General features: G+C 36.1%; 50 protein-coding genes and 2 tRNA genes. 1 reads left to right on the top strand and 51 read right to left on the bottom strand.

Annotation, left to right across the window (positions count from 1 at the left end):
• Positions 1 to 374 precede the first annotated feature (374 nt).
• From lysS to metG, 42 genes are all read right to left on the bottom strand, one after another.
• Positions 375 to 1,874 (bottom strand): lysine--tRNA ligase, encoded by a 1,500-nt coding sequence (gene lysS, locus AC1Q51_RS27550; RefSeq protein WP_000369686.1) that lies wholly within the window; start codon positions 1,872 to 1,874, stop codon positions 375 to 377.
• 161 nt (positions 1,875 to 2,035) lie between these two features.
• Complete coding sequence (gene dusB, locus AC1Q51_RS27545) at positions 2,036 to 3,034, bottom strand: tRNA dihydrouridine synthase DusB (protein ID WP_000912249.1); 999 nt, start codon at positions 3,032 to 3,034, stop codon at positions 2,036 to 2,038.
• A 23-nt stretch (positions 3,035 to 3,057) separates the two neighbouring features.
• A complete protein-coding gene (locus tag AC1Q51_RS27540) occupies positions 3,058 to 3,261 on the bottom strand; it encodes a helix-turn-helix domain-containing protein (RefSeq protein WP_098284605.1) in 204 nt (67 codons plus the stop codon).
• A complete protein-coding gene (gene folK / locus AC1Q51_RS27535) occupies positions 3,213 to 3,728 on the bottom strand; it encodes a 2-amino-4-hydroxy-6-hydroxymethyldihydropteridine diphosphokinase (RefSeq protein ID WP_001059456.1) in 516 nt (171 codons plus the stop codon). Before folK ends, AC1Q51_RS27540 begins: the two co-directional genes overlap by 49 nt.
• Positions 3,725 to 4,087, bottom strand: a complete 363-nt coding sequence (gene folB / locus AC1Q51_RS27530; protein ID WP_000358069.1) for a dihydroneopterin aldolase — start codon at positions 4,085 to 4,087, stop codon at positions 3,725 to 3,727. Before folB ends, folK begins: the two co-directional genes overlap by 4 nt.
• On the bottom strand, positions 4,088 to 4,948 hold the full coding sequence (gene folP / locus AC1Q51_RS27525) for a dihydropteroate synthase (RefSeq protein WP_002103948.1): 861 nt from the start codon (positions 4,946 to 4,948) through the stop codon (positions 4,088 to 4,090). It abuts the gene before it with no gap.
• The gene (gene pabC, locus AC1Q51_RS27520) at positions 4,923 to 5,795 is read right to left on the bottom strand and encodes an aminodeoxychorismate lyase (RefSeq protein ID WP_016513295.1); all 873 of its coding nucleotides are present in this window, start codon (positions 5,793 to 5,795) and stop codon (positions 4,923 to 4,925) included. The genes folP and pabC overlap by 26 nt, the downstream gene beginning before the upstream one ends.
• Complete coding sequence (pabA, locus tag AC1Q51_RS27515; protein ID WP_000602297.1) at positions 5,789 to 6,376, bottom strand: aminodeoxychorismate/anthranilate synthase component II; 588 nt, start codon at positions 6,374 to 6,376, stop codon at positions 5,789 to 5,791. Before pabA ends, pabC begins: the two co-directional genes overlap by 7 nt.
• A 5-nt stretch (positions 6,377 to 6,381) precedes the next feature.
• Positions 6,382 to 7,779, bottom strand: a complete 1,398-nt coding sequence (pabB, locus tag AC1Q51_RS27510) for an aminodeoxychorismate synthase component I (RefSeq protein WP_016513294.1) — start codon at positions 7,777 to 7,779, stop codon at positions 6,382 to 6,384.
• Between the two features lie 222 nt (positions 7,780 to 8,001).
• Positions 8,002 to 8,925 (bottom strand): cysteine synthase A, encoded by a 924-nt coding sequence (gene cysK, locus AC1Q51_RS27505; protein WP_001261712.1) that lies wholly within the window; start codon positions 8,923 to 8,925, stop codon positions 8,002 to 8,004.
• A gap of 104 nt (positions 8,926 to 9,029) precedes the next feature.
• A complete protein-coding gene (gene hslO / locus AC1Q51_RS27500; protein ID WP_000656367.1) occupies positions 9,030 to 9,905 on the bottom strand; it encodes a redox-regulated molecular chaperone HslO in 876 nt (291 codons plus the stop codon).
• A gap of 6 nt (positions 9,906 to 9,911) precedes the next feature.
• Positions 9,912 to 10,700, bottom strand: a complete 789-nt coding sequence (locus AC1Q51_RS27495; protein WP_000578365.1) for a type III pantothenate kinase — start codon at positions 10,698 to 10,700, stop codon at positions 9,912 to 9,914.
• 244 nt (positions 10,701 to 10,944) lie between these two features.
• Positions 10,945 to 12,846, bottom strand: a complete 1,902-nt coding sequence (gene ftsH / locus AC1Q51_RS27490) for an ATP-dependent zinc metalloprotease FtsH (RefSeq protein WP_001079669.1) — start codon at positions 12,844 to 12,846, stop codon at positions 10,945 to 10,947.
• An 85-nt stretch (positions 12,847 to 12,931) separates the two neighbouring features.
• Positions 12,932 to 13,474, bottom strand: coding sequence for a hypoxanthine phosphoribosyltransferase (hpt, locus tag AC1Q51_RS27485; RefSeq protein ID WP_000981846.1), 543 nt, complete (start codon positions 13,472 to 13,474; stop codon positions 12,932 to 12,934).
• Positions 13,471 to 14,901, bottom strand: a complete 1,431-nt coding sequence (gene tilS / locus AC1Q51_RS27480) for a tRNA lysidine(34) synthetase TilS (protein WP_000655457.1) — start codon at positions 14,899 to 14,901, stop codon at positions 13,471 to 13,473. Before tilS ends, hpt begins: the two co-directional genes overlap by 4 nt.
• 230 nt (positions 14,902 to 15,131) lie before the next feature.
• Positions 15,132 to 17,603, bottom strand: a complete 2,472-nt coding sequence (gene spoIIE, locus AC1Q51_RS27475) for a stage II sporulation protein E (protein WP_001123550.1) — start codon at positions 17,601 to 17,603, stop codon at positions 15,132 to 15,134.
• Positions 17,604 to 17,862: 259 nt separating this feature from the next.
• Positions 17,863 to 17,934: transfer RNA gene (locus AC1Q51_RS27470), tRNA-Glu, on the bottom strand.
• A gap of 13 nt (positions 17,935 to 17,947) precedes the next feature.
• A tRNA-Met gene (locus AC1Q51_RS27465) sits at positions 17,948 to 18,021 on the bottom strand.
• A 159-nt stretch (positions 18,022 to 18,180) separates the two neighbouring features.
• Positions 18,181 to 18,666, bottom strand: a complete 486-nt coding sequence (locus AC1Q51_RS27460; RefSeq protein ID WP_000021451.1) for a S1 domain-containing RNA-binding protein — start codon at positions 18,664 to 18,666, stop codon at positions 18,181 to 18,183.
• An 87-nt stretch (positions 18,667 to 18,753) separates the two neighbouring features.
• Positions 18,754 to 19,113 carry a cell division protein DivIC gene (divIC, locus tag AC1Q51_RS27455; RefSeq protein ID WP_001208739.1) on the bottom strand — a complete coding sequence of 120 codons (360 nt, stop codon included), beginning with the start codon at positions 19,111 to 19,113 and terminating at the stop codon, positions 18,754 to 18,756.
• Positions 19,110 to 19,763, bottom strand: a complete 654-nt coding sequence (gene yabQ / locus AC1Q51_RS27450; protein ID WP_000059781.1) for a spore cortex biosynthesis protein YabQ — start codon at positions 19,761 to 19,763, stop codon at positions 19,110 to 19,112. The genes divIC and yabQ overlap by 4 nt, the downstream gene beginning before the upstream one ends.
• Positions 19,760 to 20,068 (bottom strand): sporulation protein YabP, encoded by a 309-nt coding sequence (gene yabP, locus AC1Q51_RS27445; protein WP_001059104.1) that lies wholly within the window; start codon positions 20,066 to 20,068, stop codon positions 19,760 to 19,762. Before yabP ends, yabQ begins: the two co-directional genes overlap by 4 nt.
• Positions 20,069 to 20,126: 58 nt before the next feature.
• The gene (locus AC1Q51_RS27440; protein WP_001234876.1) at positions 20,127 to 20,402 is read right to left on the bottom strand and encodes an RNA-binding S4 domain-containing protein; all 276 of its coding nucleotides are present in this window, start codon (positions 20,400 to 20,402) and stop codon (positions 20,127 to 20,129) included.
• Between the two features lie 14 nt (positions 20,403 to 20,416).
• On the bottom strand, positions 20,417 to 21,877 hold the full coding sequence (gene yabN / locus AC1Q51_RS27435) for a bifunctional methyltransferase/pyrophosphohydrolase YabN (RefSeq protein WP_000014278.1): 1,461 nt from the start codon (positions 21,875 to 21,877) through the stop codon (positions 20,417 to 20,419).
• A 12-nt stretch (positions 21,878 to 21,889) separates the two neighbouring features.
• A complete protein-coding gene (locus AC1Q51_RS27430; protein WP_090978608.1) occupies positions 21,890 to 23,491 on the bottom strand; it encodes a putative polysaccharide biosynthesis protein in 1,602 nt (533 codons plus the stop codon).
• Between the two features lie 230 nt (positions 23,492 to 23,721).
• Positions 23,722 to 24,258 carry a stage V sporulation protein T gene (spoVT, locus tag AC1Q51_RS27425; protein WP_000648306.1) on the bottom strand — a complete coding sequence of 179 codons (537 nt, stop codon included), beginning with the start codon at positions 24,256 to 24,258 and terminating at the stop codon, positions 23,722 to 23,724.
• Between the two features lie 136 nt (positions 24,259 to 24,394).
• Complete coding sequence (gene mfd / locus AC1Q51_RS27420) at positions 24,395 to 27,925, bottom strand: transcription-repair coupling factor (RefSeq protein WP_492331863.1); 3,531 nt, start codon at positions 27,923 to 27,925, stop codon at positions 24,395 to 24,397.
• Between the two features lie 105 nt (positions 27,926 to 28,030).
• Positions 28,031 to 28,255: an anti-sigma-F factor Fin family protein gene (locus AC1Q51_RS27415; RefSeq protein ID WP_000399438.1), complete on the bottom strand. Its 225-nt coding sequence runs from the start codon at positions 28,253 to 28,255 to the stop codon at positions 28,031 to 28,033.
• 70 nt (positions 28,256 to 28,325) lie between these two features.
• On the bottom strand, positions 28,326 to 28,886 hold the full coding sequence (gene pth, locus AC1Q51_RS27410; RefSeq protein WP_000767702.1) for an aminoacyl-tRNA hydrolase: 561 nt from the start codon (positions 28,884 to 28,886) through the stop codon (positions 28,326 to 28,328).
• Positions 28,887 to 28,958: 72 nt separating this feature from the next.
• Entirely contained in the window at positions 28,959 to 29,912 is a 954-nt protein-coding gene (locus AC1Q51_RS27405) for a ribose-phosphate diphosphokinase (RefSeq protein ID WP_000107420.1), read from the bottom strand.
• 18 nt (positions 29,913 to 29,930) lie between these two features.
• Positions 29,931 to 31,310: a bifunctional UDP-N-acetylglucosamine diphosphorylase/glucosamine-1-phosphate N-acetyltransferase GlmU gene (glmU, locus tag AC1Q51_RS27400; RefSeq protein ID WP_053563253.1), complete on the bottom strand. Its 1,380-nt coding sequence runs from the start codon at positions 31,308 to 31,310 to the stop codon at positions 29,931 to 29,933.
• A 317-nt stretch (positions 31,311 to 31,627) separates the two neighbouring features.
• Complete coding sequence (gene spoVG / locus AC1Q51_RS27395) at positions 31,628 to 31,921, bottom strand: septation regulator SpoVG (protein ID WP_000454041.1); 294 nt, start codon at positions 31,919 to 31,921, stop codon at positions 31,628 to 31,630.
• A gap of 152 nt (positions 31,922 to 32,073) precedes the next feature.
• Positions 32,074 to 32,448: a RidA family protein gene (locus tag AC1Q51_RS27390; protein ID WP_000869823.1), complete on the bottom strand. Its 375-nt coding sequence runs from the start codon at positions 32,446 to 32,448 to the stop codon at positions 32,074 to 32,076.
• Between the two features lie 125 nt (positions 32,449 to 32,573).
• A complete protein-coding gene (gene purR, locus AC1Q51_RS27385; protein WP_000702467.1) occupies positions 32,574 to 33,422 on the bottom strand; it encodes a pur operon repressor in 849 nt (282 codons plus the stop codon).
• 54 nt (positions 33,423 to 33,476) lie between these two features.
• The gene (gene ispE, locus AC1Q51_RS27380; RefSeq protein ID WP_000772104.1) at positions 33,477 to 34,346 is read right to left on the bottom strand and encodes a 4-(cytidine 5'-diphospho)-2-C-methyl-D-erythritol kinase; all 870 of its coding nucleotides are present in this window, start codon (positions 34,344 to 34,346) and stop codon (positions 33,477 to 33,479) included.
• 196 nt (positions 34,347 to 34,542) lie between these two features.
• Positions 34,543 to 34,722: an acid-soluble spore protein SspF gene (sspF, locus tag AC1Q51_RS27375; RefSeq protein ID WP_002094215.1), complete on the bottom strand. Its 180-nt coding sequence runs from the start codon at positions 34,720 to 34,722 to the stop codon at positions 34,543 to 34,545.
• A gap of 91 nt (positions 34,723 to 34,813) precedes the next feature.
• Positions 34,814 to 35,074: a biofilm formation stimulator Veg gene (gene veg, locus AC1Q51_RS27370; RefSeq protein ID WP_000044346.1), complete on the bottom strand. Its 261-nt coding sequence runs from the start codon at positions 35,072 to 35,074 to the stop codon at positions 34,814 to 34,816.
• 226 nt (positions 35,075 to 35,300) lie between these two features.
• Entirely contained in the window at positions 35,301 to 36,164 is an 864-nt protein-coding gene (gene yabG, locus AC1Q51_RS27365) for a sporulation peptidase YabG (RefSeq protein ID WP_001173734.1), read from the bottom strand.
• 110 nt (positions 36,165 to 36,274) lie between these two features.
• Positions 36,275 to 37,153 carry a 16S rRNA (adenine(1518)-N(6)/adenine(1519)-N(6))-dimethyltransferase RsmA gene (gene rsmA, locus AC1Q51_RS27360; RefSeq protein ID WP_000651548.1) on the bottom strand — a complete coding sequence of 293 codons (879 nt, stop codon included), beginning with the start codon at positions 37,151 to 37,153 and terminating at the stop codon, positions 36,275 to 36,277.
• On the bottom strand, positions 37,150 to 37,707 hold the full coding sequence (rnmV, locus tag AC1Q51_RS27355) for a ribonuclease M5 (RefSeq protein WP_000692837.1): 558 nt from the start codon (positions 37,705 to 37,707) through the stop codon (positions 37,150 to 37,152). The genes rsmA and rnmV overlap by 4 nt, the downstream gene beginning before the upstream one ends.
• A gap of 215 nt (positions 37,708 to 37,922) precedes the next feature.
• Entirely contained in the window at positions 37,923 to 38,690 is a 768-nt protein-coding gene (locus AC1Q51_RS27350; protein WP_000895840.1) for a TatD family hydrolase, read from the bottom strand.
• A gap of 166 nt (positions 38,691 to 38,856) precedes the next feature.
• Positions 38,857 to 40,839, bottom strand: coding sequence for a methionine--tRNA ligase (gene metG, locus AC1Q51_RS27345; protein ID WP_000134131.1), 1,983 nt, complete (start codon positions 40,837 to 40,839; stop codon positions 38,857 to 38,859).
• Between the two features lie 487 nt (positions 40,840 to 41,326).
• Between metG and abrB the strand changes: the two genes are divergently transcribed.
• Positions 41,327 to 41,611, top strand: coding sequence for a transition state genes transcriptional regulator AbrB (gene abrB / locus AC1Q51_RS27340; RefSeq protein WP_000843036.1), 285 nt, complete (start codon positions 41,327 to 41,329; stop codon positions 41,609 to 41,611).
• 20 nt (positions 41,612 to 41,631) lie between these two features.
• Here the strand turns inward: abrB and rsmI are convergent, their stop codons facing one another.
• From rsmI to AC1Q51_RS27295, 9 genes are all read right to left on the bottom strand, one after another.
• Positions 41,632 to 42,507, bottom strand: a complete 876-nt coding sequence (gene rsmI / locus AC1Q51_RS27335; protein WP_000267824.1) for a 16S rRNA (cytidine(1402)-2'-O)-methyltransferase — start codon at positions 42,505 to 42,507, stop codon at positions 41,632 to 41,634.
• Positions 42,476 to 42,766 (bottom strand): GIY-YIG nuclease family protein, encoded by a 291-nt coding sequence (locus tag AC1Q51_RS27330; protein WP_000414350.1) that lies wholly within the window; start codon positions 42,764 to 42,766, stop codon positions 42,476 to 42,478. The genes rsmI and AC1Q51_RS27330 overlap by 32 nt, the downstream gene beginning before the upstream one ends.
• Positions 42,753 to 43,493, bottom strand: coding sequence for a tRNA1(Val) (adenine(37)-N6)-methyltransferase (locus AC1Q51_RS27325; RefSeq protein WP_001055355.1), 741 nt, complete (start codon positions 43,491 to 43,493; stop codon positions 42,753 to 42,755). The genes AC1Q51_RS27330 and AC1Q51_RS27325 overlap by 14 nt, the downstream gene beginning before the upstream one ends.
• An 82-nt stretch (positions 43,494 to 43,575) precedes the next feature.
• On the bottom strand, positions 43,576 to 43,926 hold the full coding sequence (gene yabA / locus AC1Q51_RS27320) for a DNA replication initiation control protein YabA (RefSeq protein ID WP_000412063.1): 351 nt from the start codon (positions 43,924 to 43,926) through the stop codon (positions 43,576 to 43,578).
• 14 nt (positions 43,927 to 43,940) lie between these two features.
• Positions 43,941 to 44,768: a PSP1 domain-containing protein gene (locus AC1Q51_RS27315; RefSeq protein WP_000272429.1), complete on the bottom strand. Its 828-nt coding sequence runs from the start codon at positions 44,766 to 44,768 to the stop codon at positions 43,941 to 43,943.
• A 5-nt stretch (positions 44,769 to 44,773) separates the two neighbouring features.
• Positions 44,774 to 45,757 carry a DNA polymerase III subunit delta' gene (gene holB / locus AC1Q51_RS27310; protein WP_000978578.1) on the bottom strand — a complete coding sequence of 328 codons (984 nt, stop codon included), beginning with the start codon at positions 45,755 to 45,757 and terminating at the stop codon, positions 44,774 to 44,776.
• A 35-nt stretch (positions 45,758 to 45,792) separates the two neighbouring features.
• Entirely contained in the window at positions 45,793 to 46,419 is a 627-nt protein-coding gene (tmk, locus tag AC1Q51_RS27305) for a dTMP kinase (protein ID WP_000677220.1), read from the bottom strand.
• Position 46,420: 1 nt separating this feature from the next.
• Complete coding sequence (locus AC1Q51_RS27300) at positions 46,421 to 47,842, bottom strand: aminotransferase class I/II-fold pyridoxal phosphate-dependent enzyme (protein ID WP_001073004.1); 1,422 nt, start codon at positions 47,840 to 47,842, stop codon at positions 46,421 to 46,423.
• A gap of 71 nt (positions 47,843 to 47,913) precedes the next feature.
• The gene (locus AC1Q51_RS27295; protein ID WP_090978606.1) at positions 47,914 to 48,093 is read right to left on the bottom strand and encodes a sigma factor G inhibitor Gin; all 180 of its coding nucleotides are present in this window, start codon (positions 48,091 to 48,093) and stop codon (positions 47,914 to 47,916) included.
• Positions 48,094 to 48,351: the final 258 nt, after the last annotated feature.

Genomic DNA, 48,351 nt, shown 5'->3' with positions numbered 1-48,351 from the left:
AAGTTAGTTTGTCTAGCATCTAAAAATAAAAATTGACGTTTCACGTTGTTTGTTTCGTTCAGTTTTCAAAGAACTACGTTGTCGCTCACAAGCGACTTTATCAATATAACATTTTGTTATATTTTCGTCAACAACTTTTTTCAATAAGTTGTTTTTCGTTTGTTTTGCTTGTTACCTTTCGTGGCAACGGATATAAATATACCAGTTTAATTATTAAAATGCAATAGTTTTTCTAATAAAATTTTTAACTTAGTAAAAAAGTATAAAAACAGCACATTTCTTCTATATAAATATAATTTCTCGCACCAGCAAGATCTATTATACCCACGCAACTCATACTCAAATAAAAAAAGCTTTGGAGAAATCTCCAAAGCTTAGTCTTGTTTATGACGCATAGCAGGGAATAATAATACATCACGAATAGATGGTGCATTTGTTAATAACATAACTAGACGATCAATACCGATTCCTAATCCACCCGTAGGAGGCATACCGTACTCAAGAGCTTCGATATAATCATCATCCATCATGTGAGCTTCATCATTACCTTGCTCACGCTCTTTTAATTGAGCTTCAAAACGTTCTTTTTGATCAATTGGATCGTTTAACTCAGTGAATGCATTTGCATGTTCACGTGCAACGATAAATAACTCGAAACGATCTGTGAATCGTGGATCTTCGTCATTCTTTTTCGCAAGTGGCGAAATTTCTACCGGATGACCGTAAATAAATGTTGGTTGAATTAATTTATCTTCTACTTTTTGCTCGAAGAACTCATTAATGATATGACCAACTTCCATTGTATCCTTAATTTCTACATTATGTTCTTTTGCAAGCTCACGCGCTTCTTCTACACTCATCGGAGTCCAGAAATCCGCTCCAGAGTGTTGCTTAATTGCATCTACCATATGAAGACGTGTCCATTCTGGTTCTAGATTAATTTCATAATCACCATATTGGATCGTTGTTGTACCCAATACTTTTTTCGCAATATGAGCAACCATATTTTCTGTTAGTTTCATAATATCATTATAATCAGCGTACGCTTCATATAATTCAATCATCGTAAACTCAGGATTATGACGAGTTGATACACCCTCATTACGGAATACACGGCCGATCTCATAAACTTTTTCTAATCCGCCCACAATAAGACGTTTTAAATGAAGTTCAATTGCGATACGCATATATAATTCCATATCTAACGCATTATGATGCGTAGTGAAAGGACGAGCAGATGCTCCACCCGCAATCGCGTGCATCATAGGCGTTTCTACTTCAAGATAACCGTTGTCATCTAAATATCTTCTCATTTCACGAATGATTTTACTACGAGTAACAAATGTTTCACGACTTTCCATACTTGTAATTAAGTCTAAGTAACGTTGACGGTATCGTTGTTCAACATCTTTTAATCCATGGTATTTATCCGGTAATGGACGAAGAGATTTCGTTAAAAGCGTAAATCCTGTTGCTTTTACTGAAAGTTCTCCAACGTTTGTTTTGAACACTTTACCTTCAATACCTACTAAGTCACCTAAATCTGCTGTCGTAAATAACTCGTACTCTTCATCTCCAACAGTATCTTTACGAACGTAAATTTGAACTTGTCCGTGTAAATCTTGAATGTGTGCGAATCCAGCTTTTCCTTTACCGCGTTTTGTCATAATACGACCAGCGATAGAAACCGTGATTTCCTTCTCTTCTAATTCTTCTTTAGAGAATTCTCCATATAGACTTACTAAGTCGGTTGTTGAATTTGTGCGTTCAAATCGTTTACCGAACGGATCGATTCCTTGCTCACGTAAATTATGTAGCTTTTCACGACGAACAAGCAATTGGTCGTTTAATTCTTCGTGGTTCATGTTATCCATGATATTGATATCACTCCAGCTCTATTAATTTTTACAATATATACAGTATAGCATTTTCTACTCAACTAGAAAAACTGCCAGCAACTAACTGGCAGTTCTTCTTTCTTTCACGTAATTATAGGAAGTGTGTAGAAGAATGTCAATCTTCTCCGTCCTCCTTATTAACCAACGTAAATTGTTTGTTGTTTCGCCTCTACTTCTTCTACAAATGCACCTAATACATTCGCAAGGTCTTCACGCGTGTTGCAAGTATTGATACCATTACGCACACTCGCATTACCACGAACACCTTTTAAATACCAAGCCGCATGCTTTCTCATCTCTCTTACAGCAACATTTTCGTTCTTTAAATCGATAAGACGATCTAGATGCAACATACATACATCAATTTTCTCACGGACTGTTGGTTCCGGCATTAATTCACCTGTCTCTAAATACTTTACCGTACGATAAATCATCCATGGATCCCCAAGAGCTGCACGACCAATCATAACACCATCTACACCAATCTCATCAAGCATACGCTTCGCATCTTGCGGTGTTTCGACATCACCATTTCCGATAACCGGGATATTCACAGCTTGCTTTACTTGTTTAATGATATCCCAATCTGCTTTCCCTTCATACATTTGCACTCGCGTACGTCCGTGAACCGCCACAGCTTGTCCGCCAGCACGCTCAACAGCTCTAGCATTTTCTATTGCGAAAATATGTTCTTCATCCCAACCGATACGCATTTTAACCGTAACCGGCTTTTCAACAGCATCTACAACCGCTGCTACCATTTCGTATATTTTATTTGGATCTAGAAGCCACCTTGCCCCCGCATCACATTTAACGATTTTCGGTACTGGGCAACCCATATTAATATCAATAATGTCTGCTGTCGTATATTTATCTACGTATTTCGCAGCATCTACAAGCGTTTCTTTCTCTCCACCGAAAATTTGTAAACTTAATGGTTTTTCTCTCTCATCAATATATAACATATCTAATGTTCTTTTGTTATTCAGTAATATTGCCTTATCACTTACCATTTCAGCACAAACTAAACCTGCACCAAATTCTTTAACTGTTAAACGGAATGCAGAGTTACAAACTCCCGCCATCGGTGCTAATACAACCGGATTTTTCATCTCAATATTTGCAATCTTTAACAATCAACCTACTCCTTCCTGCACAGTCACCTTGGCATTAATTCATCTATCGAAACATTTAACGCCTTAGCAACTTCTACTACAAAATCTTGAGAAGGCGATCGATTCCCTCTCTCAACTTCACCTAAAACAGATACTGATACCCCTAATTCTTTAGCAAAACCTTCTTGCGTGTAGCCTTTTAGCTTTCGAAAAGCACGAATGCGTCTTCCCCATTTTTCTGCTTCCATACCGTTACTCCCTCTCGCCTTTTCATTTCTTCTACTTGTGAACGTGAAATGTTTTGTTTTATATCTTGATTAATCTCTAACAACGGAACGATAACAAAAGCTCTTTCGAACATCCGCGGATGCGGAACAATAAGATTCTCTGCTTCAATATTCTCTTGATTATAAAGTAAAATGTCAAGGTCGATAGTCCTCGGCCCCCACCTAATTTCCCTTTTTCTTCCTAGGTCATTTTCTACTTTTTGTGTTACTTTCAATAATTCTTGCGGTGATAAATTGGTAGAAATTTTTATAACTAAATTTAAAAAACAACTTTGGTCAGTATAGCCAACTGGATCAGTTTCATACACTGACGAAACATCATCAACTTGAATATACGGACTTTTATTTAAAAACTGAATGGCTTCAGTTAAATACGTATAACGCTCTCCAATATTTGACCCTAATGCAATGTACGCTATATTATTCATGGACGTTCTCTCGTAATTTCTACTGCTACAGCGCGATAATGGCCCGGTATCGGCGGATCTGGTTTAATCACCTTAATTGTACACCGTGAAATCCTTTTATATTGCTTTAATATATCTGCAGCAATATTTTCAGCGATACTCTCCACAAGCTTATACTTTCTATCCTCAACAACTTTTCTACATAATTCGAAAAGCTCTCCATAATTGACAGAATGCTCTAAGTCATCACTTTCCCCTGCACGCTTTAAATCCAACTCCACCGTTAAGTCAACTTTAAATCTCTGACCTAATCTATTCTCCTCTGGAAACACACCATGATAACCGTAAAATTCCATATCATGGATATAAATTTTATCCAATTACCTTACCCCCTTACCAATCATCGCATCCATCATTTTAGCCATACGCGCCATTTCTTTCACATCATGGACACGAACAAACTCACAGCCCTTTTCAATACCAAGACAAACAGTAGCTCCCGTTCCCTCAAGGCGTTCCTCTACTGGCAAATCTAATACGTGCCCAATAAAGGACTTTCTCGAAGTACCTAAGAGAACCGGATAACCTAGCACATTTAACTGTTCTAAATTACGCATCGCCTCTAAGTTCTGCTCCGGTGTTTTAGCAAAACCGATACCTGGATCTAAAATAATATTCTCATCTCGCACACCAGCATTTTTAGCAATTTTAATACTGTCATACAAATCAGCAATCATATCCGCCATTAAATTACGATAATTCATATTATCACGGTTATGCATTAAAATGATGGGTACATCATAATGGGCTGCGACTTCAGCAATTTTCGGCTCCGCCTTCGCCCCCCAAATATCATTAATAATATGAGCACCAGCCTCAATTGCTTGTTTTGCAACTTCAGCTTTATATGTATCGATAGATATAGGTAATTTTACTTCTTTTGAAACTGCTTGAATCATCGGGACGACTCGCTTTATTTCTTCTTCTACTGATACTTTAGCAAAACCTGGGCGAGTAGATTCGCCACCAATATCAATAATATGAGCACCTTCACCTTGCATTTCTTTTGCGTGACGTACCGCAGCATCTACCTCGTTGTAACTCCCACCATCAGAAAACGAATCTGGTGTTACATTTAAAATCCCCATAATTAATGTCTTTTCATTTAAATTCAATGTATATTCGCCGCAGCGTAAATCATAATCCCACTTCAAACTACACATCTCCTCTTCGTAATTCATTTCTGCTCCATAATTTCTCTCTTTGCATTCCATAAAGGTACATTAAACTTTTTGTAACCACTCCTACTTTACCCGGGAAATCCTGCGCTTCTATACGATAAAGCGGAACAATTTCTTGAATGGAGTTTGTTACGAAGACTTCATCCGCTGAAAGTAGCTCATCTTTTGTAAAGAAACCTTCCTTTACTTCTATATTTAATTCTTCAGCACTCTTTATAATAAACGCACGAGTGATACCATTTAAAATACCTGTCTCTAACGAAGGTGTATATAAAACATCACCTTTCACAAAAAATAGATTCGAAACAATACCCTCTGCAACATAACCTGCTTCAGTAAGGAAAATACCTTCCTTGCTCACAACATTTCCAATTTCACGCTTACCTAAAATATTATTTAAATAGTGATGAGACTTCAGGCGAAATGTCCCTTCCGGTGTATTTCGCACTTGTTTTAAAATAACACCTTCTTTTTCTACTACATCTCCTGGAGCTGTTAAAGGTTTTATAAAAACAATAACCGAAGGCTCTTCGTATATTTCCGTTTGTAATCCTATTTCATCTATACCTGCCGATACATTAAAACGTACATATGCATGCTTCAATTCATTCTTAGCGAGTAAATCTTTCAAAATAAGCATCACATCATTTTTTGTCATTGTCCATTTAATTTGCAATGTATCCAGCGCCTCTATTAAACGGTCATAATGATCATCCAATAAGAAAGGATGACCATTATAAATACGAAACGTTTCAAAAACTCCAAGACCATATAAATAACCATGATCATAAGGAGAAATTCTCGCTTCACTTGCTTCTACATACTGACCATTTACGTAAATTAACATAATGTCGCACTTGGACTGTATTTACGAATGAAATTCTGCAATAACTCTTTCCCATGAGAAGTCATAATAGATTCCGGATGGAATTGCACACCCTCTATCGGCAATGTCTTATGACGAAGTGCCATAATTTCCCCTTCCTCCGTCCAAGATGTTACCTCTAAGCAATCTGGTAACGTCTCTTTCTTAACAATAAGGGAATGATAGCGCGTCGCAGTAAACGGATTAGGAATATCCGAAAAAATCGTCTTTCCATCATGATGCATAAGCGAAGTTTTCCCATGCATTAATCGTTCTGCACGAACAACCTCTCCACCAAACACTTGTGCAATAGATTGATGCCCTAAACAAACTCCAAAAATCGGAATCTTCCCCGCGAAGTATTTAATAACTTCCATACTAATCCCCGCTTCATTAGGACTACATGGACCTGGAGAAATCATTAGAAAATCTGGTTTCATATTCTCGATATCTGAAATCGTCACTTCATCGTTACGTTTAACAACGAGCTCTTGTCCAAGTTCTCCAAGAAACTGCACTAAATTAAATGTAAAAGAATCATAATTATCAATCATTAATATCATTTCTCTCACCTAACCGTTTCTTCGCTACGTTCTTTTGCACGCCATAAAGCAATCGCCTTTTTTAACGACTCTTTATATTCGTTTTCCGGATTTGAATCAATTACAATTCCCGCCCCCGCTTGTACATGAGCTTTTCCATCTTTAGCAAGAAGTGTTCTAATTACAATATTCAATTCTGTATCTCCAGAATAACCAATCCAACCGATTGAACCTGTATAAATCCCTCGGCGAACAGGTTCTAATTCCTCAATAATTTCCATTGTACGTATTTTCGGGGCACCAGTAATTGTTCCACCAGGGAATACAGCCTTCACTAAATCAAAAGCATCTTTATCTTCTTCCACCTCACCACGCACATTAGAAACAATATGCATAACATGTGAGTATTTCTCAATTACCATAAATTCATCTACTTCTACAGTGCCATATTTACAAACACGCCCTAAATCATTTCTTTCTAAATCCACAAGCATTACATGCTCTGCTCTTTCTTTTTCGTTCTCAATTAATTCTCTTGCTAATTCTTCATCCTCTTGCTCATCCGCGCCTCTAGATCTCGTTCCAGCAATTGGTCTTGTACTTACTTCAGTTCCTTGTTTCTTAATTAACAACTCTGGCGATCCACTAACAATTTGAAAATCCCCAAGCTCCAGGTAACCCATATATGGAGATGGATTAATTTCACGAAGACTTGTATAAATTTCTAGTGGATGCGTTTGTAAAGTTCTTTCTTGTCTAGTCGACAAGTTTACTTGGAACACATCACCCGCTCCAATATATTCTTGAATACATTCAACTGCCTTCATAAAGCCTGTTTCTGTAAAGGCAACCGCTTCATTTTTCTTTTTAGGACGTTCAAACGGCATAGTCACTTCAGGCACTTCTGCCACCCAAAGATCCTTCCATTCATTTAAACGTTCTTCTGCTTCTGCATGCTTATCTACATAATGTGTAATAATCCACAATAGCTTTTCTTTTTGATCATAGACAAACACATCGTCAAATAATAAAAAGTATATATCGGGTATATTCAGATCATCCTCTGCAAGAGAAGGGAGTTTTTCGATATAACGGATACAATCATAACTAAAGTAGCCAATTGCACCACCTTGAAAAGGCGGGTACTCTGGATTGTAGTCTGTTTTCCATTTCTCCATATATTCTTGCATTAAATCTAATGGATTCCCTCTTTTTATTGTTTCCTTACCGCTTTCACTTATATGTAACTTTTCACCCTTCCCTTGGATTACCGCTACCGGGTTTAAACCCACTATGTTATAACGACCGCCACGTCCACTTTCCAGCAAAATATGTTGCGGCTTATCCTGAGAAAGAAATTTATATTGCTTAAAGAAATCTAACTGATATGGAATAGAAAGCGCTAAAGATTTTCTTCGTTGCATATCAACACCCCGTCTTCTTTTATCCCACCCTCTTAGATGAACCAGCTCCAACTACATAAGTTATTTATATAGAGATTGATTATACTCGAAGGCTAGTGAAAATAATTTAATTATACTACCTCTTATTTTACATGAAGTTTTCTAGTCATTCACTCTTTTCCTATTTCCAATCCAAAAAGAAAAAGCATCCTTTTTCAAGGATGCTTTTTCAATCGCATTTAATTATGATTCAAATTGATAAAGTGGTGTACTTAAATAACGTTCACCGTTACTCGGGATAATAACAAGTACCTTTTTCCCTTTACCTAACTTTTTCGCAACTTCTGTTGCTGCATAAATAACTGCGCCTGAAGAGATACCAACTAAAATACCTTCCTCTTTAGCCACTCTTCTCGCATATTCAAATGCTTGCTCTGTTTTCACTTGAATAATTTCATCATATACTTCTACATCCAACGTCTCCGGAACAAATCCCGCCCCAATTCCTTGGATTTTATGTGGACCTGGTTTCCCCCCAGATAATACTGGTGAATCTGCAGGTTCTACTGCATAAATTTTAATATCTTTATACGCTTCCTTCAGCACTTCACCAGCACCAGTAATCGTTCCACCTGTACCAATACCTGCAATAAACGCATCTAATTGGTCGCCCATTTGTTCAATAATTTCTGGACCTGTTGTTAAACGGTGAATTTCTGGATTTGATTGGTTTTTGAACTGTTGTGGTATAAAGTAGCCATGCTCTTTCGCTAATTCAGTCGCTTTACGAATTGCTCCACCCATCCCTTCAGGACCTGGAGTCAATACTAATTCAGCACCGTAAGCACGTAATAAATTACGACGCTCAATACTCATTGTTTCTGGCATTACTAAAATTGCATTATATCCTTTAGCAGCCGCTACCATCGCTAAACCAATCCCTGTGTTACCACTTGTTGGCTCAATGATTGTATCGCCCTCTTTTAACAATCCCTTTTTTTCAGCATCTTCAATCATAGCTAGTGCAATACGATCTTTAACGCTACTCCCTGGATTCATAAATTCTAGTTTTAAGTATATATCTGCGCTGTCTGATTCTACGATGCGGTTCAACTTAACGATCGGCGTTTTCCCGATTAATTCTGAAACTGATTGTGCCACTCGCATTCCTGTCACTCCTAACACCGAGTATTTTTATTGGTTTTATCTATATTTAGATTTTGTCAGAAAATTCCCTGTTTGTCAATCTATTCGGAGGGTTAATCCCCTTATTACAAATTCTCAATTAAATTTGTAATATCTTCTTTAGAGAACTTGTATCGTTCATTACAGAAATGACAATGAACTTCTGTTTCTTCTTCTTCTTCACGAATTTGCTCTAACTCTGTTTTACCTAAACTAATTAACACACTCTCAATACGTTCACGTGAGCACGTACAATTAAATTGAACATCCATTGTTTCTAATACTTTTACTTTATCTTCTCCAAGGACTGCATATAGTAGCTCTTCTGGAGAAAGACCTTGTTCGATCAATGTTGATACAGGCGGGATTTTTTGCAAACGATCTTCAATGAATGAAATTGTTTCTTCCTGTGCGCCCGGCATAATTTGAAGGATAAATCCACCCGCCGCTAATACGCTGTCATCTCCATTTACAAGTACACCCACACCAACAGAAGAAGGCGTCTGCTCAGAAACTGCGAAATAATACGTGAAATCTTCCCCTAGTTCTCCCGAAACGATTGGAGATTGACCGATAAACGGCTCACGCATACCAATATCTTTAATTACTGTTACAAACCCTTCTGTACCTACCGCTTGATATACACGTAATTTCCCTTGTTCCGTTCCTTCAAAATCAACATGTGGATTCGTTACGTAGCCACGTACATCCCCATTTGCATGAGCATCTACTAAGATAGGGCCAATCGGACCATTACCTTCTACCTTAATCGTTAACTTTTGATCACCTTTTAACATCGCACCCATCATTGTACCTGCAGTTAAAGAACGACCAAGTGCCGCCGAAGCTGTCCTCCATGTATCATGACGTCTTTGTGCCTCACTTACTGTATTCGTTGTACGTACACTATACGCACGTACTTCTCCATCAAACGCTAACGCTTTTACTAAATAATCTTTCATACTTATTTATTCACCTTTCTCATGCTGTAAATTTGCATTACGCTCATATAACATATACAAGCCTTTTAACGTTAAAAATGGATCTACAATATCAATTACATTCGATTCTTCTGAAATTAATTTCGCCAATCCACCTGTTGCAATAACTTTCGGTTCTTGTTTAGCTTCTTCTTTCATACGCTTAACAATACCTTCCACTTGTCCTACATAACCATAAAGAATACCTGATTGCATCGCACTTACTGTATTCTTCCCAACAACACTGCTCGGTTTTGTAATTTCAATACGAGGAAGTTTTGCTGCCCTACTATATAAAGCCTCTGCTGAAATCATAATTCCTGGCGTAATAACTCCACCCATATAATGCTTTTCTTCATTAATATAACAATATGTAGTAGCCGTACCAAAATCAACAATAATAAGTGGACTTCCATACAATTGGATTCCCGCTACTGCATTTACAATTCGATCTGCGCCTACTTCACGTGGATTTTCATATTTAATATTTAGCCCCGTTTTTATTCCAGGCCCTACTACAAGCGGTTTAATTTTAAAATATTTTTCACACATACGTTCTAAAGCGAACATAATTGGTGGTACGACTGAAGACACAATAATACCTTTCACATCTTCAAACGAAAGACCCTCATGATCAAGTAACTGTTTTACAAGCATTCCATATTCATCTTCTGTCTTATGACGATCTGTTTCCATGCGCCAATGCTGACGAAGTTCCCCCTCTTCAAACACGCCTAGTACAGCATTTGTGTTCCCTACATCCAATACAAAAATCATATTCTCACCACTTATCTTATTTAATCTATATTTGTGTAGTATGTATAAAACTTATAAAAACATCATATCACACATACTTATATAATCAGCTTTCCTATCCTCATCATTTTACAAAAAGATTGCTCTCTATTTCAATTTTTAATACTAGTTTTACTTAAATTACTTTATCCACTAAGCCCTTAATAGTAATTAACAAAAATCTTAACAAACAAAAAAGGAGTGACGATAGTCACTCCTTCATTTCTTACTTATCTTCTTTATCTTCATCGTCTTTCTTCATATTGATGTTTACTTTCACATCATCTGAAGATGTTGGACGCTCAGGTAATCTGCCATAATCATATAAATGATTAATTTGCTCTGCGTCTAATGTTTCTACTTCAAGTAACGTTTTCGCGATAATATCAAGCTTATCTCGTTTTTCAGTAAGAATATGTTTCGCACGAGCATAACATTCTTTAATAATTGTTTGCATTTCCACATCAATTTCATGTGCGATTGCATCACTGTAGTTTTGTTCTGAATGGAAGTCTCTTCCTAAGAATACCTGACCACCTTGTGAGCTACCAAATTGCATCGGTCCAAGCTTATCACTCATACCGAATTCCGTAACCATACGTCTTGCAATACCAGTTGCACGTTGGAAATCGTTGTGAGCACCTGTACTTGCTTCACCAAATACAATCTCCTCAGCTACTCGCCCACCAAGTAAACCAGTGATTTTATCAAGTAACTCTGGCTTTGTCATGAAGTAACGATCTTCTTTCGGAAGCATTACCGCATATCCACCAGCCTGACCACGAGGGACAATTGTTACTTTATGAACGACATCAGCTTCATCAAGAACAACACCAATTACAGTATGGCCTGCTTCATGGAAAGCAACGATATTACGTTCTTTTTCAGAGATAACACGACTTTTCTTAGCTGGACCTGCAATAACACGATCCGTTGCTTCATCGATATCACTCATATCAATCTTCTTCTTATCTCGACGTGCAGCTACTAAAGCAGCTTCGTTTAATAAGTTTTCAAGATCCGCACCAGAGAATCCTGGTGTACGAGTCGCAATTGCTCTTAAATTAATATGCTCATCAAGCGGTTTATTACGCGCATGTACTTTCAGTACAGCTTCACGGCCATTTACATCTGGACGATCTACTGTAATTTGACGGTCAAAACGACCTGGACGTAATAACGCTGGGTCAAGAATGTCTGGACGGTTTGTCGCAGCAATGATAATAATACCTTCGTTTGCACCGAATCCATCCATTTCAACAAGTAACTGGTTCAATGTTTGCTCACGCTCATCATGACCACCACCAAGACCTGCGCCACGTTGACGACCTACTGCATCAATTTCATCAATGAAAATGATACAAGGAGCATTTTTCTTTGCATTTTCAAATAAATCACGTACACGTGATGCACCGACACCGACAAACATCTCTACAAAGTCAGAACCACTGATAGAGAAGAATGGAACGCCAGCCTCACCTGCAACAGCACGTGCTAATAAAGTTTTACCTGTACCTGGAGGTCCAACTAATAGGACACCCTTTGGAATACGGGCACCAACTTCAGAAAACTTACGAGGGTCTTTTAAGAATTCAACTACCTCGACAAGTTCTTGTTTCTCTTCATCCGCCCCAGCAACATCTCTGAAACGAACTTTTTTCTTTTCATCATTATATAACTTCGCCTTACTTTTCCCGAAGTTCATAACACGGCTACCGCCGCCTTGAGCCTGGTTTAATAAGAAGAAGAATAAAATGAAGATGATGACAAACGGAATGATTGAAGTAAAGAATGTTACCCAAGCACTTGTTTCTTCTGCTGGTTGATACTTAACTTCGGCACCTTTCGCTTTATCATTGATTTTCTTTTGTAATTCCTCAGTATTTGGTGCATAAGTAACAAATTGTTCTCCTTGGCTAGAGTTATTGAATTGTCCTTTTACCTCAAATACACCATTTTTCGGTTGAAGTTGCACATTACGCACTTCACCGCTTTCTAGTTTAGTAATGAATTTGTCGTAGCTAACTGATGTCGTTTTTTGTGTCGAACCATTAAAATAGCTCACGATTCCAATTACTACTAAGAATATCAGTAAATAAAAGATGGTATTACGGAAGATACGATTCATTCCTAACCTCCTCTCACGGCATAAACACTATAGTAAATCGTAACATAGAAAAACTTTCCTATACAATTGTAAAGCCTGTATTTAATTAATTTGAGTAAACGCTTGGTTTTAATACGCCTACATAAGGAAGATTACGGTACTGCTCTTTATAATCTAATCCATATCCTACTACAAATTCATGTGGAACAGTAAATCCAACATAATCCGCTTTCAGATCAACCTTACGGCCTGTTGGCTTATCTAATAATGTAACAATTTTTACAGACTTCGCTTTACGATATTTGAATAAGTCTACTAAGTAGCTTAGTGTAAGACCACTATCAATAATATCTTCGACGATTAAAATATCGCGACCTTCTACAGAAGTATCAAGATCTTTTAAAATTTTCACTTCGCCTGTTGAAACTGTAGAGTGACCATAACTAGATACAGCCATAAAATCCATTTCAAGATATGTATCTGTTCTCTTTAATAAATCTGCCATAAATGGCATTGCGCCTTTTAATACACCAATTGCAAGAGGTACTGTGTTTTTATAATCCTCTGCAATAACTGCACCTAGTTCGCGCACCTTTTCTTGTATTTGTTCTTCAGAAATTAATACTTTTTCGATATCTTGATTCATCATTTCATTATCCTCCCGGAAGACTCCTTGCTTTTGTAGTGAATAATCATATATTTACCCTTCTTTGCCATCTCTTTCGAAATTGCAAATGCAGATCGCTTCAACAAGGGTACCCAAATAATGTTCCCACTTGCATCACAAACGACCGGCCATTCTTCTCTTTTTTCTTTTGGTACTTTCGCTTCGATAAAAATAGCTTTTATCTTTTTCGTGCCATCCATACCTTGTATTGACATGCGATCTCCATTTTCCCTAGAACGAATACGAAGTGGATATGATATATCATTATACTTAGCAACAAATACTGTTTCATTCATGTTACTTGGTATATCTTCGCTCACCTCTGTTACAAATTCATCCCCGTTCAATAGTGTAATGGTCCCGGGTACTGATAAATCTTGCAAAAAAGGAGAGACAATTTCTTGTTTAAATCTAAAGCTACACTCCTCGTATGTGCGAACAATTTTCAAATCACCTGGAAAATCAAGTGAACCTGAAGGTTGTGTCCGCTTAAAAAACTCAATCACCTTGTCAATATGTATAGAAGAAAGAGAAGATGGAATCTTATATTCATAAAGATAGTTTAATATTAGTTGAATCCCTCTTCTTTGTAAAGGCATAGACATGGATTCAAAGGCAGGAATTGATAAGCTAATTTGTTTATCACTTTTTTTTGTAATTACTTTATTCATTTTCTCAAAAGCTAATTCCTGCAAATAAGCCTCATCCTCTTGCATCTGCACGCTAAATTTTTGGAATTTCTCATGCATTTGTGGATTTTCTTCTTTTAAGTGAGGAAGGACATATTTACGTAATCGATTCCTTGTATATACTTCCTTTTTATTACTCGGATCTATACGTGGAATTAAATTTAGCTTATTACAGTAATCAACAATTTCTTCCTTCGTTACCCCAAGTAACGGCCTAATTAAATATCCATTATGAAAAGGACGCTTCACTGCAATTCCTGCATATCCTTTCGGAGTACTCCCTCTTACAAGACGCATTAAAATTGTCTCGACTTGATCATCTCCATGATGTCCAAGAGCAACATATCTTGCATCATATTTCTTCATTATTCTTTCCAAAAATGCATATCTGCATTCTCTAGCAGCAACCTGTGCATTCATTCCGTATTGCTGTTGATATTGTGATACATTAATCCTTATCGTTTCACAAATAATTCCCAGTTCTTCACAAAGGTCCTGCACAAACTGTAAATCCTCATGAGATTCATCACCTCTAAACATATGATCCACATGAGCTACTACAATTTCCAACTGTTTTTCCGCTCTTTTTTCTAATAAATAATATAAAAGGGCTAACGAGTCAGGACCACCAGAAACTCCCACAACAATTGTTGAATCATTCTTTAATACATCATGCTGCTTTACAAAGTCATCTACTTTTTCAACAAATGTATCTTTCAACTTCGCAATCACCTTTCATTAAACAAGAACAGCAACGTTAGTTACCTTGTCTATAATGGTACAACTTTTACAAACATTGTGCAAAAAAAAGATATACAAAAATTACATTTTTATCTTACATCCTCCGTGTATATTCATAAAATCAATAACATTACCTTTTCCCACAAAAAAACCTAGGTATTCACCTAGGTTTTTAAAATCAAATTATAGATAAACATTCCACTTATATTTTACTGCGCCTGCATTCCTACAATCGGAATCGTAGCCCACTTCGGCATATTTTTCTTCACTTTTGCCACCACAATAGTCATATCATCATTTATATAACCATCACAAGAGCGAATCACTTCTTCCATAATGATATCAGCAATTTCTTGCGGGTCTTCGGTTTGCAATTCTTTAATTTTCCGCTTCATCCATAATTCATGATTCTCTACATGCTGCGCGCCCTCAAAAATCCCATCGCTCATCATAATAAGGATATCGCCCGTTTTTAATTGTTCACCCACCACATCAACTTCAACATCTTCGATGATTCCCATCGGTAAATTACTTGCTTCAATTTTCAAAATATTATTCGCGCGTTTAACAAAACTCGGCGTTGATCCAATCTTTAAAAACCTAGCACTCGCATCCCGCAAATCTACCATAGCTAAATCTAATGTTGTAAACATCTCTTCTGTCGTTCTCAAAGAAAGGATTGAATTGATAGACTTAATAGCTATTTCTTCATCAATACCCGATTGGAGTATTTTTTGTAATAATTTCACCGTTTCCTTACTTTCCATATGAGCTCTTTGCCCATTACCCATACCATCACTAATCGCAAGTGCGTATTTACCAACACTTAAATCCATCATCGCATAAGAGTCACCCGAAACAAACCCACCGCCTTTTGCGGCTGTAGCCAATCCTGTATCAAGAGAATACGTCTTCGCCGAACCAAATGATATTAAACTGTGACCATTCGGATAAGAAGACTTTTCTTCATGTTTAACGACAATATTTTCTTTAAGGATATCCGAAAGCATCGGTGCAACTAACTTTTCACATTCACCATGTTCATTAGATGCAACTGGAATCAACATTTCAATATCAATACTTCCTCTATCTAAACAATAAATATCAACATGCTCTACTTCGACACCAAAATCACGGAACGCTTGCATAATCTGCTCTTCCTGCACTTGATGATTTTCACGCTCTCGTTGTATCTCCTTAGCAAAATCTTCCATAACTTTTGATACACCTAATAGTTGCTCCGCTACTATTCTACGATTTTCCTTCATTTGTTTTCGCAATTTTTGTCCCTCATAGAAGTGATCTAATTCACCCGCTACTAAATCCGTCACTTTTTTCCCTCTCACACAATGCTTGTCCCACTCACGAACTAATTTACGATTATGTTGCAGGGTTCCTTCTTCCGTTTCATTCATTATTTGTTTCATATAATCGTACGTTTTATCGAAATTCACTACCCAGCATTGATCCTTTTTAAAGCACGTTTGACATGTTTTCGCAGTAATTGTACTCAAAAACAAATCTGCTTCTGTCTCTTTATCTTCTTCCTCTACATACCCATATACAGAAAAACTATTAGATAAAGCAGCAAATACATTTGCGAATTGGTTGATTTTGTTCGCTGTAACATCACGCATCCTTCTTAAATATTGTTGTTGATCTTGCGAATGCTCTTGTGTACCTGGCATAAATTTAGCAATACGATCCAAAACAAGCTTTGGCGTTAATAAGAAGATAGCAATCGCTACACCTGACTCAATTAAAGTTGTTACAATATTTGTCTGCTTGTCTACATATAATGTAATTAAGCTTGTCCCTATTAATAAACCTAAACTAACACCTAAACGCTTCCCTTCTTTTAACAACCCACCAAGTAATCCAGAAAAAGCGAGAAGGCTAAGCTGAGACAAACTAGACACATTTGCTAAACTTAATATCAATCCTGTTACGACCCCCACTGTAGATCCTGTAGCAGCACCCGCAATAAATGCAAATACTAGTACTAAATACCTTGTAAAAATATGTTGAATAGAAGCATCATATACAAACCAATCTGTTGTACCCGTTAAAACAGATGCTAGTAATATAATCAAACAAACAATTTCTTCTGTCTCTAAAGCCTGTTGTTTTCCTTTCCTTTCCACTAAAAGCGGGACACTTTGTAAAAATATCATAGTTAATACGAAACTAAGCCCAGCCTCAATGGTACTAACGAGTAAATCGTACATGGTGACAGTTTGTTGCGCAAAATATACAACAACTAAGTGTGCGGTTAATGCGGAGATAAATACTTGAAATGGAACAAGTCCAACGGTTTTACGTGTAAATCTACTAAAGAAGATATTATAAATGAAGAAAGTAAAGATAGATGCAAAAGTAAAAAACAAATTATCTATCGAGACTGAAAGAGCTCCTCCCATTAGAGCTAAAAATGCTAGCGGCATCTTATCCCGCTTCATAACATAAACAGCAGCAAAAAACGGTAGTGCAAACGGTAAAATATTTGTTAATATATATGCTCTTCCCAAAAGAAAACCAATAACAACAATAATAAATCCCCATCTAAAGAAAACTTGTTCGAATTTCATTCGCAACTTACTCGTCCACTTTATTCCTCCAAGCTGACTCTCATTCATTGCCAATGCACTTGTATTCATAGTATTCCTTCCTGCTTTAGGCATATTTTTAACACCACCTGCATAGTTTAATTACTGTCATTATAAAAGATGATTGTTGGGATTTTTGTCAAAACAACAGTTTTCACTTTTATAATCGTTCGACTTTTTATTCGAAATAACTCTACAGATATACACGGTATGTAAGTTATCCTTGATTTTTTAATTAAATATTCAGAAAATATAGGGTGATTTTGTAGAAGTGTTGTATGTCTTAATCCATTTAACAAAAAAAGATCATGCAAATTTGCATGATCTTTTTAGATGACCCGTACGGGATTCGAACCCGTGTTACCGCCGTGAAAGGGCGGTGTCTTAACCACTTGACCAACGGGCCGTTAAAATAAATATAGCGGCGGAGGGGATCGAACCCCCGACCTCACGGGTATGAACCGTACGCTCTAGCCAGCTGAGCTACACCGCCATGTCGTCTTATTTAACGGACAATTAGTATCTTACATCAGATATTATTTAAAGTCAACACATCTTGAAAACTTTTTTAAAATATATTTTCACATATAAAAAAGCACCCTGAGCCATCACTCTGGGTACCTCTCTATATGTTAAAAACTAAACGGCCTTATTATCCGCGACGTGCGCCACGGCCACCACGTTTAGACTCTGTGTTACGCTTTAAAGAAGTTAAACGATCTTCGCTATCCTTTAAGAAGCGTGCCATCTTTTGCTCAAATGTTTCTTTTGGAGCTCGGTCGTTACCGCCACCACGATTATCTCTGTTGAAAGAGCGATTATTACGTTGTGGACGTCCAGAACGTTGTTGATCACCACCGCGTTGGTATTCACCGCGTGGACGATCTCCTTCTGTTTTTTCACGTTCTTTCGCTTTTTTGATAGATAAACCAATCTTTCCATCTTTTTCAACATTAATAACTTTTACTTCTACTTGGTCGCCCACTTTTAAGTGATCGTTAATATCTTTTACATAGTTATCAGCAACTTCACTAATATGAACAAGACCAGTTAAGCCTTCTGGCAGCTCCACAAAAGCCCCAAAATTTGTAATACCTGTTACTTTACCCTGTAACTTGCTGCCTACCTCGATTGACATAAAAAAAATGCTCCTCCTTAGTGGTTAAAAAGTCAAATTTTACTTTATTATATATAATCCTAAAATATAGTGTCAATAAGACATACTCTACTTCGAAACAGGAAAAATTATCTCCCCTTTACCAGAGAAGAAATAATCCCTTCTAGCAATCTTTAATACGTACTCTTCATCATTTAACTTTTGAACTTCGTCTTTTAGACTTTTTTCTTTATTCGTTAATGAATCCAGTTCTTTTTTCATGTCCTTAACTTTTGCTTCTTTTGCTTTAATGGAACTGTTTTGTTGATAAAACGTTACACTAATACTCGCAATAATTGTAAAAGTAAAGACAAGAAAAACCGCTAAACGGCGATAAAGTCGCTTCCTGTTCTCATCCGTTTGTATTATATGCTCTTTAACAGGATTTGGACTCTGTTTTTCGATTGTTCTTTGTCTCAGTTCCCTCATTTCCGAGGTCCCCCTAACTTCTTTTTTATACGCTCCCATATTTGGAAGATATGTCCCTTCAATTTTGCTATATATTGCAGGAACCCTATATGTTTCACTATAAAAAGTTTAACACGATTAGGGAGAAGTTTCCATATGAGCGAAGCAATAAATCGAACAGGCCAGAAAAAAACTTTCCATATGAAAAGTAATATCCAAATCACAATTTTCCATAACACATGTCCAATTGAAAGCAGTATACGAAATAAGAATAATATAAATGCAATAAATAGCTGCGCTATAATAATAACAGGTTTTATCATGAGTAGCTGTATAATTCGAACAAAAAAATATGTTGTTTGCATAAAAATATAGATGAGAAAATTTAACAGCTTCATGTATAGTGCTTTCAGTAAGCTTTGATATGCCGCAAAACCACATAACAATGCCAAAAACACATATATACGTAGTTCAGCTTCATTTACGAGAAGCAATACATAAAAGACGAATAATGCTTGGACAATCCAAAATAATATATCTTGTATAAATACAAGCCAACGTTTACGTTCTTGGCGCTTTAAAAAACGTTGATATGTATCTAAAGACGCTCCAATCCAAGCACCCATTCCAATCATTGAAAGCATTGTATACAACTGAATTGTTAGACTCATTTAAACAACTTACTAAAGAAACCTTTAGTTTTTTCTCCTTGATTTTCATCAATATACAGCATCTCATTAACTTTCCCTTTAATCGACACAATACCTTTTTCTACATCTAAATTTTTCATTTGTAAATTTTGACCACGAATCGTTAAAAAACCCATTACGGTCTCTAGCAAAAACTCTTCGCTATCAAAACTCTCTACCTGCTTCACACCGGTAATATCAATTATACGCCTGCCACGCATAATAATGTCATGTTCTACAGAAACATTTTGTTGATTAGAAGACGTAGGTGAGTAACCATTATTCACGTAAATCCCCCCATAGGTTTTTACTAGCTAATAGTAATGTATGAGGGGATACATGATTTTAGAACAAGCCTTCTTCCGCTTTTACTTTTTCTTCACGAACTAAGCTATACATATTTGCTGCATCTTCTTTTTTAGTTGTTTCTTTCAATTCATTTATTTTTACAGTCACTATTTTTTGACCAAAACGAATTGTTAATTCATCAGCTACTTTCACATCAGAACTCGCTTTTGCCACTTGACCATTAATAGATATTCTTCCTTGATCAGCTACTTCTTTCGCTAATGTTCTTCTTTTAATTAAACGTGACACTTTTAAAAACTTATCTAGACGCATATCAAATCCCCCTATTAACGCTCTGTTTGTTTCGCTTCTTCCCATAAAACATCTAACTGTTCTAATGATAAATCTTCCATCTCTTTATTCATTTCAGCTACTTTTGCCTCCATGTATAAAAAACGACCAGTAAATTTCTCATTAGTTGAACGTAACGCCTCTTCTGGATCTATTTTGTAATGACGGGCTATATTAACAAATGCAAATAGTAAATCACCAAACTCACCTAGCATCTTTTCCTCATCCATGTTTGTAACTTCTTGTTGGAACTCTTGCCATTCTTCCAAAGCTTTCTCTATCATCGGCTGCACATCAACCCAATCAAATCCAACCTTACCAGCTTTCTTCTGAATTTCAAAGGCGCGTAGTAACTGCGGCAAACTTTTAGGAACGCCATTTAAAACAGATTCTTTCACGAATCCTTTTTCTTGTTTTTTAATTTCTTCCCAATTGGCAATCACTTCATCAGCATTGTTTACATCCGTATTTCCAAATACATGTGGATGGCGACGAACCATTTTTTCAGATAGAGTTCGAATGATATCATCTATAGAGAACCAACCTTCATCTTCTCCGATTTGAGCATGAAGCATAACTTGTAATAATATATCACCTAATTCTTCTACTAAGTGATCATCATCCTCTTCATCAATTGCTTCCAACACCTCATAAGCTTCCTCAATTAAATATTTCTTTAATGATTGATGCGTTTGCTTTTTATCCCACGGACAACCATTTGGACCACGCAGGTCTGCAATAATTTCTCTAAGAACATCAAACTGTTGATACAAGGACGCACGCTCCTGAACAGGTGGCACGTACACACTTGTTAAATTATTCAATTCCGTTTCATGATCTAACATGTACAACGGTACCTTCTTTACTTGTTCAAATGAAGTTCCTGCAGCTGTTACGATATACACTTCATAATCATCTGGCAACATCTCCATTAATGTTAATTTCACATCAGATGCAACGAATGCATCATATACTTGGCAAAAGATTAAATGTTGACGTAATTCTAATTGCCCTCTTTCAAATGATGTAGCATCAAGTAATTGAAATCCTTCAATCGGATCAATTTTTAGGCTTGCAAACATAGGATCAAGGAAACTTTGTCCACCCTCAATTCGCACTTCAACATTTGAAACGTCTCCTTTTTCCAACAATAGCTGAACTGTTCTTTCTGCTACAAGTGGATGCCCCGGAACCGCATAGATAATTTCTGTACCTTCAGCTTGTTCTAGCAATTTATTCGCAATTGTTTCATATACAATTTCAAACGTATCATGTGCTTCATATACAGCATCAAAAGCCGTATATTGTATACCTTCTTTCTCCAATTCTTCTATAACCGGATGTTCCTTCGTTCTAACAAACAGATGGTCTGCTTCTTTTATTTTTCGATATACACCCATCGTTAGCTGATCTAATTCACCAGCACCTAAACCTAAAACAGTAATGATTCCACTCACAACCTGTCACCTCTATCCACTCTTCTTCAATGAACCTTCTTTTTTCTCTTGTTTCATAACAGTTCCTAATTCTTTTTTTGTAAATACACGTAATTTTAAAATAAAAAACATATATGTCAATCCGCCGATGGCTACACCTAACAACGCTTCAAGCGTCGCGCTCGCTCTATGTTCCGTATCAATTACTAATCCAGACATCTGCAACACACGCGTGAACATCATTAATACAAATCCCATACAGATACCACTAATTACTACACCTAACATATTTCGCTTATTGATAAGTGACCCTGATACAGCTCTCATAAGCAACAAACTATTTAGTCCAGAAATTATGATTAACGCACATAAAGTCGCTAAGGCTGCCCCTTTCACACCAAAATAAGGCATGAATATATAATTTAACGCTAACTTTAAGCAACCTCCAAATACAACAAATAATGCTGGCTTAAATGTTTGTCCCAACCCTTGTAAAATAGAAGCCGTCGTAATTGACAATGAACTAAATAAAATAGATAAAGATAAAATAGATAAAACATCTGATCCATCACTATTTTCAAACAACATAATATTCGTAGGTTGAATAATACAAGTTAGTCCAATAGCTGCTGCAAATCCAATAACAAATGTTATTTTCATTGCTAACTTTACCTTTTCTTGAATAAAGGAAAGATCTCCTCTTTCCTTCGCCGCTGTAATAATTGGAATAAGTGATAACGAGAAAGAAGTCGTCACAACAGTACCTAATTGCATTAGCGGAATACTTCTATCATAAACACCCTTTAATACTTTTGCACTTTCAGCCTGTTCTCCCGCACCAATAAGTAAAGTGTACAAGGACATTGAATCAGCCATCTGTATAAAAATAAGCACTAAATTACTAACACAAATCGCTAATCCCTGCCAAAAAAGGATTTTAATTATCTTCCTTTTACCCTTAATTCTCGCTACACGTTTAAAAAATATGGAACGAAAATCTCGACGCATATACAACATAAGTACAATAATCCCAATAAGTCCACCCGCAATTGAGCCTAACATAGCCCCTGCACCAACTGTATATAAATCAAATCCGTGAGCAATTAGGAATAGCGATAAAAATACAATAATAGAAACTCGAATTGTTTGTTCTATTACTTGCGAAACAGCCGTTGGCATCATATTATTGAACCCTTGAAAATACCCTCTTGCTACAGACAAAAACGGCATCAATAAGAACGAAAATGAAATAACACGTACCAACTTATCTAAGTGCATATCGCCCATAGCTATCGCGATTGTTTCGGCCCCAAAAAACAATGTAAAGAAACCTATAAAACCAATTCCTAATAAAAACCAAAAAGATACACAAATAATTTCTTCTGCTTCTCTCTGTTTTCCCCACTCTAGTCGTTCTGCAACCATTTTTGAAATGATAACAGGAAATCCATAAGTAGCTAAAATTAAACAAAATCCATAAAACGGGTAAATTTGTTGGTAAATATAAAAACCAATATCCCCTGCTATATTTTGATATGGAATACGGTAAAAAGCGCTTAATACTTTTGTAACAAAACTTGCAATCGTTAATATAATAGCCCCACGCCAAAAGGCTTGATACTTCTTCGCTTCCATACAAGAAAACTCCTTTTTCTATTCTCACCTCTCGTATTATATCATAAAGAAAAGTACAAACTCCCTTACCACCACGGGTAATACTAGGTCCCTACACGTTAAAAATATTCAATGAAAAAAGGTAGCAAAGCGCTACCTTCATTCAATATACATATATCTCCAAATAATTGATTTCTCAAAAAGAAAGATCATAATTAGGAAAGATTGCTACTTCTAAAATCAATATACCCTTACTGTTCCATTTGTTTCGCTAAGAAACTGGCAGCAGTATTAACCGCTTTATGCTCGATTTCGCTTATAATAGCTTCTTTTGAAAAAATAATGACGGCTCCAATTGGGTCTCCGTTTGCAACAATCGGTCCAACTGTATAAGAATGAACCTTTTCTGTTACACCATCGATAATGGAAATATCACTTTCGTCCGTCATAATAACAGACTTTCTTTCTTCCATCGTTTTTTCGATTAGATCGCCAACACTTTTATTTAAGTATTCTTTTTTCGATACGCCTGATACTGCGATGATAGAATCTCGGTCACAGACAAGCACATTATGTCCTAAGCTGTCATATAAAGCCTCAGCATATTCCTTTGCAAAATCACCTAGTTCACTAATTGGAGAATACTTCTTTAAAATTACTTCTCCATCGCGATCAACAAATATTTCTAGTGGGTCTCCTTCTCGAATACGTAAAGTTCTACGAATTTCCTTTGGGATTACTACCCTGCCTAAATCATCAATTCGACGTACGATTCCAGTTGCTTTCATTCTAATGCTGCCTCACTTTCTACTGATGATCAAAGTGGTGAATTTACCTGTTCATGTAAAAATCACCAACTGTTAGACATAGTATTTTACACATTAGTTCTTCTATGCACGTCGAATTGTATTTTTTTATCTTATTTTAGGCATTTATTACTTCTTTTTTCACATCTGGTAAGCCTTTTAATAAATTTTCAGCAATTGTTAACCACTTCGATGTCTCTAAGCCATTTGTTTTCATAACAATTTTCAATTGTGATCCTTCCATTCCTAGACCGATCATACGCCCAAAACTATTTCCGAGCATGAATAATTTTCCACCATCAATATTTTGACTTGCTTGTTCAGAAAACAGGAATGTTACTTCAAATTTATTCTGCTTAATTAACTCAATTTGTTCTTTCATTGCCAACACTTTAATATTTGCAATTTGTAATAAATAACCAACTTCTTGTGGGTAATCACCGAATCTATCGATCATTTCTTCCTGCAATTCTTCAATATCCTCAATTGCAGAAACACCTCTAAATTGTTTATACATCATAATTTTTTGCTTACTATCTGAAATATAAGCATCTGGTAAGTATGCATCTACCTCTAAGTCAATTTCAACATTAACTGTATTTTCAGCCCCATCTGTTCCTCTTCGCTGTTCAATTGCATCTTTTAACATTTGAGAATACAGATCAAATCCGACAGAATCAATAAACCCATGCTGTTCTGCTCCTAACAAATTACCTGCTCCACGAATAGATAAATCTCTCATCGCAATTTTGAAACCAGATCCAAGTTCTGTGAACTCTTTAATTGCTTGCAGACGCTTCTCTGCAACTTCTGACAGCACTTTGTCACGTTTATAGGCAAAGTATGCATATGCAACACGATTAGAACGTCCAACACGCCCACGAAGCTGGTACAACTGTGATAACCCCATACGATCTGCATCAAATACAATTAACGTATTTACGTTCGGAATATCTACACCCGTCTCAATAATTGTTGTACTTACAAGAACATCATGCTGTCCTTCTAAAAATGATAGCATAACAGACTCTAATTCACTTTCGTTCATTTTCCCATGTGCGTACGTTACGCGAGCATCTGGAACTAACATCGAAATTTCATCTGCTTTTCTTTCAATATCCTCTACACGGTTATATAGGAAGTAAATTTGACCGCCTCTTGCAAGCTCTCGCTCTATCGCCTCTCGCATTAATGCTGGATTATACTCTACTACATACGTTTGGACTGGGAAACGATTTTCTGGCGGTGTCTCAATAACAGATAAGTCGCGCACACCAAGCATAGACATATGAAGCGTCCGCGGAATCGGAGTTGCCGTTAATGTTAATACGTCAACATTCGCCTTCAATTGTTTAATTTTTTCTTTATGCGTCACACCAAATCTTTGTTCTTCATCAATAATAAGAAGCCCTAAATCTTTATAAGTGACATCTTTAGATAAAATACGATGTGTTCCGATTACAATATCTATTGTGCCATCCTTTAAGCCCTTAATCGTTTCATTTTGTTGCTTTCTCGTACGGAATCTACTTAATAATCCTATATTGATTGGATAATCTTGAAAACGCTCTCGAATTGTTTCATAGTGTTGCTGCGCAAGAATCGTTGTCGGTACTAAAATCGCAACTTGTTTTTCATCCATAATTGCTTTAAATGCCGCACGAATAGCCACTTCCGTCTTTCCATACCCTACATCACCACAAAGGAGCCTATCCATCGGGCGTCCGCGTTCCATATCTTTTTTAATCTCGTCAATAGAACGTAACTGATCCTCTGTCTCTTGATATGGGAAAGATGATTCGAACTCTTGTTGTTCTGCCGTATCTGGCGTATATGCATAGCCTTTTGAAGCTTCGCGCTCAGCATATAGTTTAATTAGGTCATCCGCAATGTCTTGTACAGATTTTTCAACTTTCGTTTTAACCTTTTTCCAATCATTTCCGCCTAATTTGTAAACTTTCGGATCCTTACCTTCAGACCCTACATATTTTTGGACTTGATCAATTTGTTCAATTGGAACGTATAACTTATCATTACCTTGATATTTAATATTTAAATAATCTTTATGAACACCATTAATCTCTAATGTCTCAATACCTAAAAATTTACCTATACCATGATTTACGTGAACTACATAATCTCCAACTTTTAATTCCGAATAACTTTTAATACGTTCAGCATTCGATAACTTTTGTTTACGTTGTGATTTTTTAACTTTCTTATGAAAAAGCTCCTTTTCAGTAATGACAACAAGCTTTTGCATCGGCATTTCAAACCCTGCATGTAAATCACCTACAGCAATTTGTAGCCTTCCAGGCAATAAGATATCTGTGCCTTCTACAATATCTGCCTCAATATCATAATCACTTAAAATATGTTGTAATTTCTTCACACGTTCATCATCTGTTCCAAGTACAACAGTCGTAAAATGCCCTTCATTCCATCTATCAATTTCTGTTTTTAACAAATTCATCTGTCCATGGAAATCTTGCATTGTTTTACATGTTACATTTACAATATTTTGCGGATGTGTGTGTGCGATATGACGCAAGAATAACGTTAAATATACAAAACTTCTTTTTTTATGATGAAGAAACCCCTCAAATGCGTGAGAGAAAGATAAATCTTGAATAATTGTTCCTTCACCAAGAAGTGATATATACCATTCCGCCTCTTCTGTTTCAAGATGTGATGCTGTTTCTTGAATACGGGAAATCTCATCTAAAATTACAACACCATCTTCTGGTAAATAATCTATCAGACTAGCAGGTTCTTTATAGAAAATAGATAAGTATTTAAACATCTGTTCTATACTTTGCCCGTTTTTCAACATCTCAATTTCATGACTTACCGTCTCAAGCACTGTAGTCTTTAGTTTATCATCAGAAAGTTTTTGCATCGTCTTAGTCAAACCTTCTTCAAGATGCTGAATTCCTGATTTTAATTCTTCCTGTGAAAATAAAAACTCTGTTGCCGGACCAAACCTAACGCTTTCTTTTTTACCTTGAGAACGCTGTTCATCCACATCAAATAATCGAATAGAATCGACTTCTGTATCAAAAAATTCAATACGAAATGGTAGTTCTTCAGTTAAAGGATAAATATCTAATATTCCCCCGCGTAAACTGAACTCCCCTGGAGCTTCTACCATCGACTTACGTTCATAGCCAATATGATGTAAAGTATGCAAGAGCGCATCTAAATCAATCTCTTGCCCTAGATTGATTTCAACTTGCTTTTGCTTCCACAATTCTTTTATTGGTAAAAATCTACGCAATCCTGCCACTGGCGCTACAATGATTCCATTCTCTCCCGCAGCCAAGCGATTTAACACTTCTATACGTTGCGCCTTCAATTCTGGACTTGCAACCCCAATTTCCGATGCTATCAGTTCATTCACTGGATATAGCCACACATCTTTTTCACCAAGTAACACCACTAAATCTTCATGTACTTTTTGTGCTTGGTATAAGTTATGTGTAACGATTAATTGTGATTTTTTTGTTTTTTTATATAAAGCCGCCATTAATAATGAACGAGAAGACGTTGCCATCCCTGATATAAGTTGTTCTTTTAACCCATCTTCTAATCCATTAATAACCGATTGTATCTCTTCATTTTTATAAAATTGCTCTAATAAACCTATCATTTTTAAAACTCCTCTCAACATAAAGAGCAAGTCATTCTATTTTATGCAAATATTTTGGAAAAGGAAAACAGAAAAATGCTTTGGACATGCCAAAGCGACAACATTTTATTGCAGAAATTTTTCATACTCATAATACTCAGGATAAGATGCGAGCGTTTCTTGACACGATTCACAAATTGTTTTTATATATATATTTCCATTCTCATGAAAATGAATCATCTCTACTACTTCTTGCTCTGTTAGTTGAAATAAAACGTCGCTATATACTTTTTCTGCGTTAATGGAGCCTACATTACCTCCGCAGTGTCTGCAATAATAATACCCTTCCATACTAGCCTCCTAAAAATTCAATTACTACTAGTATGGGTAAAACAAAAGAGAAATATTCCCAATCTCATTTTTAACTATTGAAAGTATTCATGATTTGGAGAAAAGGCTTATTTAGCCACTCTTCACATGCATCCGCTGCTTTTTCAATAGAATGGTTAACATCCGGAATCTCTTCAGATGTAAAGCGTCCTAATACATAATCGACTACCTTCATTCCATTTTTCGGGCGATCGATTCCCATACGGATACGTTGAAATTCTTGTGTTCCTAGGTGCGAAATCGTTGACTTTACACCATTATGTCCACCAGCACTACCTTTCATGCGAAGACGCAATTTACCTACAGGAATGTCTAAATCGTCGTACATAACAACGAAGTCCTCAACATCAATTTTATAATAATCCATGAGTGGACGAATACTTTCCCCAGATAAATTCATATATGTTAACGGCTTTAATAAGATTACCTTTTCTCCATTAACAAACCCTGCACCAAATACACCTTTAAATTTTTGTTCATTCAAAGAAATGTTCCAACGCTTCGCAAGTTCATCAATGGCCATAAATCCAATATTATGCCTTGTTAATTCATATTCTCTACCTGGGTTCCCAAGTCCTACTATCAATTTCATTCTTGTACCACTACTTTCTTTTTTCGATACGAAAAGACGTAACCAAAATTGGTTACGTCTCATTCTATCCAATTAATTGAATAATACACTCACAGATTCTTCTTCGTATACACGAATGATTGCTTCTCCAATTAATGGAGCAACTGAAAGTTCATGTACTTTGTCGATTTTCTTCTCTTCTGGTAATACGATAGAGTTCGTTACAACTAACTCTTTAATATTTGAATTTTGAATACGCTCAATTGCTGGGCCAGATAATACTGGGTGTGTACAGCAAGCATATACTTCAGAAGCACCGTTCTCAACAAGAGCGTTTGCTGCTAATGTAATTGTACCAGCTGTATCAATGATGTCATCAATTAAAATCGCTGTTTTTCCTTCAATATTACCGATAATGTTCATTACCTCTGATACGTTCGGGCGAGGACGACGCTTATCAATAATAGCGATTGGCGCTTTTAGACGATCTGCCATTTTTCTTGCACGAGTTACACCACCATGATCAGGAGACACGATTACGATATCTTTAAGACCTTTTGTTTCAAAGTAATCAGAAAGAATCGGTACACCCATTAAGTGGTCGATTGGGATATCAAAGAACCCTTGAATTTGTGGAGCATGTAAATCTAGAGTGATTACACGAGTTGCACCTGCTGTTTCAAGCAAGTTTGCTACAAGTTTCGATGTAATTGGTTCACGAGAACGCGCTTTACGGTCTTGACGCGCATAACCATAATAAGGAATAACAATATTAATTGTTTTCGCAGATGCACGTTTTAATGCATCGATCATAATAAGTAATTCCATGATATGTTCGTTTACTGGGAAGCTTGTAGATTGAATAATGAATACATCGCAACCACGGATACTTTCTTCAATGTTAATTTGAACTTCTCCATCACTAAAACGATCAACAGAACATTTTCCTAGTCCTACTCCAATATGCTTTGCAATCTGCTCAGCAAGTTCCTTATTAGAGTTTAAAGAGAATACTTTCAAATTAGAATTTAGATATTGAGTCGACATCTAGATTAACCCTCCACATTATGATTTTTTCTTATTCAGCAATTGATCAACATAGTCTTCTTTGTTAACTTGACGTGCACGTGCTACCGATAATGCTTTTGATGGAACATTCTCTGTAATTGTAGAGCCTGCTGCCACATAAGCACCATCTTCAACTGTTACTGGAGCAACAAGGTTTGAATTACATCCAATAAATACCCCATTACCAATCACAGTTTTGAATTTATTCTTACCGTCATAGTTCACCGTAATTGAACCACAACCAAGATTCACGTCTTCTCCAACTTGTGCATCCCCGATATAACTCAAGTGTGAAGCTTTACTTCTATTACCAAAGACAGTTTTTTTGATTTCCACGAAGTTTCCAACGCGTACTTCGTCTCCAATAACTGAATCTGGGCGAATGTGTGCAAATGGACCAATCGATACTTCTGTACCAAGTTTACTATCATGTACAGTAGATTGACGAATTGTCGTACGATCTCCAATTTCACTATCACGAATTACTGTATGCGGTCCAATTTCACAATCAGAACCAATTACAGTGTTCCCCTCAATAATTGTTCCTGGATGAAGAACTGTATCACTACCGATAATTGCATCAGCAGAAATATAAGTGTTACTTGGATCAATAATTGTAACACCATTTACCATGTTCTTTCGGTTGATACGGTTTTTCATAATAATTTCCGCTTGCGATAGAGCGACTCTGTCGTTAACACCTAACGTTTCATCGAACTGCTCTGTTTGATAAGCTGATACGATATGACCTTCATTTTTTAAAATCTCAATAACATCTGGAAGGTAATATTCACCTTGTACGTTATCATTTGAAACTTTAGAAAGTGAAGCAAATAAAGCCTTATTATCAAAACAATACGTACCTGTATTGATTTCTTTAATAGCTAATTCTTTCTCATTTGCATCTTTATGCTCAACAATCTTTTCAACATGACCATTCTCATTACGAACAATACGGCCATATCCAGCAGGTTCTTCTATGTACGCTGTTAGCACCGTCGCCATTGCTCCTGCTTCTTTATGTTGCTGAAGTAATGCTTCCATCGTTTCAGCAGTTATTAGCGGCGTATCCCCACAAATAACTAAAGTTGTTCCTTCTTCATTTGCAAGTACACTTGCAGCTTGATCTACAGCATGTGCTGTACCAAGTTGTTCTGCTTGTAATGCAAACTCACTTACGTTTCCTAGCTGTTCTTGTACCATTTCAGCACCATGCCCAACAACCGTTACAAGTTTCTGCAATCCTAATTGAGATACTTGATCGACTACGTGTTGTACCATAGGTTTTCCACATACAGGATGCAGCACTTTGTATAGCTTAGACTTCATACGTGTGCCTTTACCTGCAGCTAGAATCACTGCAAATCTGTTTGACATATAGACCCTCCATCGCAACCTATTTATCCATTAAAGATATTATCCTAAATCATCATATATTTCAAGAAACACATTTTAACTATTAAATTTTACCATAATTCTTATAAGATGTTTTACTCTTTAGTATCTTTTTTAAGAAATAAGCTATACTATTTAAAATGATTTTGAAAAAATTAGTAGTTTCTTCTTTTTATGTTAATGAATTATGAAATTTTCAAATATAAAGCAAAAAAAAAAAAAACAAACTCCTGTAAATGCTTACAGGAGTTTGCTACAAAATTATAAGGCTTTTCGTCAAAGCCCTTTTCATTCGAATTTTACGAAGCACCTGCTTCTTCAAACTCAACCTCTTCTAACTCGCCTAAACGATGATACTCTGTTAAAACCGCATCTTGAATTTTAGAGCGTGTACCAGAATTAATCGGATGTGCAATGTCACGGAACTCTCCATCTGGAGTACGTTTACTTGGCATTGCTACAAATAATCCATTATTACCATCAATTACACGAATATCATGAACAACAAATTCATGGTCCAAAGTAATAGAGGCAATTGCTCTCATGCGGCCTTCTGTGTTTACGCGGCGTAATCTTACGTCAGTCACTTCCATCTTGTGTTCACCACCCTTTTCTAAATAAGCGATATATTTGTATAAATTCCACAAATTTTCTATTTTCCCTTTAATTTTTTAAAAATTTTTAAGATAAAAATTTTTAATGTAGTTGAATATAGAGATTAGTGGAGGTTATCGCTTACAAAAGGTTACTTAACTAGGGCGATTACTTCAATTTCAACGGAAACATCTTTCGGTAATTTTGCTACTTGCACACAAGATCGAGCTGGTTTATGAGTAGAGAAATAAGAGCTATATACTTCATTCACAGCATTAAAATCATCCATGTCCTTTAAAAATACTGTTGTTTTTACGACTGTATCAAATGAAGCACCCGCTTCCTCTAATACCGCTTGTAAATTTTGAAATACTTGTTCTGTTTGTACTGTTACATCTCCTGTTACAAGCTCCCCATTTTCCGTTAATGGAATTTGTCCTGAGCTATAAAACATATTATTTACAATAATCCCTTGTGAGTAAGGTCCAATCGCTTGTGGTGCCTTGCTTGTTTGAACAACTTTCATACTTTTCACCCTTTTATTATTTATTTTACTCTTTAAAAATAGTGTACGAAAGGCAGTTTGTCCATCTATTTTATAATCTATAAATAAAATAAAATAAAAAAAGATAGAGCTATCTGCTCTACCTTTTATTCAGCCTCTACAAGCCCTTCATCAAATGGTGCAAGAGAATAATTCCCTTTTTCCACTTGAATCGTTTTTTCTTTCACATCAACTTCCGATAGACGAATTAATGATACAAAATTATTAATTAGTCGTTCTTCAATATCTGTGGATTCTACTAATACACCAATACCAACAACATTAGCCTTGAACTCTTCTAACATACTCATCATACCTTGAATCGTTCCGCCAGCTTTCATGAAGTCATCAATAATTAAAACATTCGATCCTTCTGGAAGGCTGCGTTTTGCTAACGTCATTGTTTGAATTCGTTTAGAAGAACCCGACACATAGTTAATACTAACAGTCGGACCTTCTGTTACCTTATTATCTTTCCTTGCAATTACAACTGGTACATCTAAGTAATTTGCCACTGCATAAGCAAGTGGAATCCCTTTCGTTGCCACTGTCATAACCGCATCAATTGATTGCCTAGCAAAAACAGAAGCAAACAAACGACCTGCGCCATTAATATGGCGAGGATTACTCAATAAATCTGTCATGTATAAGTAACCGCCAGGCAAAATACGATCTGGATTTTCAAATAAGCCACAAAGCTCATCAATAATTAGATCTGCCTCTTCTTCACTTATATACGGTATATATTTCACTCCTCCTGCTGCTCCTGGTATCGTTTGCAATGTGCCGACCCCTTGTTGTTCAAACGTTTGCTTAATAATAACTAAATCCTCACTAATGGAAGACTTAGCCGATTGATACCTTTCAGCAAAAAAAGTGAGAGATACTAGCTGACGAGGGTTTTGTAGCAGGTAATAAGTCATATCGACTAATCTTGTACTTCTTCTAATTTTCATACTCTCACCTCAAATCACGAATATTCTAAACAAATCATAACGTATTATACGTCTTTATTCAAGCGTTTCTCGCTCTCCTAATAAACGTACCGCATAGACCTGTTCACAAAATCCTTTTAATCCGTTATAAATGCGATGCATTCGAGAATCATGGTGTACAAGTCCAAATACAGTTGGACCACTTCCACTCATCAATACAGCATCCGCTCCGAATCGCTTCATCTGTGATTTAATACGTGCAACTTCAGGATGCATTCCAAATGTTACATCTTCTAAAACGTTACCAACAGTATCACAAATCCCTTTATAATCTCCAGAATTTATGACATCAACCATTTTATCTACATTTGGATGTGTAACTCGATTTAACTTTAAATTTCCATACACATCAGCAGTAGATACACCTATATGTGGTTTCGCTAAAATAACCCAACAAGAAGGCGGAGTCTTTATATGCTCAATTTTCTCTCCTCTTCCAGTGGCAATTGCTGTGCCGCCATATACACAGAAAGATACATCTGATCCAATTTCTGCGCCAAGCTCTGCTAACTCATCAATTGTAAGCCCTAAATTCCATAATTTATTAAGACCACGTAATGTCGCTGCTGCATCACTACTTCCACCTGCTAATCCAGCTGCTACTGGAATCGTTTTTTCAATAGTAATAGATACACCTTTTTTTACATTAAACTTCTCTTTTAATAATTTCGCTGCCTGATAAGCTAAATTTCGTTGGTCGTCTGGGACATACCGATTATGGGATAAAATTTCAATACGGTCTTCTGCTAATTCCGTTAGTTCTAGACGATCTGCTAAATCAATGGTTGTCATAATCATTTTCACTTCATGATATCCGTCTTGTCTTTTTCCCAGTACATCTAACGACAGATTAATCTTTGCTGGTGCTTTCACTAGTAGCTTCAATCTATTCACCCACTCTATGTACTCAATCTTTTATCGTTTATTTTACCATAAATTTATAGTAAGACGATGACACTTCCCTAATTATAACGAAAAGCATTCAGAATGAAACTACTTATGTAAAATGATGGCACCTTTTAGAGTACAAAAAGCCGAGGAATGTCTCCTCGGCTACCGTAGCATAGAAAGTATCTTACAACTACTGGTTTCGTTTCATTAATTGCTGTTCTGCAATTTCTATAGCACGTTTCACCATGTTACCAGCATCTTTCGCACGAATTCCGCCCCATCCTTCTTTCTGAACAACATCATAAAAGCCAAGCTCTTTTGCTAGCTCTTCTTTAAATTGGTTTGACATGACACCTCTTCGTCTACTCAATGCAGAGTCCCTCCTTATTTTGCTACGGTATAGTTAGTATGCAAAATAATATAGCTTTTCATTTATGGGAATATATGTAATGATATATGGATTATAAAATGACCTCATCATGAGGGTCTCCATAAAATGTTAACTCTACTGTCTCTGTTAAAACATCTGCATAACTATAAGATACACGTTGCAACGCATCTTCTTGTTGATCCAATTGTACAACAAAAACAGAACGGTATGTTTCTGCTAGTACACCTGATTGCTCCACAGTTTTTCTTCTTCCACTATTTGCTTTTAACATAAGTCGCTGTCCAAGATGGTGATCTAATTCGCTTTTAATTTCATCTAAACGTTTTGACATATACTTCGCTACACCTCGCTGTAATTTAGATTGAACACTTAAAACACGATATATCTATCCTAATTATTAACCTCGATTCACAGCTAATATCATCTTGCGTTTGAATAGATAGAAGAAATACTATATTGTAAAAGTATCATTACGTAGTCTGTACGTTCTTGTCTCTTTTTATCCAAATTCATTTAAATCCTTCCATACAAAAAAGCAAGATACATATGTACCCTGCTTACTCCTCGTAATGTTGAAAAGGTAATCCCGTTCGTAAAATCCCTCTCGTTTCAATTCCACCTAGTCCCTTTTCACCAGTAATTGTATTACGTACGACATCCCATACATTGACTCTCTCCATAAATGAAGTAAAACTAATTTTACCAACTACATATACAGGATCTAGTGCATGAATATTAATTCTAGATGGTGAACTAGCGAAATTGGCCCCTGCACGAATTAGTGCCTCAAAGTGCGATTGACATGCCCCAGCAAAAATAACAAGTTGATCCAATGATGGATATTTTTTTCGCACTTCTCGAACAGCCTGTACAAAATGCCTTGAATGCCTATATGCCGCTAAATCTCCCTTCACTCCTTTCGATTTTGTATATGCATCATGCCCCGTAATAACGAGAATGTCTGGGCGAAAGTGATCTATTAAGTCTACTACTTTTTCATGCATCTCCGTTTCTTTACAATGAATACCTTGTACAGGAACGCCAATTTTGTTATATAAGTCTAAGCACTTGCGCAAATATAAAGGGTCTCCATCTATATGCAATACACGTCCCGGCATTTGAAAATAATTCACCTCACTTGTGTATCCACCAGTTGAAGTATGTTCATGCCTTTGTTTCATTAACACATAATCTTGTTGAAACAAACGATACGTGCGCTCCATTGTTTCTTTCTCACGCTTCACCCTTTTTTTATGTTCTCGTTGATCTATACTAATTAAATCTTCAAGTGGCGCATCCGCCACCAGTCTAATTTCCTCTCCAAACAATATAGCTATCTCGCCTTTTATTTCTATAATACGAAAAAGAATATCCCTCTTATGAGAATATCGTTCCACTAATTCTCCAACATGTAAAGCCATTCTCCTACCTCCAAACTCATTAGGCCATCTTACCTGTTTTTAAAATATGAATTTAGAGGGAGAAAGGTGACAAAAGGGACAGTTCAAGTTGAACTGTCCCTTTCATATTCTTATGATAATTTATGAAGAACCAATGCATTACTTAATGTTGCAAACTCTTCAATAGATAGCGTTTCGCCTCTTCGCTTTGGATCAATTCCTACTTCTGTTAAAATTCGATCCAATAATTCCTTATCTTTCGGGAAACCATTTAAATTATTTGATAAATTATTCATCAAAGTTTTACGGCGCTGTGCGAAACTTGCTCGTACTACTTCAAAGAAGAATGTTTCATCTGTCACCTCTACAACCGGTTTCGGACGCTTTAGAAGGCGAATAATTGCAGAATCAACATTTGGCTGTGGTACAAACACTGTACGCGGTACAGTCATAACTGTTTCAACTTCTGTATAATACTGAATAGCAATCGATAAAGAACCATACTCTTTCGTTCCAGGTTTAGCAGCTAAACGATCTCCAACTTCTTTTTGCATCATAACAACAAATCCACGAACTGGTAACTTTTCTTCAAGCAATTTAAATAAAATTGGCGTTGTAATATAGTATGGCAAGTTAGCTACTACCATTACATCTTGCCCTTCTTCAAATTGCTCATTAAATACTTCATGTACATCCGCTTTTAGTACGTCTTTATTAATAACTGTAACGTTACCATATGGTGCTAACGTCTCATCTAAAATTGGTAATAGTCTTTGATCAATTTCAAAAGCCACTACTTTTTTAGCACGCTTCGCTAATTGCTCTGTTAATGCACCGATACCTGGTCCAATTTCAATTGCACCACTTTCTGAACCAATTTCTGCATGATCGACAATACGATTTAATACATTTGTATCAATTAAAAAGTTTTGTCCTAAACTTTTTTTGAATGAAAATCCATACTTTTCAACAATGTCTTTTGTACGATTTGGCGTTGCGATATCCTTCATTTTTTTTCCTCCTGTATTACTTGCTTATAAGCTTCTCCAAATGATTCCTTTGAAACTTGAAACATCTGTAATCGTTTATGTAACTGTTTTGCATTTGTATAACCAATCTTTAATAGCTTACCCATTCTTTCTCTGCGGCTCTTTGCCATTTCTCCGCCCACTAAGCCTGCATCGACTAAATCACTCCAACTAATTTCACTTGTATAAGCTTCCATTTCTTCATGTATATTCTCTAGAGCACGGCGAATCGACTCATTAGAAGCATGTTCGATCCCAACTCCCTTTTTCCTTTTAGCAAGCGCTTCTTCCTTCGGTAAAAAGGCATGCTTACAGCCGGGAACCTTGTCAGAAATAATTTTTCGAATACGCTCTCCAGGATAATCTGGATCTGTGAAAATAATAACGCCCCTTTTTTGCTGCGCTAATTTAACTTGCTCAATAACATGATCACCGATTGCTGAACCGTTCGTTTCAATTGTATCCGCATCAACAGCACGCTTAATCGCAACTGTATCATCTTTACCTTCTACAACGATAATCTCTTTTATTTTCATGCTTGCCTCCACACTCGTTTCGTCTCTACTTAGTAAAACAAAAAAATGACGACTTTTCCATTATTATTTTCCTCATTCTTATATTTTAAAAAATAGAATAGAAAAATCTTTGTTCTCTGTCCTTATTGTAACACTTCATCATTCACATTTATTTTCTTCATCACTTCTACTAGTGTTTTTTCAAAATAAAAAAGAACAGGTTTCCCCATTCTTTTTTATTCAACACCAAATAAAGCTTTTGCATTTTTGGTTGTCATTTCTGCTACTTCCTCATAAGAAACACCTTTTAAATTCGCAATTTCTTCTGCTACGAGTTTTACATAACTCGGTTCATTTCGTTTCCCTCGAAATGGATGCGGCGTTAGATATGGACAATCCGTCTCTATTAACAATTTCTCTAATGGAATCTCCGTAGCAACCTCTTTCGGCTTTTTAGCGTTTTTAAATGTAACTGGTCCGCCTAACGAAATTAGAAAGTTCATATCAACACATCGCTCTGCTACTTCTACGCTGCCGCTAAAACAATGCATAATGCCTCCTACTTCAGCTGCATTCTCTTCTTCTAGAATATCAACAATATCTTGAGTTGCATCGCGATTATGTATAATAATCGGCAATTTCACTTTTTTCGCTAATGCAATTTGTTTACGAAATACTTCTTTCTGTATTTCTTTTGGAGACTTATCCCAATGATAATCTAAACCCATTTCTCCAAGTGCAACGACTTTAGGATGAGAAGCAAGTTCTTCTAACCAAGCTAAATGTTCTTCTGTCATGTCAATTGCATCAACTGGATGCCATCCAACCGCAGCGTAAATAAAATCATAAGCTTCAGCTAATTCCATCGCCTTTTTTATCGTTACTTCATCAAAACCAACAACAACTGTATAAGTAACTCCCGCTTCTTTCATTCGGGCAATAACTTCTTGCAAATCTTCTTCAAATTGCTCTGCATTCAAATGCGAATGTGTATCAAACAACATAATACATAACTCCTTTTATATTGAAATCCAGTTTATTCTACAAAAATAAGTTCTTTAATAACTTAACGATAACAATACTACAATCTTAATGCAAAAATAGAGAATGTAAAAAGAAAAAAGACGCTTCACACATGTTACACGTGAAACATCTCTTTTCTTGTCTTAATTACTTGATTTTTGTACCATTTGGTAGATTTTGGTCAATTGATGCTAATGACAATACGCCATTCTCTTCACCCGCTAAAATCATACCTTGCGATAATTCACCGCGTAATTTTACAGGTTTTAAGTTTGTTACACAAATAACCTTTTTACCTTTTAGGTCTTCTGGCGAATAGAATTTTGCAATTCCAGAAACAACTTGACGCTTTTCTGTGCCTAAGTCTAGTTGAATTTTTAACAACTTGTCTGCTTTTTTCACAGGTTCAGCAGATAGTACTTCAGCTACGCGTAATTCTACTTTAAAGAAATCATCAATTGTAATTTCTTCTGCCTTCGGCTCTTCTTCTTTTTTCTCTTCTACTTTAGGGGCAGAGCTTTTCATTTGTTCTTTAATGTACTCTACTTCCACTTCTATTTCTAAACGAGGGAAAATCGGGTTTCCTTTTTCTACTTTTGTTCCAGCTGGAATACAGCCAATTGTAGATAGACTTTCCCAAGATTTATGAGCCTCATCAGTAAGGCCAAGCTGAGCAAACATCTTGCTTGGTGCTACTGTTAAGAATGGCATAAGCATAATACCTGTTTGACGAAGTACTTCTGCTAAATGAGCCATTACGGAAGCTAACTTTTCACGATCATTCTCATCTTTTGCTAATACCCATGGTTGTGTTTCATCAATATATTTATTCGTACGACTAACCAATTGCCAAATAGATCCTAACGCTACAGAGAACTCCATATTCTCCATTGCTTCTTCTACTTTTTTCAAAGTATCTTGTGCAAACGCTACTAACGTTTCATCAAATTCTGTTACATTTGCTTTAAATGCAGGGATTTCTCCGTTAAAGTACTTATCAATCATAGCTACTGTACGATTTAATAAATTACCTAAGTCATTTGCTAAGTCGAAATTAATACGCTCCACAAATCCTTCTGGTGTAAATACGCCATCAGATCCAAATGGAACTTCACGAAGTAAGTAATAACGTAATGCATCCAATCCATAACGATCGATTAATGTAACTGGATCTACTACGTTTCCTTTTGACTTACTCATCTTTCCATCCTTCATTAAAATCCAGCCATGAGCAAAGACTTTCTTTGGAAGAGGTAAATCTAATGCCATTAAAATTATCGGCCAATAAATTGTATGGAAACGAACGATTTCTTTCCCAACTAAATGCACATCTGCAGGCCAGAATTTTTTATATTTCTCTTCATTTGCTGTTCCATAACCTAACGCCGTAATATAGTTAGATAATGCGTCAACCCATACGTAAATAACGTGTTTTGGGTTACCAGGAACACGAACTCCCCAGTCAAATGAAGTACGAGAAACTGCTAAATCTTCTAATCCTGGTTTAATAAAATTATTAATCATTTCATTTTTACGAGACTCCGGCTGAATGAAATGTGGATTATCTTCATAGAACTTTAATAGTCTGTCGACATATTTACCCATTCTAAAGAAATAAGATTCTTCACGAACAAGTTCTACATCATGACCACTATCTGGGCTTTTCCCTCCAACTACTTTGTCACCTTCCATAATTGGATCTACTAATTGATGCTCTGTATAGAACGTCTCATCTTGTACAGAATACCAACCTTCATATTCATCAAGATAAATGTCACCTTGATCTACTAATTGCTTAAAGATTTTTTCGACAACATCTTTATGACGATCTTCAGTTGTACGAATAAAATCATCATAAGAAATATCCATCTTCTCCCAAAGCTCTTTAATTCCTGCAACAATATTATCAACATATGCCTGTGGCGTAATATTTAACTCTTCTGCTTTCTTTTGGATCTTCTGTCCATGCTCATCAGTTCCTGTTAAATAATGCACATTATATCCTTGCATACGCTTATATCGTGCCATCGCATCTCCTGCTACTGTCGTATAAGCATGTCCAATGTGTAATTTTCCACTTGGATAATAAATTGGGGTAGTAATATAAAAGGACTTATTTTCCTCTGTCATTGTTTTGGACCTCCCGAATAACCTCATATGTATTTATAAACAGTATATCAAAAACTCATATATAAAGTGAAACTTTAATCAGTGGGGTTTTTCTTCATCCCCACTGATTATTAGCCCACATCAATCGGGCTTTTACGAGCAGCCCGAATCTCACTTATCTTCTTTAAGCCAACCTAATTTTGAATTCTGGGTCTTAATGCTCGATATCTTTATCATCTATTGCTCATATTTCAAAAAAATATACAATCTCCACTTGAAATTTGTTATTTTTTTCTGAAAATATTGTAAATAATTGTGGAATTTCCTCTCAATCTATTATATATAAGAAATAAGAAATCTATAAATCTTTTTAAAAAATATAGAATTTAAGAATTGACGGAAATGTAAATGATTGGTATCATATGTCCATAGGGTATTTTGTCGAAAAATGACGAATCTAAAAATAGACTCGAAACTTATAAACTATTTATTTAGGAGGAAAAAAATTATGAAATCTACTGGTATTGTTCGTAAAGTTGATGAATTAGGTCGTGTAGTAATTCCAATCGAATTACGCCGTACTTTAGGTATTGCAGAAAAGGACGCTCTTGAAATCTATGTTGATGACGAAAAAATCATCTTAAAGAAATATAAACCAAACATGACTTGCCAAGTAACTGGTGAAGTATCTGACGGTAACCTTTCTTTAGCTGAAGGTAAAATCATCTTAAGCAAAGAAGGCGCTGAGCAAATCTTAAACGAACTTCAAGATTATATCGAAACAGCAAAATAAGCTTCTCAATTATGAGAAGCTTATTTTTTATCGACATGATAGATTTGATATACATCTCTTTTCGACAAATCTCGATCTTTAGCGACTGTTTTAATCGCTTCTTTTGAATTCATACCTTTTTCATTTATATAGTGTTCAATATGATCATATACTGAAAGAGATTCCCACCATTGTTCTTCTGGAGCAGGTTCTTCTGTTGAACCAGCTACTAAAATACAAAACTCACCACGTACTTCATTTTGCTTCGTCCACTCAATTGCTTCTTGAATTGTCCCTCGAATAAATTCCTCAAATTTTTTCGTTAACTCTCGACACAATACAATCTCTCTATTTCCCAACACTTCCTGCATCGAAATTAAAGTATCATCTAAACGATGAGGCGCTTCATAAAACATCATTGTAGTTTGTACATAACGAAGCTTTTCTAACTCCATCTTCCGTTCCTTTTTGTTTCTCTGCAAGAAACCATAGAAATAAAACTGCTTTGTTTCAAGACCGGATGCAATTAATGCTGTAAGGGCTGCATTTGCTCCAGGAAGCGGAATTACATGATATTGCTCAGCTACTGCCTCAACAACAATATCGTAACCCGGATCAGAAATACACGGCATACCAGCGTCACTAACAAGTGCTACATTCTTTCCATCCTCTAACTTCTCTAATATTCTCTTTCCACTTACTTCTTTATTATGCTCATGATAACTCGTGACAGGTGTTTCAATTTCAAAATAATTACAAAGTTTTTTCGTTTGTCTCGTATCTTCAGCAGCAATTAAATCAACTTCTTTTAAAATTCGGATTGCACGAAATGTCATATCTTCTAAATTTCCAATAGGAGTTGGTACTAAATATAAAACTCCCTTTTCATTTTGTTGAAAGCTTTTTTGTTGCCACATAGCGTTCTCCTTTTTGCATATATGCCTCTTTTTGTTTTCTCGTTAATTGCTTAAAGTAATACTCCGCTTGCATAGCTGTACGCTTATCATCATGGGTCTCTACATATTTTAAAACGACAGGAAGCCTGACGCGTGTATACTTAGCTCCTTTGCCGCTATTATGAGTCTGTATTCGTTTTTCTATATGGTTTGTATATCCAGCATAATAACTTCCATCAGAGCACTCTACCACATAAAAAAAATGCTTATTCTTCTCCATATAAAATTGAACGTATCTCCTTTGTATATTCGTTATTGTTCTCATATACAACGAGAGGTGGTAAAATTTTTAAATCTGCATTTCCATCCTTAATTCCTTCAATTAACAATGTATTTGCTTCTTTTCCAACCTTAGGATAAACAAATCGCACACGCTTTGGTTCAATTTTATATTTACGCATTAATGTGACAATGTCGAGTAATCGCCCTGGACGATGTACAAACGCCACTTTCCCACCTTGTTTTACTAACTGACTACTTGCAGATACAACATCTTCTAATGTACACATAATTTCATGACGAGCTATCGCTAAATGTTCATTCATATTTTTCTCTGAAGTTTGAGGTGTTTGAAAATATGGTGGATTACATGTAACAACATCATATTGATGACGTCCGAGTTTCTCTGGCATATCTTTCAAATCTCCATGTATGAGGTGAATTCTTTCTTCCAGCCCATTATATTGAACACTTCTTACTCCCATATCATATAAGCGTTCTTGAATTTCCACACCAGTAATCTTTCCTTTTGTTCTTGTACTTAATAGAAGGGGGACAACTGCGTTACCTGTACACAAATCAAGTAAATTCCCCTTTTGAATTGGTACCCATGCAAAATCTGCCAGTAAAACAGCATCTAAAGAAAAATTAAATACTGATGGGCTTTGTATAATCTTCATGTCTTGCGCTAATAAGTAATCTAAACGTTCATCTTCATATAAATTCATATACTGCTCCTTTTCTTACCCTTAACCTACCCTATTTCATGTATAAAAAATTACCTTTCCAATTATAATTGGAAAGGTAATTTCACTTTTTATTTAAGAATGACAGACAGAACAAACAATCTCCCTCTTTACGTACACTTCCATAATGTAGATTGCAAATATGAAAACCTTCTTGATACAGTCTCGCTAAATTGTCATAGCCTTCACCAATATCTGTTTTCGGCTTCACTTCTTTACGCTTTTGAGTTTTTTGTTTTTCTTTATTCTGCACTTCTTCAAAACGGTGTCGCAAATTGTTATTTTCCATTTTTATATGCTGGTTTTCTTCCAACAACTCTGCAAGATGCTGTTTTAACTCTCCCAACTGTTTGTATAAATGTCCAATTTGCTCTTCCATACTAGAAACCGATTCAAAAATATCTTTTTTCTCCACAAGCACCCACCTCATTAATCTGTGGTTTGACTCGAAACGACCCCTTTATTCACTAACTCATCTAACGTATATTCTACTATCCGTTCCTTGTCTACTAGTTCCACTTGAATTAATCTTTCTAAAATATTTAATCCGATCACACGGCCAGTACCATGCGGGGTTTGTATACGTTGATCTAAATCAGGAAGTTGTTCCTTTGCCGCCTCATATTCATCATTCTCATATTTTAAGCAACACATTAAGCGACCACATAAACCAGAGATTTTTGCAGGATTTAATGATAAATTTTGATCCTTTGCCATTTTAATGGATACAGGTTCAAAATCTCCTAAAAAAGTAGAACAACAAAGCATACGACCACATGGACCAATACCACCTAGCATCTTCGCTTCATCACGAACACCAATTTGTCTTAGTTCAATTCTTGTTCTAAAAATTGCCGCTAAGTCCTTCACTAGTTCGCGGAAATCAATCCGACCATCCGCAGTAAAATAGAAAATAATCTTATTACGATCGAATGTATACTCTACATCTACAAGTTTCATATCAAGATTATGCTCTACTACCTTTTGCTGACAGACTTGATATGCTTCTTTTGCAGCATGTTTGTTCTCTTCAACAATGGTACGATCATTTTCATTTGCAATACGAATAACCTTTTTTAGCGGTAATACAACGTCGTTTTCATCAACTTGCTTTTTGGTAATAACTACTTTTCCGTATTCAATACCTCTTACCGTTTCTACAATAACAAACTCATTTTCAGAGATATCGAACTGATTTGGATCAAAGTAATATACCTTTCCGGCCTTCTTAAAGCGAACACCTACTACATCATACAAAACGGTCATCCCTCCTGCAACCGCAACACTAACTGTTCGAACACAAGCTGCGCATTTACATTAGCGTTGATTCTATTTTTTGCCTCTAATATATTAAAGAGAGCTGATACAATGCGCTTCTGAGCATAGGAAAACGATTCAAACATCTCTTTCTGCTCATGAAAAACAAGACGATCTTCTTCTCCAAGTTGAACATATAGTAAATCCTTATAAATAAGGAGTAACATATCTAACCCTTGCTGTAATTGTTCTTTCTCTCCAAAGTGTTTTCCCCATTTTTCTTGTACAAAAAAAATAGAGGTTTTATCTTTTTCGAGCGCTTCACATAATTTTATCACTAAAGCTCGTGCTTGTGCAAACCATTCATCACTACATAAAGCTAAAGCTTCATCAAAACTATTTGTGAGTTGAGCAGCAAGTGTCGATAAAGATGCTGTAATACCTTCTTCCTGTAATCTTCTAATTAAAGATTCTGTAGGTAACGGTCTAAACGTAACAACTTGGCAACGAGATAAAATCGTATTTAAAATTTGATGACTTTGTTCAGTAAGTAAAATAGCGGTTGTATCACTACTTGGTTCTTCTAAAAATTTCAAAAGTGTATTTGCCGCATTTGCCGTCATACGATCTGCGTGCTCAATAATATATAATTTTTTATTTGCCTCTAATCCTGTTTTTGAAAACTCTTCTTGTAAATCATGAATTTGCTGCTTCTTAATAGATAATCCGTCTGGTTTTACAATATGTAAGTTAGGGTGGTTACCTGAATCAATTCGCTTACAATTTGTGCATACATGACAGGGCTCTACTCCATTCCGCTGAGAACAGAGGAAACTCTTTGCCATTTGAATTGCTGTCGCAAACTTTCCCGTACCTTTCCCTCCCTCTAACAAGTAAGCGTGGGATATACGCTCTTTTGCAATGCTATTCATCAACATTTTTACACCGATGGGTTGTATAGCAGAAAGCTGCTCCCACGTCTTCATCATAATGCATACCTCACTTATTTTATTCTTTCCTTCTATTATAACAATTTATCTTCTATAATCTGAACAACTTCTTCTATAAGTTTTTCCATCGGCTGATCAGCATTTACCAATACAATACGCTCCGAGAAACGTTCTACAACTTGTAAATACCCTTCGCGCACACGTTTATGGAAAGAGATATCTTCCATATCTAGTCGATTTACTTCACGTCCTGCATCTTTTTCAATCCGAGCCAAGCCAACCTCAGGCTCAATGTCTAGATAAATTGTTAAACTAGGCATACAGTCCTCTGTTGCGAAACGATTTATTTCAAATACCTTATCCATACCCAATCCTCTTGCATAGCCTTGATATGCTAAAGAACTATCTATAAAACGATCACATAACACGAGATAGTTCTCATTAAGTGCTGGCATAACTTTTTCTACTAAATGTTGTCTGCGCGCAGCAGCATAAAGAAGCGCTTCTGTACGTGCTTCCATCATCGTATATTCTTGTTTATGTAAAATCGTCCTAATGTCCTCAGAAATTGCAATACCACCTGGTTCCCTTGTCGCCATTACCTTTTGTGCTTTTTGTTCAAAATATGGCAATAAGCTTTTAATTAACGTTGTTTTACCTGAACCTTCTGGGCCTTCAATTGTTACAAATAATCCCTTCATCCTAAAACCTACTTTCTATATCATACACTTTCATATATTTCGTATTACCTTGAAAACGAGCTCCTGCTCTCTCTAAATACATAATTTGCTCTTTATGCTCTGAAGTAATTCTCTCTCCATACATAACCAATGGAATCCCAGGTGGATACGGAATCACCATTTCCGCCGCTATCATTCCAACAGCCTCTTCTATAGATACTATCCTTGTTCCATATCTTTCTAGTTGTTTATACGTATACGGCAACGGAGAGAATTCACCTTTATAAGTATAACGAATAGATTCCCTCTTGTCTTTCACGTCATAATGTTGCAATGCTACTCGGATCATCTCTATAACCTTCATATACCCCTCATTTGCTTGCAGGGGTAAAATAAATAGGACATTGTACGGATCAGCCATCTCTGTATATATACCGACCTTTTCAAATACGGACTGTAATTCGTACCCTGATAACTGACAACGAGTTTGTACGGTAACCTTTAACTCGTCTTGCAACGGATATTCTAAAATGGCGATTTGGGGAATAGAACGTAACCGTTCCTTAAATCTCCGTAAAAACTCAACAATTTCACCATGACCTTCTTCTTTTATACGCGCCATTGTAAAGCGTGCTATATCCAAGGAAGCCATAATTGGATACGATGGACTACTAGATTGTAGCATACTTAAATAAGTAGTAACCTTCTCTTCGTCTACTAAGTGACTATTTATATGTAAATAGGAACCCATTGTCATTGCGGGTAATGTCTTATGTGCAGAATGCACTACAATATCTGCACCATATGTTAACGCTGATTTCGGGAATGGTTCTCCTAAACAAAGATGTGCCCCATGTGCCTCATCTATCAAAACAGGGATTTCATGTGCATGTGCAAAAGCGATGCTTGCCTCTAAATCCATCCCCATACCATAATAATTAGGATGCGTTAGAATGAGTGCTTTCGCATTTGGATATTTTCCAATTGCTTTCTTAATAATTTCATTACGAACTCCCACTGGTACATTATAAGTTTCATCAATCCATGGATCTAAAAAAATGGGATTTGCTCCCGCTAGTTTTAAACCATTAATAATTGATTTATGACAATTTCTTTGTACAAGAACAATATCATGTTCCCCACAACAAGACAAAATCATCGCTAAGTTCCCGACTGTTGAACCATTAATTAAAAAATAACTTTTCTTTGTATCATACACTTCAGCCAATAATTGTTGTGCCTCATCTATACATTCAAACGGACTATGCAAATCATCTAGTCCTGCTAACTCAGTTACATCAATAGATAGAATATCTTTAAACTCTCTTATTGCCTTCTGAGGGAAGTTTAAACCATTCTTATGACCTGGGACATGAAAGGATAACGGCCCTCTTTCTTTAAACTCGATTAACGCCTCATATAAAGGCATATGATTTTGATTCATCTACATCTCTTCCTTATTATTCATTCTCCATCTATTATACAGAACAAAAAAAATAATAGGCATATGCCTATTTAAAAATATGATACTTCTAATTTTCGAAGTTGCTTTAAATAATGTATATATTTCGGATCATCTGTCTCTGTATTCACCATATCCTTTTCACATTCATAACATATTAAATTATTATAAACATATATACCTTCTTTTCTTTTTGCCTCACAAACAATACAAACTTCACTTTGTAATTTCATAACCTTCCCTCCCTATTTAAGTGAACCTATTTTATACTTCTAATCCTTAACAATTTCCAGAAAAATATACACCCATCTCTTATATAATATGATTAACTCTTGGGCAACGTGTTTGTATTACCATTACTTCTTTCCCATTCTTTTTAACAATACAAAAAAACACAAGTCAAAAGACTTGTGTTTTTAGTTGCTTGGCGACGTCCTACTCTCACAGGGACAAGGTCCCAACTACCATCGGCGCTAGAGAGCTTAACTTCC

It is taken from the genome of Bacillus sp. MT94 (genome assembly GCF_058792475.1).
The sequence above is the reverse complement of the archived record's forward strand: the minus strand, read 5'-3'. Positions and strand labels throughout refer to the sequence as shown.

Bases quoted from the DNA above. Each gene is read 5' to 3' on its own strand.
- lysS (WP_000369686.1), bottom strand. From the start codon at position 1,874: ATGGATAACATGAACCACGAAGAATTAAACGACCAATTGCTTGTTCGT.
- AC1Q51_RS27540 (WP_098284605.1), bottom strand. From the start codon at position 3,261: ATGGAAGCAGAAAAATGGGGAAGACGCATTCGTGCTTTTCGAAAGCTA.
- folK (WP_001059456.1), bottom strand. From the start codon at position 3,728: ATGAATAATATAGCGTACATTGCATTAGGGTCAAATATTGGAGAGCGT.
- folP (WP_002103948.1), bottom strand. From the start codon at position 4,948: ATGAATTACGAAGAGGAGATGTGTAGTTTGAAGTGGGATTATGATTTA.
- pabC (WP_016513295.1), bottom strand. From the start codon at position 5,795: ATGTTAATTTACGTAAATGGTCAGTATGTAGAAGCAAGTGAAGCGAGA.
- pabA (WP_000602297.1), bottom strand. From the start codon at position 6,376: ATGATATTAATGATTGATAATTATGATTCTTTTACATTTAATTTAGTG.
- pabB (WP_016513294.1), bottom strand. From the start codon at position 7,779: ATGCAACGAAGAAAATCTTTAGCGCTTTCTATTCCATATCAGTTAGAT.
- cysK (WP_001261712.1), bottom strand. From the start codon at position 8,925: ATGCGAGTGGCACAATCAGTTTCAGAATTAATCGGGAAAACGCCGATC.
- hslO (WP_000656367.1), bottom strand. From the start codon at position 9,905: ATGAAAGATTATTTAGTAAAAGCGTTAGCGTTTGATGGAGAAGTACGT.
- AC1Q51_RS27495 (WP_000578365.1), bottom strand. From the start codon at position 10,700: ATGATTTTTGTATTGGATGTAGGGAACACAAATGCTGTACTAGGCGTG.
- ftsH (WP_001079669.1), bottom strand. From the start codon at position 12,846: ATGAATCGTATCTTCCGTAATACCATCTTTTATTTACTGATATTCTTA.
- hpt (WP_000981846.1), bottom strand. From the start codon at position 13,474: ATGATGAATCAAGATATCGAAAAAGTATTAATTTCTGAAGAACAAATA.
- spoIIE (WP_001123550.1), bottom strand. From the start codon at position 17,603: ATGCCTAAAGCAGGAAGGAATACTATGAATACAAGTGCATTGGCAATG.
- AC1Q51_RS27460 (WP_000021451.1), bottom strand. From the start codon at position 18,666: ATGTCAATCGAGGTAGGCAGCAAGTTACAGGGTAAAGTAACAGGTATT.
- divIC (WP_001208739.1), bottom strand. From the start codon at position 19,113: ATGAGGGAACTGAGACAAAGAACAATCGAAAAACAGAGTCCAAATCCT.
- yabQ (WP_000059781.1), bottom strand. From the start codon at position 19,763: ATGAGTCTAACAATTCAGTTGTATACAATGCTTTCAATGATTGGAATG.
- AC1Q51_RS27440 (WP_001234876.1), bottom strand. From the start codon at position 20,402: ATGCGTCTAGATAAGTTTTTAAAAGTGTCACGTTTAATTAAAAGAAGA.
- AC1Q51_RS27430 (WP_090978608.1), bottom strand. From the start codon at position 23,491: ATGGAAGCGAAGAAGTATCAAGCCTTTTGGCGTGGGGCTATTATATTA.
- spoVT (WP_000648306.1), bottom strand. From the start codon at position 24,258: ATGAAAGCAACTGGAATCGTACGTCGAATTGATGATTTAGGCAGGGTA.
- mfd (WP_492331863.1), bottom strand. From the start codon at position 27,925: ATGATAGGTTTATTAGAGCAATTTTATAAAAATGAAGAGATACAATCG.
- AC1Q51_RS27415 (WP_000399438.1), bottom strand. From the start codon at position 28,255: ATGGAAGGGTATTATTATTGCAGACACTGCGGAGGTAATGTAGGCTCC.
- pth (WP_000767702.1), bottom strand. From the start codon at position 28,886: ATGAAATTGATAGTAGGACTTGGGAACCCAGGTAGAGAATATGAATTA.
- AC1Q51_RS27405 (WP_000107420.1), bottom strand. From the start codon at position 29,912: ATGTCGACTCAATATCTAAATTCTAATTTGAAAGTATTCTCTTTAAAC.
- glmU (WP_053563253.1), bottom strand. From the start codon at position 31,310: ATGTCAAACAGATTTGCAGTGATTCTAGCTGCAGGTAAAGGCACACGT.
- spoVG (WP_000454041.1), bottom strand. From the start codon at position 31,921: ATGGAAGTGACTGACGTAAGATTACGCCGCGTAAACACAGAAGGCCGC.
- AC1Q51_RS27390 (WP_000869823.1), bottom strand. From the start codon at position 32,448: ATGAAAGTTGTTCAAACAAGCAAGGCACCACAAGCGATTGGACCTTAC.
- purR (WP_000702467.1), bottom strand. From the start codon at position 33,422: ATGAAAATTAGAAGAAGTACAAGATTAGTCGATATGACTTATTACCTG.
- veg (WP_000044346.1), bottom strand. From the start codon at position 35,074: ATGTCAAAACGTTTAGATGAAATTAAAAGCGAATTAGATCACCATCTT.
- yabG (WP_001173734.1), bottom strand. From the start codon at position 36,164: ATGGCTTTACATGTTGGAGAATTAGTGGAACGATATTCTCATAAGAGG.
- rsmA (WP_000651548.1), bottom strand. From the start codon at position 37,153: ATGAAGGATATCGCAACGCCAAATCGTACAAAAGACATTGTTGAAAAG.
- rnmV (WP_000692837.1), bottom strand. From the start codon at position 37,707: ATGAAAATAAAAGAGATTATCGTTGTAGAAGGTAAAGATGATACAGTT.
- AC1Q51_RS27350 (WP_000895840.1), bottom strand. From the start codon at position 38,690: ATGTTGTTTGATACACATTCGCATTTGAATGCAGAGCAATTTGAAGAA.
- metG (WP_000134131.1), bottom strand. From the start codon at position 40,839: ATGACAGAGGAAAATAAGTCCTTTTATATTACTACCCCAATTTATTAT.
- abrB (WP_000843036.1), top strand. From the start codon at position 41,327: ATGAAATCTACTGGTATTGTTCGTAAAGTTGATGAATTAGGTCGTGTA.
- rsmI (WP_000267824.1), bottom strand. From the start codon at position 42,507: ATGTGGCAACAAAAAAGCTTTCAACAAAATGAAAAGGGAGTTTTATAT.
- AC1Q51_RS27330 (WP_000414350.1), bottom strand. From the start codon at position 42,766: ATGGAGAAGAATAAGCATTTTTTTTATGTGGTAGAGTGCTCTGATGGA.
- AC1Q51_RS27325 (WP_001055355.1), bottom strand. From the start codon at position 43,493: ATGAATTTATATGAAGATGAACGTTTAGATTACTTATTAGCGCAAGAC.
- holB (WP_000978578.1), bottom strand. From the start codon at position 45,757: ATGATGAAGACGTGGGAGCAGCTTTCTGCTATACAACCCATCGGTGTA.
- tmk (WP_000677220.1), bottom strand. From the start codon at position 46,419: ATGAAGGGATTATTTGTAACAATTGAAGGCCCAGAAGGTTCAGGTAAA.
- AC1Q51_RS27300 (WP_001073004.1), bottom strand. From the start codon at position 47,842: ATGAATCAAAATCATATGCCTTTATATGAGGCGTTAATCGAGTTTAAA.
- AC1Q51_RS27295 (WP_090978606.1), bottom strand. From the start codon at position 48,093: ATGAAATTACAAAGTGAAGTTTGTATTGTTTGTGAGGCAAAAAGAAAA.